The sequence below is a fragment of the uncultured Algoriphagus sp. genome (assembly GCF_963974365.1).
Taxonomy (GTDB): domain Bacteria; phylum Bacteroidota; class Bacteroidia; order Cytophagales; family Cyclobacteriaceae; genus Algoriphagus.
The window spans coordinates 57,672-115,342 of sequence record NZ_CAXBBX010000006.1 but is presented as its reverse complement, the minus strand read 5'-3'; the positions used below and the strand labels follow the sequence as shown (position 1 = coordinate 115,342).

The window sequence follows — 57,671 nt, the reverse complement described above, 5'->3', positions numbered from 1 at the left end:
AGCTTTTTGATATGCTAAATGGGAAAATCCATAATGGGCAGAACGTACGTTGTTTCCCGATTTCCAATTGGACGGAACTGGACGTTTGGGAATATATCAAAACTGAAAATATTGAGATTCCATCGATCTACTTTGCGCATGAGCGTGAGGTATTCCTTCGTGATGGATTGATTTGGACTGCCAATGAGCATGTATTCAGAGAGGACCACGAAGAAGTGATGGTGAAAATGGTGCGATTCAGAACTGTAGGTGACATGACCTGTACTGCCGCAGTACTTTCAGAAGCTGTGTCGCTGGATGATGTTGTCGGTGAAATCAGAGACTCTTCCATCTCCGAGCGGGGTGCCAGAATCGATGATAAGCGATCCGAAGCAGCTATGGAGACGAGGAAGAAAGTCGGATACTTTTAGAAAAAGTATAAAGTCTCAAGTACAAAGTACCAAGTAGACTCGGCTATCGACTGTGGTCTGTGGACCATGGACTGATTTACTAATTACTAACAACTGAAAAACATGTCTGAAAATAGAAAACTTATAAAAATCGCTACTGCTGGTTCTGTCGATGATGGCAAGAGTACGCTGATCGGACGATTACTATACGATACTAAATCATTGACTACAGATAAAATCGAAGCAATCGAGCGCAGCTCCAAGCAGCGAGGATACGATTACCTGGATTTCTCTTTGGCTACCGACGGATTGGTCGCTGAGCGGGAGCAGGGTATTACGATTGATGTAGCTCATATTTATTTCAATACAGCTAAGACCAACTTCATCGTAGCAGATACTCCTGGTCACGTGGAATACACCAGAAACATGGTGACGGGAGCTTCTACCTCTCAGGTAGCGATTATCCTGATCGATGCAAGAAAAGGTGTGATTGAGCAGACTTACCGTCACTTCTTTATTGCCAATTTGCTTCGCATCAGTCATGTGGTGGTAGCTGTAAATAAGATGGATTTGGTGGATTATGACGAGGAAGTGTACCTAAAGATCAAAGCGGACTTTGATGCCTTGGTTGCCAAGTCTGATTTTACAGAAGATCAAATTACGTTTATCCCAGTTTCTGCTTTGAAAGGTGAAAATATCGCCAGAAAGTCAGAAGAGATGCCGTGGTATGTGGGAAACACACTTTTAGATCATCTGGAAGTATTGGAGCCAGCAGATTTGGAGCCAAGTTCCGTTGCTAGATTTCCGGTGCAATATGTCATTCGACCAAAGACTGAGGCTTGGCATGACTTCAGAGGTTTTTCGGGAATGCTTTATGGAGGAAATCTGAAAGTGGGTGATGAAGTAACGCTTTTACCTTCCCTCAATACTTCCAAAATCAAAAGCATTCACTATTTCGATCAAGAGATTCAGGAAGCAGCTCCAGGTAGCTCTATTGCAGTAACATTGGAAGATGAAGTTGATTTGAGCCGAGGAGATATGTTGGTGAAAAGCTCAGCAGTTCCACGTAGCGAAAAGCAAATTACAGCTACGATTTGCCAAGTAAATAATAAGGCCCTAACAGTAGGCAAAAAATACATTTTGCAACACGGAGTGAACCGTGTGATGGCGAAAGTAGACCAGATAGAATCCAGGATTCACACCGATTTCTCTGGGGGAGAAGATGCACATTCACTAAAGTTGAATGACATCGGGCGGGTTCATTTCCGCCTAAATAAGCCGATTCATTTTGACACCTATAAGTCAAATAAATCAAATGGAAGCTTCATCCTTATCGATGAAGCAGAATACGATACCGTTTCGGTAGGATTCATTGAATGATTGAAAATTGGAAGATTGAAATATTGAAAAATTAGGCTCCAATAGGAATCCTACTTCATTCAATCCCAAACCATTAAACCTAGTAAGCCATGCAAAGTTTTAGAACAGAACTTGAAAATCATATAGTAGAACAAGATATCATCGACCTTGAAAAGAAAATTGCCCTTTTCAAAGAAGGTAATATTGACGAGGAAAAATTCCGTAGCCTTCGCCTAGCTCGAGGTGTCTATGGACAGCGTCAGCCTGGTGTGCAAATGATCCGGATTAAACTCCCGTACGGTCGTGTTTCTTCGAATCAATTGCGAAGAATCTGCAAAGTATCCGATGAATATTCTACTGGACGTTTACACATCACCACTCGACAAGACATTCAAATTCACTACGTGAGTTTGGATCGTACGCCTGAACTTTGGGCTGAATTGGAGCGGGATGATGTGACTATTCGTGAGGCATGTGGAAACACGGTCAGAAATGTCACTGCTTCGGAAACAGCCGGAATCGATCCAAATGAGCCTTTTGATGTAACGCCTTATGCAGATGCTGTTTTTAAATACTTTTTAAGAAATCCGATTTCTCAGGAAATGGGTAGAAAATTCAAAATTTCCTTTTCCTCTTCTGATGAAGATACTGGATTGAGTTACCTGCACGATTTGGGCTTCATCCCAAAAGTGAAAGTGATCGATGGGCAGGAAGTACGCGGATTTAAAGTGATGCTTGGTGGCGGTCTCGGATCTCAGCCACGTCATGCTGATGTGTTTTCTGAGTTTGTAGAAGCAGATCAGATTATTCCTTTTGCTGAGGCGGTGATCAGAATCTTTGATCGCCACGGAGAGCGGGCAAAAAGAATGAAAGCCAGAATGAAGTTTTTGATCAAAGACATGGGTGTTGAAGCATTCTTGGAATTGGTGGAAAATGAAAAAAAGGCACTTCCATTCAAGTTTTATCCTATAGCTTTTGAAGCATATGACAATGCGCAAACGCTACCTGAAGCTCCTGCTGCGACTGTAGAGGAAGAGCTAGGCTTGGCTTTCGAGCATTTCAAACTCACCAATATTTTGCCTCAAAAGCAAAAAGGCTTTGTATCTGTCGGCGTTAGAGTTCCTCTTGGGGATTTCTACACAGATCAGGCAAGAAAACTGGCTGATTTGGTAGAGAAATACGCAAGTGCTGAGGTACGATTTACTCTTCGTCAAAACTTCCTGATCCGTGATGTTCGTGAGGATTTGATTCCATATTTCTACAAAGAGCTGAAGGAAATCGGTTTGGCTTCTGCTGGCTATAATTCTTTGGGTGATATTACTGCTTGCCCAGGTACAGATACTTGTAATCTTGGCATTGCTAGCTCAACTGGTATTGCTGCAGAATTGGAAAAAATAATACTTGCTGAATATCCTCAATACCTGAAAAATCAAGATTTGGTGATTAAGATCTCAGGCTGTATGAATGCCTGTGGCCAGCATAATATGGCTCATATAGGTTTTCAGGGCATGTCCATGAAATCTGGAAAAGTTGTAATTCCTGCGCTTCAAGTACTGCTTGGAGGTGGAAATATGGGTGATGGAAATGGACGTTTTGCAGATAAAGTGACAAAAATTCCTAGTAAAAGAGGTCCTCAGGCATTGAGAATCTTACTGGATGATTTTGAAACAAACGCAAATGGGCAGGATTTCTTGAGCTATTATGACGAGAAAGGTCAGATCTATTTCTATGAATTATTGAAAGAACTAGGTGATGCATCTACGGTGACTCCAGCTGATTATGTGGACTGGGGAAATACTGAAGAATATAAAATTGCAGTGGGTGTGGGTGAATGTGCCGGTGTGGTGCTTGACTTGGTTGCTACTTTACTTTTGGAAGCGAAAGAGAAAATAGATATCGCTCAAAAATGCCTGGAAGAAGGTCGCTGGTCTGATAGTATTTACCATCATTACGCAGGCTTGATCAATGCTGCGAAAGCGATCTTGCTGAGTGAAAGTGTGAGTACCAATTCTTATGCGAATATCATCAAGCAATTTGATGAGGTATTTGTGGAATCTGGTAAAATCAACTTGGGAGGTACTTTCGCAGAGAAAATCTACCAGATCAATCAGAATGAGCCAACTGAAGAATTTGCAAATGCTTATGCTGCTCAGGCATTGGAAATTTACGGATTGCTGAAAAGCTACCGTGAGGAAGAGGTGACTGCATGAAAAATATAATTCAACCGAAAGTAACGCTGGTCGGCGCTGGCCCTGGTGATCCTGAGTTGATCACCCTAAAGGCTGTTTTGGCACTAAATAAAGCCGATGTGGTGTTATATGATGCGTTGATAGATCCAGTATTGCTTGATCATGCGCCTAAGACAGCTCTTAAAATATTTGTTGGGAAACGAGTTGGTAAGCATTCACATCCTCAGGAGGACACGAATCAATTTTGCGTCAGCTTAGCTAAAAAGCATGGGCATGTGGTTCGTCTGAAAGGTGGAGATCCATTTGTTTTCGGACGCGGATCAGAAGAAATTGAATATATAGAGGCATTTGGTATCCCTACGGAGTTAATTCCTGGGATTACCTCGGCGATTGCTGTTCCAGCTTCAGCGGGAATTCCGGTGACGAAAAGAGGTGTTTCAGAAAGCTTTTGGGTCGTTACCGGGACCACTTCAGCAGGAGAGCTTTCCAAAGATTTGGCACTCGCGGCTCAATCTACAGCAACTGTTGTAGTGCTGATGGGTACTAGAAAATTAGCTGAGATTTCTCAGGTTTATAGGAAGTTTGGTAAGGCTGATTTACCAATTGCCATTATACAAAGTGGTACCACAAGAGATGAGAAGATCACTGCTGGATACATTGGTGACATTGAGCAAAAAGCTGCCGAAAATAATGTTGAAGCTCCTGCCATAATTATAATCGGTGATGTTGTTCGTGAAAGCATGAAATTGGCGGAAGTGTACCGCGAAGCAGTGAAGTACAACCTTTGAGGTGGTTAGGTCATTTTGATGTGAAGCAAGAAATCTCTTCAGATTTTTGACATCTGGACATTCTGGCATAATCACTTAATTTCGAACATCGAATGATAAATTCTGAATATTGAAGTTCAGCAAATCTCAAATTTGAAATTTCTAATCTCAAACCCCATGAACCACCTTTACCCCATATTTCTTAAAGTTCACGAGCTCAACGTTCTCTTGATAGGTGGAGGAAATGTGGGTACGGAAAAGTTGGAATTTCTCTTAAAATCAAGTCCCAATGCTCAGGTGACTGCAGTTTCTAGAGAATTTTCGCAGTCCTTCCTTGATCTAGCTTCGACTACTGATTCTGTGACTTTGATAGAGGATGTTTACCATGAGAAATATCTTGGCGGGAAGCATATCGTAATTGCCGCCACTGATGATAAACCAGTCAATCGGCAGATACGTGACGAAGCGAAAGAACGCTTTTTGTTGGTGAATGTGGCTGATACTCCGGAATTATGTGATTTCTATTTGGGAGGAATCGTTACTAAAGGAAACTTGAAAATAGCAATAAGTACCAACGGCAAATCCCCGACAGCAGCTAAGCGACTTCGACAACTGTTGGAAGAGGTACTTCCGGAGGAATTGGATGATTTGCTTAATAATTTAAATGCTTACCGTGAAACTCTCAAAGGGGATTTCGAATACAAAGTGAAAGCAATGAATGAAATTACTGAGGGGTTGGTAAAGAAAAATTAAAAAATGGGCTCTGAGATTAATCAGAGCCCATTTTTTAATTAATTTTTAAGCCAAACAGAGGCCTAAGAAACTTCAACCTCCTGATCAGTTCATACGTGCCAAAGCAGCCGAATAGAGTAAAACTAAATACAAGGACAAACTGGGCTATCGTGGGAAGCGGTAAAGGGAATATCAAAACTGAACCCAAGTACAAGAAAACCATGTGCAGAATGTATACTGGGTAAGCAGCTTGGCTGAGGTAAGCCAAGGCTTTTCCAGGATGGTTCAGATACATGCTTCCAAACGCAAATACTGTCAGAATCCAACAAAGTGATTCTGTTGCCAGTAAATATACCGGAGTTAGGGGACCGAATTCAAGCATTCGGAAGAGATACAATCCCAACGCAAGTGCCACAAAGATCCAACGCCATCTTCTGATCATCTTCCAGAAAGGCTCTCCACTGAGCACAAAGCAAAATCCAAAGAAGAAAGCCAGAATGCCAATAAAGAACCCATGCCAAGTCATGGCATATAATTCAAATGGAACCGGCTTAATTAGCAAGACTTCTCCAATGAATGCTGCCAATACGAGCAGCAACCCTAAAGGATTACTGAGCATTTTTTTGATCCATCTGGCTAGCTTTCCTGATTCATTTTGCTTTAGGTAAAACAGAAGTGGTGATAATACTATGACATAACAAAAGATATTACCTAAAAACCACAGGTGGCCAGGTGCCCAGACGTAGTTCAGAGACATATCATAATAGTAGCTGAATATCAAAATATGCAACGGAACTATCGCAAACATTCCAAATACATAAGGAAGCAAAATCCTATAGGTTCGCTCTCCGATCAATTGCTTCCAGCTACGCTTTCGCATGGCGAAATAAACCCCCATGCCTGAGACAAAGAATAGTAAAGGAATTCTCCACACATTCAGAAGAGACATGGCAATCCATAGTTTGTCTAAGGCTTCTGGGGATGTGATGAATCCTATCATTCTGCCCCAAGACTGAAAGCCAATGGAAATATGATATATCAAAAGCAAGCCGATTGCTATCACTCGAATCCAATCAATATCATATCTCCTAGCTGAAGTAGGCTGAAATTCTTCCTGCATTACTGGAGCATTTTGGCAATTTCCGGACGAATTTTCTCTAGATATGCATAGTCCAGTTTTAGACCCATAGGTTCTAGAGAATTGCCCATCACATCATACACATCCTTTACAGCAGCAAATGGAGCAGACACATTATCCAGCGCAGTGGTGTTGTATTTGTTTTTGATGGTTTTGTCCGCACCTTTTTCCAAAAGCATTTGGACGATTTCTGGCCTGCCAAAAAACGCCGCTGAAATTAGTGCTGTAGACCCATCGTTGTTTTGGAAGTTGATGTCTGCTCCTCCTTCAATTAGAAGTTTGGCCGCTTCAGGCTTCCCAAATACAGCTGCTGTGATCAAAGGACTCGACCCACCAAATGGATCTTTTTCATTCAAATCACTGCCGGCAGCTATATGCCCCTTGATCGCTTCAAGGTTATTGGTTATTACTGCAGTCTGCAGATCTACTTGAGGCGCGTCTGCTTTTTTCTCTGTAGAAGAAGCGCAGGAAGCCATTATAAATAGTGTAACAAGGAGTGCAGGTGCAACTAGTCGATAAATTGAAATAGGTGTTTTCATAGATGTTTTTATTTGATTTTTATTTGTGACAAAGTAAAATCAAAGGCCTGCGCAGTACTAAATAGCCTTGCTCACAAATCCATAAGAGATCAGTAAACCGATATAAATTATGGTGCATCGATATAAATTATGATGCAAAACAGCATTCTAGTCGGTATTTGAACCTTGAAAAAATGAATGTCCAATGTTACGAGTCAATGTTTATTCTTAGGATTTTCCTCTAGTTTTACTGTATGGTCACGAGCTCTCCACAGGACAAAGAATTCTTGAATCAGCTAATTGCGATAGTAGAATCACATATCGCAGAGGAGGATTTTGGAGTAGCTGAGTTAGCCGAGGCTATGAACATGAGCCGATCTAATCTGCTCAGGAGGGTCAAAAAGGCAGTTAACATTTCCGTAAGTCAGTTAATCAACCAAATCAGGTTGGAACGAGCTATGGAGATGCTTCGAAATTCAACCCTTAACGTTTCGGAAGTTTCCCACCAAGTTGGATTCAATAGTCCTTCGTATTTTATTAAATGCTTTCGTGAGTACTATGGTTTTCCTCCGGGAGAGGCAAATAAGCATGTCGTTATTGACCCTGTAGTCCCTAAAGAAGAGGACTCGAAATCAAAATTATCTAAGGGCTTTTATTGGATTTTGGCTGCCATTGGGTTGGTACTTTTGGCTGCGATTTGGTGGACATTTAATTCTGAGATTTTTGGCGAGCAAGTCGCAAAGGAAAAATCAATTGCTGTATTGCCTTTCAAAAATGATAGTGCAGACTCGAGCAATGTCTATCTCATCAATGGCCTGATGGATGCCACGCTGAACAATCTCCAAAAAATCAAAGATCTGCGTGTACTTAGCCGTACTTCATCTGAGAAATACAGGGAAAGTACTAAGTCCATTCCTGAGATTTCCGAAGAACTTCAAGTCAGCTTCCTAATCGAAGGAAGTGGACAAAAGATTGGTGAGAGCATCGTGCTGAATATTCAGCTGATCGATGGAGCTAGTGACAAGCATCTTTGGAGCAAGCAATATAGGCGAGAAGTGAGCGACATTTTTGCCCTCCAGCAGGAAATATCAAAGGATATTGCCGAGAAAATCCAAGTGATCATCACGCCTGAAGAGCGAAATCGGATTGAGAAAGTTCCCACAGAAAACCTGCAAGCCTACGATTTTTTCCTGAAAGGTTTGAATCTCTTAAATGAAGGCGGAGATGACAATCTTCTTTCTTCATTAGATTATTTCAAGGAAGCCATCAATGAGGATAAAACTTTCGCTTTGGCATATGCATACACTGCTGTGGCGATGTATTATCATGATGTCTTTCGGGAAGAAAAAGTTTATCTGGAAGAGATGGCGGTCAATGCAGATCAGGCAATACTTTATGATCCTACCTTGGATGAGAGTTTAAGAGCCAAAGCACTTTATTACATGCTGAAAAAGGATTTTAGCAAAGCTCTTCCATATCTGGAAAAAGGATTGGAGTACAATCCGAATTCTGCCCAACTACTTATTTTACTGGCAAGTTATTATGGCGTTTACATGCCAAATACCGGGAAATACCTGGAATACGCGATAAAAGGTTTGCGTTTGGACATTGCTTCAATGGATTCTGCATCCGCAAGCTACCGTTATTTGGAACTGGGGAATGGTCTGATTCAAGCAGGTTTCGTAGACGAATCGCTGGAATATCTTGATCGTTCTCAGGCATATTTTCCCGATAATGCATTTGCAGGCTATGTAAGAGCATTTGTAAGCTATGCCAAAACCAAAGATCTACACGACACCCGAAATCAGTTGAAAGCGGAGTTTGCTAAAGACACATCGAGAATTGATATCCTGCAGGATTTGGGAAAAGTCAGCTATTACCTACGGGAATATGATTCTGCCTACTTTTATTACGAGCGATTAGATCGAATTCGGGAACAACAAAAGCTTGATGTCTATGTACATGAAAACATGATTATCGGCATTACTTATGAAAAAGTAGGACTTCCCGAAAAAGGCGGTGAGTTCATACAGAGTTATAAAGAATATATTGAAGGAGATCAAACTATTTATAGGACTTTGGGACTGTCGATGTACTATGCTTATATGGAGGAATTTGATAAAGCACTTGAGTATCTGAAGCTTTTTGAAAAAGAAGATAATATCCTGTTCTGGGTAGTTTTATTTCTTCCCGAAGATCCAATCATAGATAAGTTTAAACACAACCCGGAATTCAAAAGAATCTGGGCTGAAATCGATAAAAAGTTCTGGGATAACAATAGTAAAATCCGATTGCAGCTGGAGGAAGAGGAACTGTTATAGCATTGGGAATAAATTTTATGATTATCCGAAGTCAGTAAACTTAATTGCTTTTGTGGTTGGAAGTTCGAGGAAGGATGATTGGAGTCTTGAATGAAATAGGTCTGCCAATAGTCACATACGGGCAGATTCTCAAATTCCCGGTATTGTTAGACTTCCAGTTTTTTATTTCCTCCAGTTCCCGTATTTTTGGGCTTCCTTTAAATAACGCATTACCAACTTATATTTATGGCATATCTATTTACCTCAGAGTCTGTTTCTGAGGGGCATCCAGATAAAATCGCAGATCAAATCTCTGACGCGTTAATTGACAATTTTTTAGCCTTCGACCCAAATTCCAAAGTAGCCTGTGAAACTCTTGTGACGACAGGTCAGGTGTTCCTAGCTGGAGAGGTGAATTCTGACATTTACCTTGACGTGCAGAAAATCGCCCGTGATGTGATTAACAGAATCGGTTACACAAAGAGTGAGTACATGTTTGAAGGGAATTCCTGTGGAGTACTTTCAGCTATTCATGAGCAATCTTCAGAGATAAATCAAGGTGTAGTTCGCCAGAGTCCGGAAGAACAAGGAGCAGGTGATCAGGGAATGATGTTTGGTTATGCCACCAATGAAACTGAAAACTACATGCCTTTGGCTTTGGATCTATCGCATATGATCCTTCGTGAATTGGCAGATTTGAGAAGAGAAAATAAGGAGATCACGTATATCCGTCCTGACTCCAAGGCTCAGGTTACTATAGAATATTCTGACGATAATGTGCCCCAGCGTATAGAAGCAATAGTAGTTTCTACTCAACATGATGATTTTGATGAGGAAGGCAAAATGCTCGCAAAGATCAAATCCGATATCATCAATATTTTGATCCCAAGGGTAATTGCTAAGCTGAAACCGGAAATCCAAAAGCTTTTCACTTCAGAAATAAAATATCACATCAATCCTACCGGTAAGTTTGTAATAGGTGGACCGCATGGTGACACAGGTTTGACTGGAAGAAAGATCATCGTAGATACTTACGGTGGCAAAGGTGCACACGGTGGAGGAGCTTTCTCTGGAAAAGATCCTTCAAAAGTTGACCGTTCTGCAGCTTATGCTACTAGGCATATTGCAAAAAACATGGTTGCTGCTGGTATTGCAGATGAAGTGTTGGTGCAGGTTTCATATGCGATTGGAGTTGCCAAGCCAATGGGTATTTATATTAATACCTACGGAACGGCCAAAGTCGATATGCATGATGGAGCTATTGCGAAGAAAATTGAAGAAATCTTTGATATGCGTCCGTATGCTATCGAGCAACGATTGAAACTGAGAAATCCTATCTATGAAGAAACGGCTGCTTATGGCCACATGGGTAGAAAAAATGAAGTGGTAACCAAGGTGTTTGTATCTCCATATAGAGATGAGATAAAGCTCGATGTGGAGTTATTCACTTGGGAAAAGCTTGATTACGTGGATAAGATTAAATTTGCATTTGGACTATAAAAATAAAGGCTTCCGGTTTTAAATCGGAAGCCTTTATTTTTAGTAGCAAGTTTTTTAGAATTCTCAATACAAGATTCTGAGATGCGAGGAAGTGTCAATCTAGGTACTTATGTCTAGCTACTTATGTCTAAATACTTATGTCTTAAATAAACATCTCCTCAATCAACTCAGTATAGAATTCCTTCACTTCCATTCCTATAGCTTTCACTTGCTGTGAAATCAAACTGGTTTCAGTTTGTCCTGGAACAGTGTTTACTTCGATAAAGTAAAATTTGCCTGTTTCATTTTGAAGGAAGTAATCTACTCGGATCGCACCTTTGCAGTTTAACTTTTCATAGATCTTAGCAATTATCCGATTTACACGGGCAACTTCTTCATCAGACATTCTTCCTGGGGTGATTTCTTCTGTCACTCCTGCCACGTATTTGGCTTCATAATCGAAGAATTCTTTGCTGCTTACAATCTCCGTTGCAGGAAGAACAGTGATTTCTCCTTTACCTTTATAGCAGCCAATAGAAAACTCCCGCCCTGAGACAAACTCTTCTACCAGCACCTGCTTATCTTCGGCAAAAGCTTTTCCCAAAGCTTCAGGCAATTCTTCCCAGGTTTTTACTTTACTCATACCGATAGAACTTCCTCCATTATTTGGTTTGATAAAAAGAGGCAAAGTCAGTTCATCTTGTACCCGCTTTAGGTTTTTAGCAGAGTTTTCAAAAAGCTGAAGTGATTTAGCAATGTGCAGTTCTTCGATATCATCTACGATGGCTTTTGTATACCCCTTATTCATCGTAATGGCCGAACTTAGCTGATCACAAGTGGTGTAAGGAAGCCCAATCATATCGAAATAGCCCGCTAGCTTGCCATCTTCTCCCGGTGAGCCATGAAGAATGTTGAACACTCCGTCAAAGGTGATTTTGTCATCACCGATTCTTATACTGAAGTCGTTCAAGTCCACTGGGATTTTTTCTCCTGAGGCAGAAAAAAAATGCCAATCTCCGGGATAAATCAGGATTTTGTAAACGTCGTAAAGATTGCGGTCAATGGTTTTTTCCACCACGGCAGCACTTTTTAGAGAAATGACAGATTCTCCGGTATATCCACCTGTCACCAGGGCAATTCTTCTCTTCATAGGGTCTTTAACTTAACAATGCGAATTACTTCAATTTTTGGGGAAGGGAGAAACAAATAAATAAAAGTTGTGCTCTTTATTTTAAGGGTTAAAATAAATTACTGTACAAATCTTTGCGGTATAATAAAATTTTGACGAGTGCTATAGCAGCGTTTTATTATTTGGCAACGTATATAGTTTAGTTGTAAATTCATCTGACTTTAAACCCAACATCTATGAAAATCTCAAAGCTTTATTATTTCATCTGTTTTTTTAGTGGACTCATATTCTTTGGTTGTGAATCTTCTGATGATCCTGAACCTCAATTGTTACTTGCAACTGTCGGATTTGAGGGCAATTTGCCAGACGGTCAAACGGTCAGTTTTCCATCAGAATACGAGGCAGACAGTGAACCAATTTTTTTTAGTTTTAGGACAGATGCTGATCCAAACGGAGTAGTCTATCAAGGCAATGTTGCCACACATTATATGTTCTTATATGACATAACTCGTGGGTTTAAAATTTCATTGAGACTCCCAGAAATCAAATGGTCTGAAGTGGCTGATGAAAGGTTTAATTCAAAGGCAGTTTATGAAGAAATTTACTCTTACCAGAAAGTCAAAGAGATTCTCAGTGTAGGAGAGAAGAAAGTCAACGTGGTGGATTTCGATTATGCCAGAGATGATTATGGAGCGGTGCCTGATTTTATCAAAGTTTATTATGCTTCACCTGGCAATCCTTTTTCATATGAATCAAGTTTATATAACCCCTTCTTCCATGAAGGGAAGTTTGAAGCCCCTAAGGATAACTATTTTAGAGTGACACGGCAGCAAGAAGGTTTCTATAAAGACGAATCTGGAGAAGATAAAAAATTATTGGTAGTGGAAGTTGAACTTAAATTGGATATGTATGAAAGCATAAGCATAGAGGGTATTGTACGAAGGGAGCCTATCGAAGGTAAATTGATATTGGCTTTCAAAGAGTATATTCCTGAGTGGGCAGAATGATAGAGTTTGATCTATTTAATTAATAAAAGCTCAACTCTTATTCAATCCTGATCTGATCCAGATAGAACTTCATGCGAGTGTGGTCGCGTGGCAAAAAGTCAATCTTATCGATTTTATCCTGTTTGTGATTATAGAAAACTTCCACGTATTCATTCTCCAGCAGATACAAATTCACCTTGTGCTTATAATAGCGTATGCCCACCACAAATGTACCCTCAGTATAAAGGGTATTTATTTTTTTGTGAAAAGGAAGGTTGGTGAATTCTTCTTTACTCATATTCTTCGGATACTGTCGTTAAGTTAACGAATAGAATCCCCTTTTAGCTAAAAAAAGGTTGATTCCTGATTGGCTTCGTCTTATACTTGAGAGAACAAAAACCACTATGCTGCGCAAACAATTCCGTTTTTCTGCTTTTTTTCTTGTCTTGGGATTGATGCTCGCTACATCCTGTGCTTCCAAAAGGAAAGCTGCCTCTGAACCATTCAATACTGTAATTCAGACAGCTAGAAGTTATACAGGAACACCTTATCGTTATGGTGGAACCACTCGTGCTGGAATGGATTGCTCAGCTTTGGTTTATCATTCGTTTTATTCTGTGGGAATTACGATGCCCAGAATCTCAACGGATCAAAGTAAAATGGGCAAAAGCATTCGAACAAATGAAATCAAGCCTGGGGATGTGCTGTTTTTTGCTACGGGAAAAAGAAGAAAACAAGTCACACACTCTGGAATAGTGACTGAAACATCACGTGGAGATGTACGCTTTATTCATTCCTCATCTTCCCTAGGTGTTTCGGAAGATTATCTGAGTAATAATTACTGGTCAAAGGCATTTTTATTCGCACGACGGATACTGGATTGAGTGGTTTTAACCGCTAAGGGCCCAGAGTTTTCCGCAGAGGACGCAAACTGTAATTGAACTTTATATTGCAGATCAAACCCTTTTGATTTTGGCATTTAGAATTTTCACTCGGCTGCGCAACAGCGCAGCATTCGACTTCGCTATTTCTTGGTGCTCTTTGTGGCTAAAAAATCAACGTTGAATCCAGTTTACACACGCTTTTAGATCCAGCTTCTCCAGACGTAGGACAGTATATAAAATTGTGCACTCCGCGCAAACCTCCGCGACCTCTTTGCGGTAAAATATATGGCATAAAAAAACCAAGAACAGCTTTTGCTATCCCTGGCCTTTCCGAAATAATTGAACCTAATAGTTTATAGATCTTCTGATACAAGTTCAAACTCTAAGCTCGGCTTGCCTCTTTCCCCGTCTTTGGTCAAAGAAAGGAATCTAACTTTGTAAATGTTTCCTTCTGAGTCTTTTACCACATAGTAGATAGTGTCAAAAGCATGTGGCGGGTCAGATGGAGGAGGTCCACCAGTATATCTCCAGCTTGAACCAATAGTCAATCTATTTGTCGTATTGAAAGTCAAAGACTCTGCATCTTGCTCAGTAAAGTTTTCGTAGGCGATATCTTCTTCAAGCACTTCTGCAGCTGCTGAACCTCCGTAGATATTATGATAAACCAGATCCTGATAGAAATATGGGATAGCGCCTCCACCAAAATTTGTGGATGATATACTTGCTGTCCAAGCTATATCCCATGCTGTTTTGCCAGGTTCTACATCTACAATACCATCTTCAAAGCTGAAATAAACAAAGTTCAAATCGCTATCCTTTGCAATATCTACAGATGTAAAAGTAGTAGCATCTGCATCTGCATGTTGTAAAGTATAACCTTCACCGTTTCTGATTATTCTGATTTTTTTCCATGTTCTTTCAGTTGCTGAACTAGATCCTCTATTAAGGATATAAACTTCATTGTTTGCTTCAGTGGAGCTGATAGCTTCAATGACTGGTGCTGTGAGAGGGTTAGAAACATCATCCACATGTTCAATCGCAACAGCATTAGGAACAGAATATGTTATTGCAGCCGAATCTGCTGCACTCATATCTGCAGCGGAAACAGCATTGATATCAGTCTCGCCAGTAGCCATGGCCATGGCTCCAGTAGTTCCGTTGATCAGAACTTTGAATTCAGAACCTGTGGCAAATGCCAAGTCCCAAGATTCCCTTGCTACCGCAGTCTGTGTACCAGTTCGGAACTGGATATAAGCTGTATTTGGATATTCTGCTCCACCACCATCTACTTCGATGATTCCTGATTCTGTAGGCGGTACTACTACTGGCTCTGGATCGTCATCACTGCAGGATGAGAAAAGTGTCACGCCAGCCATTAAGGCTGTAAGAGTTAGAAAACGATACTGTTGCATTGTGTTTAAATTTGGGGGAATAGTTATTTATTTAATTGATAGGTGAGGCCAAGGAAATAAGATCTTCCATAGCCTACGGGTCTTTGGGTTCCACCTCCATGGGCATCTCCACCTTCGGAAGTGCTACTGATTTGTTTTACGTCTAGGATGTTTCTGGCTCCGGCATTTACAGAGAGATGCTTTCCAAAATCCTTTTTGAAGGAAATATCCATCCAGTGGTACCCGTCCAGCATGATTTCTCTGGCAGTGGGACTTCCTTCTGAATCAGTCACAGTTTCATAGCCAGGAAGTGCTCCTGTGTATTTGTAGAAAAGTGTTGCTGTGGTTCTCCAGTGCAAAATCTGATAAGTCAGGTTTGTATTGACCTCTGGAGTCCAGCTCATTTCTGGAACTATCGTTTGTCCCTCAGAAAGCAGATTGTACCTGCCGATATAGGAGAAACCTACATTTGCCGAAAGATTCTTGAAGCTTTCCGTATGGTTCAGGGTAAAACCAGCGGTTTTGTAGCGCTCTACATTGAAAAGGGTGGTGACCTGGATATTGCTGGGATCCTGACCATATGCGATGCGGTCTTTCACATCATTGTAGAAAGCTCCTAAGACAGTAGAAATTCTCCATTCTGGCTTCAGTTGCGCTTTCCAGTCCAGTGAGCCGTTAAAACTATTTGAGGTTTCTGCTTTCAGGTCCGGATTACCCGTGATGCTGTGACTTGCGTCAAAGAAGTTGAAATACAATTCACGGATCGATGGTGCTCTGAAACCATTGGAGTAGGCCAATCTCAGATCAAGATTTTCATTCAGCGCAAACTTAGTGTTTACGGAAGGAATCAATTCTGGAGCTTCATAAGCTGAATTCCAGCTTTTGCGTAAACCGGGTTTGATTTTTAGAGAAGATAAAGGCGACCATTCTCCTGACAGGAATACCGCATAATCCTGGATGCCTTCATTTTTTTCAATTCTTTCACCTGAGCCAGTTTCGGTATTCAAGTCGATGCCAGGCTGCAATTTGAATTTTTGCGAAAGCTTCCAATCGCCAATCATTCTCCAGCTAAAGCCCTTATAATCTATCTTTGTATTAGCTCCAGGTGCTTGTGATTGGTAATGCTCTCCTGTTCTTACATTGCTCACCCAAGTTTCACTGTCTCTAGTGTAATCTGTAAATGCTCCCTGCCAAGTCAGTCCAAAGGTGGAATTGGAATCCCATCTTCCGCTGAGTCTATGCATCCAGCGGCTGGTGATAAATTCCTGATCCAGTACCTCCAAGCGGGCATCAGGCCCGTAAGCAAAAACTGTTTCATCCAAAAAGTCCAGTTGATATTCTAGGTTTAAAGATTGATTACCCCAACCTGCTTTGAGGTTTAGGAAATTCTGATCTTTGGGAAGCCATTCGTATTCTCTGCCTGTTTCTTCGCCCTTCCAACCTCCGAAGTTGTTCTGAGAAAATGAAGCTCCAAAGTCCCAGTTTTTCAAGCGGTAACTTCCAGTCACACTTCTTATATGAGTGCCTTTTCCATCAAAAGGGCTGTATTCATTTCCGACGGTTTCCTCCTGTACTCTGGCTTTGAGATCAAATTTTTCAGCATTATCCGATTTGGTAATGATATTAATCACCCCTGCCAAGGCATCAGCGCCATAGACTACTGACATTGGTCCTTCGACGATCTCCACTCGCTCAATGCGGTTGATGTCGATTTGGTTGATGTTGATCTCATTAGAGGTACCTTGACGACCAACCATCGGAATACCATCGATCAGGATTTTTACGTTTTGTCCAGACATTCCGAGAAGCTCCATATTGCTTGAACCAAGCGCGTTGTCTTGAGAAAAACGGATTCCCAACTCAGTATTCAAAACCTCCTGAATATTACTTGGAGCACGGTTTTTAATCACTTCAGAACCTATTGTTCGCACCTGATAGACAGACTGCCTAGCAGATTGAGGCTCGAAATTCCCTGTGACCACAACCGTTTCCAAATCTGAAGTCGAGGAAGTCATTACGAATGTTTCTGTAGTTTTTCCCGCCGGCCAAGTTGCCCAGATCGTCTCAAATCCCACCGCTGAAATTTTGAGTTTCCCTTCTGATGGCAATTGGCCAAGTGAGAATTCACCCTGTTCGTCGGCTACTTCTCCCTTAAGATCTGCCAACCAGATCGTAGCGTGAGACACCGCATTGCCATGGGAATCCACCACTTTTCCTTGCAACACAGCTTGAGCTTGTGCTATAATTGGCATAGCCAGGAATAGCAAAGAGAAAACGATGAAGTGTTTATTTAGATCAAATCTATGCATATACATAAAAATTTTTGAGAAGGCGAGAGCTTTATCTCGCGCCGAAATTTTTATTAAAGGCTATCTACCAAAGCTTTCCACTCTGGTTTCTGAGGAAGTCCCGGCTTTCTCAATCCGAAGAACTGAGCGACCATTTCGCCTTCTTTATCGAAAAGCTCAACAGCAGATACCAACCCATCTTCCGTGTTTTTATGGACGACATAAGCTTTATCCACTACATTTTCATTCAAGTGCATGTTGAAATCCGGGTCAAGTACATTGAGCCAATCACCCATCTGGCGAATGGTCTGCACCTTACCTTGGTGGATTTGGATGTTGCCTTTATTCCCAGCGAAAATCATGATAGGGAGTTTGGTCTCAGCGGCAGTTTCTACGATTTTACGTGCAGAAAGTCTGTCCACTTCATACGCCCATTTGTCGTCAATCCACTTCACAGCATCTTGTCTGTTCAGCTTGTATTTGCGAAGCATCCCAAAGAAATCATGCGTATCCTTCATCGTTTCCCAGTCCTTGGAGAATCCTTCGAAGTCCAATTCTTCTCTAGACACATATTCTGGAGCAGGAAAAGCTTCAAGCTCTAGCTCTGCAGATTGGTCAGCAGCGGTATTGTTTTTTACCAATTCCTCGTAAGCTTCTGGATTTGATTTCTCCTGCAAATAGACTTTCATTACAGCTTCACCAGCTTTGTCGAAGTATTGCAAACTTTTCATAGTGCCACGAGGAGTCTCGGTAGTCACTGCAAAACCAAATTTCCAACCTGCAAAAAACACTCTTTGCTCGATTGGGCCGATCACGGTAGCGATCTTGTGCGGTCCGGCAGCATGCATTTCAATTTTCTGAAAGGGTCCCTTGTGCTCCAATACACAGCCTTCGCTTCTTGTCAATGACATCACGCGGCCTAGTTTTGGGAATTCTTCCAATTGCTCGGTAAAATTGTCAGTCAGACGAATCACGTTTGCGCCAATTCCGGTGGCTAAAAGTTGTGCTTCAGTCACACCAAGTTTGGCAGCAGCATCACGGATTCTAAGTTGAGGCTCAGATTCTTTCAGGTTCTCCCATGCTTGCTTGAGGGATTGTGCGGATTCTTGAATAGTTTCCATTATTACGCTTGTTTAAATGTGGGTATGGATGTATGTGCCTGTGCAGTTGCGGATATGAGCAGTCCGCCAGTGACAGGGTTTTGAATTAATTGAATCGGGTGATCAAAGACGTATTCTAGGATTTCTTCCTCAAGTACTTCTTTTACCGTTCCTGCTTTTGCGATCATGCCGTTTTTCAACAAGGCAATTTTATCTGCGTATTGAGCCGCAAGGTTCAGCTCATGAAGTATTACCAAGATTCCTATATTTCTTGATTTCAACGTTTGAAGGATTTTCAATACTGCATGTTGCTGCGCAATATCCAAGCTGGAAGTTGGTTCGTCAAGGAGCAAATACCTTGGAAAAGGCTTTGTCTCCCAGATTTGTACGAGTACTCTTGCTAGTTGCACACGCTGCTTTTCTCCGCCGGAAAGGTGATTGAAAACCTGATCCTTCAGGTGGGAAGTATTGGTAGCTTCCAAAACCTCCTGAATGAGTTTTGCTGGTTGGTTTACTTTGGTGCTGATCAGCCCAAGCTCCACTACTTCCTGCACGGTAAATGGAAAATTAACTTGCGTATGCTGAGGCATTACAGCTCTCACCGCAGCCAAATCACGGGCTTTGAGTTTATGAATATCGTGACCATTGTAGCCCACAGCACCATGCTTGCATTTGATCTCTCCGGAGAGGATTTTGAAAAAAGTGGATTTCCCAGCTCCATTTGGACCTAGTACTGCTAGAATTTCCCCTGGATTCAATTCCAAACTAACCTCATCCACGATGGGTCTTTGGCGAATACAAAAATGTACTTGTGAGGCTTGAAGCATCAGTTTTTAGTTTTATTCAGGTTGAAAATAAGCCAGATAAAGAAGGGTGCGCCGATCAGGGCAGTGATTACACCGATAGGCATTTCGGCAGGAATTACGATCACTCTTGCAATGAGATCGGCAAAATTCATAAGTATTGCTCCTAGTAGGAAAGATCCCGGAAGTACCAATCTGTGGTCAGCACCAAATAGAATTCTAATCAAATGCGGTACTACCAAACCTACAAAACCGATCATTCCCACCATGGAAACTCCAACTCCAACGACCAAAGCACTACAAATAAGCAGTCGGATTTTGACTTGCTGCACGTTTACACCCATGTGGAAAGCTTCTTGCTCTCCTAACGCTAGCGCATTCAATTGTCTGGAATTAAATAATAGTAGAACTGATGGAACACCTATAAGCATCAGGCTTACTGGGACTTTTGCCCAAGTAGCACCACCCAGATCTCCTAAACTCCAGAAAGTGAAGCTTCGCAAAGCGGAATCATCTGCAAAGAACAGCACCAAACCAATTAGTGCTGCTGCCAATGCATTGATCGCTACACCCGCCAAAATCAAAGTTGCAGCATCTGTTCTTCCTTGGGATTTTGACAGTTGATAGACAGCCGTCACACAGATCAAACCTCCAATAAATGCAAAAAGAGGCAAGCCGAGAGTTTTGATCCAAGCCAAAGAGGAAACTGTAGGAACCAATACCATGAAAATCACAGCAAATAAGGCGGATCCTGTACTTACACCGATCAACCCTGGTTCTACCAAGGGATTTCTAAACATGCCTTGCAATGCTGCGCCGGCAATGCCTAACCCTCCTCCTACTAGCATGGCCACTAGCACACGAGGCATGCGGATTTGGAGAAGCACATTGGCTTGTTGCACTTCAAAAGTTCCTAGTTGAATACCGATTTGGTCAAATAAGATCGCAAGCGTCTGAGGAAATGGTATGCTAAAGGCGCCCAAAGAAAGGGAAGCTAGCACTACCAAAACCAACACAAACCCAAACCCGAGGAGGGTGAGGTTTTGACTCTGGATCTTAGTATGATTCAATGCGGTGATCATTATTTATATGGCTGGAAGACCGAAGACGGGAGACCGCAGCGGCTTCAATGCTTGATTTTAACTTTACTTTCTAAGCTTTATCTTATACTTATTTAATTATTGCCTTACGGCTTTGGCTAGTTCTAATGCTGCTTTTCCCACTCTTGGTCCAAAACCGGAAAGGTATTGGCCATCTAAAGCAACGATTTGATTTTCTTTAAAAGCTGTGGTTTGGTCGATTCCTTGTATCGCTACCAAGCCATCTTTTCCACCTACACTTTGGATTCCTGATTCGAAAAACACCAAATACTCAGGATTCATAGACACCAAGGATTCTGGAGTCATAGGAGCAAATTCGTCAAAGCCAGTTGCCGTCCCTTCGATTTTTGCCAGTTTGAACATCTCTGAAGCAAATGTTTTGTCACCGGCGATAAATACTGTCTCCGGGCCGCGGGCCATTAAGAAGATTGCTTTTGGCTTAGATTCCTCAGATTCCAAATAGCTGTTCAGTGCAGCTATATCAGCATCAATTGCGGCATTTACTTCCTTTCCTTTATCCTCTTCCTCAAAGAAAGTTGCCAATTCCGTGACCAATTTCTTGGTGCCTTCTACTGTAGTTGGTTTCGTGAAAACCTCAATATTAACTTGAGCTGCTTTCAATTGAGTCACTACATCAGGATTGAGGTAACCTTCTTCTATAAGCACCAAATCAGGACCTAGCGCAAGAATCCCTTCTGCTTTGATCTGGTTTCTATACCCAATGGAAGGAAGATCCTGCATGGATGCCGGGAAAGTCGAGGTTATGTCGGTTGCGATGATAAGATCGCCATATCCTAGTGCATCCACGACTTCTGTAATGGTACCGCCAGCAGAAATGATCTTACGCTCGGCGGTTGTTTCTTCCTCTTTAGAAGGAGCGGAACATGCAGCCAAAACTACAAGGATAAAAGGTAGATAGCGTGTTAACATTATTTAGATTAAGTTTAGATAAAGAACAAATGTAATCTTAATTAGATTAATTCCAAATAAAGAAGGTGGACAAAAATGTTAAAAAATTTCTTGTTTTACACTAATGGTGCTTTTAAAGCAATTTGTTCAGAGAGAGGAGATATAATTATTGGGATCAATATATTTCAGGGGGAAAAATTAATGAAGCTAAGAATTTGATCGCTTAGGAAGGTGATTTCCTATTTCAAAAATTGTTGAGTTTTAGGTTAAGGTAAAATTCCTCAAACAGGCCAATAAAAAAATTTCTTTTACCACCGTGCAATAAGCCCGAAGATTGGGGACAGAAGTCGCCTTAATTATAGCTTTAACCTTTCCCATTATTCCTTCTTCCTATTTACTCGCAGAAAAGCAGATATACATAATATAAGAACGTTCAAATTATTCACTCAGCCGTTGATCCCGCTGACAGACTGAGTACTTAGAATGATCAAAATATGCCGCTTAGAATATTAATTTCCCAAATATCCTTTGGGTTTAGGCATTATTGGTTAATTTTGCGGTCGAATTCAAAAAGCACATCCTTTTTACATTTCAATTATCAAATGGCAAATATTGGAAAGATAACTCAAGTGATCGGGCCCGTAGTGGACGTTTCCTTTGAAGGCGGTAAGCTGCCAAACATCCTTGACGCGGTAGAAGTTACCAAAGAAAATGGCCAAGTGGTCGTAATGGAAGTTCAACAGCACTTGGGTGAAGATCGAGTGAGAACTATTGCAATGGACTCATCTGAAGGGATGGTTCGTGGCATGGAAGTAAGAGATCTGGGTGAACCTATTTCTGTTCCAACAGGTGAGGGCATCAAAGGCCGTCTTTTCAATGTGGTTGGAGAACCTATCGATGGTTTGCCTGCAATACCAGTTGGTAAGAGACTTCCTATTCACAGATCTGCTCCTCGTTTTGAGGATCTTTCTACAGCTACAGAAGTACTTTTCACAGGTATCAAAGTAATTGACTTGATCGAGCCGTATGCAAAAGGTGGTAAGATTGGTTTGTTCGGTGGTGCTGGTGTTGGTAAAACTGTATTGATTCAGGAATTGATCAACAACATTGCGAAAGCATATGCTGGTCTATCTGTATTTGCAGGTGTAGGTGAAAGAACAAGAGAAGGAAATGACTTATTGAGAGAAATGATCGAGTCAGGCATCGTTACTTACGGTGATGACTTCATCCACAGCCTTGAAGAAGAAGGTGGATGGGATCTTTCTAAAGTTGATTTGAAAAAACTAGAAGACTCTAAAGCAACCTTCGTTTTCGGTCAGATGAATGAGCCTCCAGGGGCACGTGCACGAGTTGCCTTGACAGGATTGACTTTGGCAGAATATTATAGAGATGGTGACGGCGAAGGAGCTGGTAAGGATATCCTATTCTTTATCGATAACATCTTCCGATTTACTCAGGCAGGTTCTGAAGTGTCTGCACTTCTTGGACGTATGCCATCTGCAGTAGGTTACCAGCCAACTTTGGCAACAGAAATGGGAGCTATGCAGGAGCGTATTACTTCTACTAAGCGTGGTTCTATTACTTCTGTTCAGGCTGTATATGTACCTGCTGATGATTTAACTGATCCGGCTCCAGCGACGACTTTCGCTCACTTGGATGCTACGACTTCACTTTCGCGTAAGATCGCAGAATTAGGAATTTATCCTGCTGTGGATCCTTTGGAATCCTCTTCAAGAATCATGTCTGCGGACATTATTGGAGACGAACATTACAATTGCGCACAGCGTGTGAAAGAGATTCTTCAGCGTTACAAAGAATTGCAGGATATCATTGCGATTTTGGGTATGGAAGAACTTTCTGAAGAAGATAAGCAAGTGGTGCACAGAGCGAGACGTGTACAGCGTTTCTTATCACAGCCATTCTTTGTAGCAGAGCAATTTACAGGGTTGAAAGGTGTATTGGTAGATATCAAAGACACCATCAAAGGCTTCAACATGATCATGGACGGTGAGTTGGATCACCTTCCTGAGGGAGCTTTCAACTTGGTAGGTAGCATCGAAGATGCAATCGCTAAGGGAGAGAAAATGATGGCAGAAGTTAGATAAATCTCAGTTGTCGGTTTTCGGTTGTCAGTTTTGATAACCGAAAACCAATAGCATTTTAGTATTTACCGGAGGCTTTTGCTGATATTTTTGAAAAGAGAAGTCTCCAAACGATATAAAATTCCATGCATTTAGAAATCGTCACACCGGACAAAAAAGTATTTCAGGGTGAAGTATCCGAAGCCAGTTTTCCTGGTGCTAACGGAGCATTTCAGGTGCTGAATAATCACGCTCCGATCGTTTCGGCTTTGGCAAAGGGAACTGTTTCCTTTACCACTCCTGAAGGAAAGCAATCCATGATCGTGGATGGCGGAGTAGTAGAAGTAAAAGACAATGTGATTGTATTGCTGGCTGAGAAAGTAGTGGCTTAAGCAATTCATCCGAATAGTTAGAAAAGGTCTCCTGTGTAAACGGGAGACCTTTTTTTTGTGTCTTTAACGTGTCAAATTTCCTCTTCAATAGGAATTATTGCTCCTCGTTTGATGTATGGTTGTTTGCCTGAAGCTCAGTTTTCAACCTTCCAACTTTCCAACCTTATACTTTTAACTTTTCAATTACTCTCTATCACCTGGCCTTTTTCCCTATAGAGATCTACAGGACCATCCAGCAAGACTGCCAAAACGGTAATGTCTTTGTCGTAGACATGGTCAGGAATATCAATATACTTCATTCCTGGTACTGCGCTCCAGTACATCTTGCCCACTTCTCTGGATTGTAACTTTGTTCCATTACCCACTACCCAGACACGCTGGATTTTGTTTTTCAGTCCTTTGATGGCAAGGGATTCATTGACTTTGTAGTCTAGGTAGATGTAAAGAATTGTCTTATCCTTCGAAAGAGTAGTAGGAGCATAGACGTGTCCATCTGGAATGCCCGCTTGAGTATCATAGATCGCTGACTCATGCTTGGATGTCCAGCGCCCAAATTCATTCAAAATGTTTTCAGCTTCCTCTGGGATAGTACCATCTGGCTTTGGTCCGAAATCCATCAGGAGATTTCCGCCCATGTGAAGGCAATCCACAAAGATTCGAAGCAATTCACTTGGACTTTTGTACTGATCATCATTGCCTTGGTACCCCCAGCTATTGTTCATGGTCATACACAGTTCCCAGAATTCACTAGTTGGACGAGTTACCGGTACTCCTTGCTCAGGCGTATCATAGTCGCCAAAGCCTTTACCTAATCGGGAGTTGATGATCACATTTGGATTGTAAGTCTGCAGTTTCTTTTTGAGCTCTGCACTTCTCCATTCCTCTGGCTTATGTTCCCAATCGCCATCAAACCAATATAAATCTGGATTGTATTGTTCGGATAGTTCACTTAGTTGAGCAAAGTTGAAATCTGTGAACTTTCTGAATCTCTCTGGATCATTCTTGTATCGAAAAGTCTCTCTCGTGTTTCTGTCGTAATCTGGGTGTGACCAATCCAATACAGAAAAGTAGATTCCTTTTTTAATTCCTTCTTTCTCCAAAGCATTCATCAATGGCCCTACCAAATCTTTTCCGGCTGGAGTTTTCTTCACGACAGAAAGATCAGAAGCTTTTGTATCCCAAAGAGCTACCCCATCGTGATGCTTGGCTGTAAGTACAGCATATTTTGCACCGCTGGATTTAATCAGCTTTGCCCACTTAACTGGATCATATTTGGAAGCAGTAAAACCTGAAAGCTGTTTCATGTAGTCATCGTAGCTAATGTAATCATTGAAAAATGACCAGGACTCGTCAATTCCATTCACAGAATAAATGCCCCAATGTATGAAAATGCCCAATTTGGCATCAGCAAACCATTCCATTTTCTCAGGGGTTTCCTGAGAAAATGCTGCAGTAGATTGAGTGAAAAATATAGTTAGAATGCCTAGTGCTAGTAGGTAGCTTTTGAAGGAAGTGCTAATGTTCACGTCGTAATTAGTAAGATTTAGGATAAAATTAGGCAAAACGCCCTATATATCAAGGGGTAGAAAAGAGTTTATTACGAGTGGAGATATTGTATTCTGAATATTATCCATACCTTTGTGCCCACGAAAGGGGGTGTATAGATATGATCATAGTTAACGTAAAAGAGAACGAATCAATCGAGAAAGCGCTAAAGCGTTTCAAAAAGAAGTTTGACAAGACTGGTGCAGTCCGTGAACTTCGTGCGAGACAAGCTTTCACTAAGCCTTCCGTAGTAAGAAGAGCACAAGTCATCAAAGCAGCTTACAAGCAGCATCTTCAAGAAGAAGCAGCGAAGTAATCAGTTTTGACTTCCGATATCAAACGCACTTGCCATCAGGCAGGTGCGTTTTTTTTATGACCATTTACGATTTTGCTCAGCGATAATTCACATTTTTTCGTCTAACTTATCTTCCCAGTTACGTGATACATGATCGATTCTTTCATCAATTATTTAGAGTTTGAGAAAAAAGCCAGTCCGCATACGGTAGAGGCATACCGTCGGGATTTGACCCAGTTTGAGGAGTTTTTGGCGCTTTCTTTCGAAATAAATGAAATTTCTGAAGCCCAGCATCCAGAGCTCCGGGCATGGGTGATTGACTTGGTAGATAGCGGGTTAAGTACTACCTCGGTAAACCGTAAAATCGCCACTCTGAGGTCTTATTACAAGTTTTTACTCAGATCACAGATCATTTCTAGCGATCCAACGTATAAGTTAAAAGGTCTTAAAAACCCGAAGAAACTTCCTGAGTTTGTACAGGAAGAGACGATTCTTGTCGTTTTAGACGAAAGTGTTTACGAGCAGGATTTCGATGGGCAGCGTGACAAGATGGTGATGGAATTTCTTTACCTCACCGGAGTCAGGCTTTCAGAGTTGATAGGATTAAAATGGTCAGATATCAATCTCATCGATGATTCGGTCAAGGTACTTGGAAAAAGAAAAAAGGAAAGAATTATTCCTATTACAAAAGGCTTAAAACAGAATATTTTGCTGTATAAAAAAGTATTTGAGGAAAGGTTTTCTAAAGTTGGTCAAAGTGACTATTTTATTGTCAGCAATCAACAAAAGCAAAGTTACCCTATGATGATTTTTCGCATCGTCAGGCACTACCTAGATCTTTTTGCGCAGACATCCAAGCGCAGTCCTCATGTATTGCGACATACTTTTGCCACCCATTTACTCAACAAAGGTGCTGACCTGAACGCAGTAAAAGATTTGCTAGGTCATGCCAATCTTGCGGCCACTCAGGTGTACACGCACAATTCCATGGAAAAACTTAAGGCTGTGTTCGAACAGGCACATCCGAAAGCATAAAATAAACTATTTGTTCACCACTAAATGCAAATGAATATGAAACTGCAGATGCACTCCATCCATTTTGACGCTGATCGAAAACTGATCGACTTTATTCAGAAAAAAGCTGACAAACTGGATACTTACTATGACCAAATCATAGACGGAGAGGTTTTTTTGAGGCTTGACAAAAACGACAATAACTCGAATAAAATTGTAGAAATCAAGATGAATGTACCAGGAAAGCAATTTTTCAGTAAAAGCCAATCTGACTCATTCGAGGCGGCTTCTGATGATGCCATCGAAGGATTGAGACGTCAAATCAAAAAACACAAAGAAAAAGTAGTGTTGGCTAAACAGTAATAAGCTAGCCTAGCTAAATTTGGGGCATCTCTCAGTAATGGGAGATGCCTTTTTTATTCAAACCAAACTCAATGCAAAGGTCTACAAGCTATACTATCTATTTCTGGGTTATTTCACTCTCGCTTGTAGTTGCTAAAATACAATTTACCCTAAGGCCAGAAATTGACTTGTTCACTGAGGAGGCGCAATACTGGCTCTGGTCACAGAATATGGCTTGGCACTATTATTCCAAGCCCCCGCTAGTAGCTGTTCTAAATTACATTAGCACAGGTTTTCTGGGAAATACTGAGCTGGGAGTGCGTATAAATGCGATTTTATGTGGTGTAGGAATGTCTTGGGTGACCTTTCTATTTGGCCGACATCTATATTCAGCTAAAGTTGGATTTTGGGCTGCGATGATACTTCAGGCCATGCCTATGTGGTGGCTTGCCTCTACTTTTCACATGACTGACAGTTCCCTTACCTTCTTTTGGGCGCTGAGCATTTATCTGGCTTATCGAGGTATGGAAGATGGGAAGAAATCCTGGTGGATTTGGGCTGGGCTGGCTGCTGCATTTGGGTTGATGGCTAAGATGGTCATGATTCTGATCTTTCCATTTCTTCTTTTGTATCTTATTTGTACCAAAAGCTGGAAGGCACAGAGTCAGAATTATATTCTCTTTGTGTTAATCACTTTATTAGGTTTCATCCCTGCTTTGATCTGGAATTGGCAGAATGACTTTGACACGTTTAAGCACTTGGCTGCCCTCAGCGGTGGTGGAGGCGGTGAATCCAAAGCTTTTGATGTAAGAAAGTCTTTCGGGCAATTTTTCGAGTACCTAGGAGGTCAACTGGCGATGATTTCCATATTTCTTCTTCCTCTATTTGTGGGAGCTTTTAGAAAAGTGATTCAAAACCAAGACCGAGCAAAGGTCTATTTGCTTTTACCTGCTTTGATGTCTTGGGCTGCTTTCGCAGGATTGAGTTTCTTGACTTCCATAGAAGTGAATTGGCCGGTATTTGCCTACGGGAGTTTGGCCATTCTGATGGCGGCTTGGGTGTGCGAGCAAAGTCAGAGATGGCAGAGAATCAGGAATTGGGGTGTAGGCTTAAGTATCGGTTTACCGCTGTTTTTTCTGCTTCCTGATTTTACTTTGATGAAAAGTATTACTCCTATCAAAAAGGCTGAGAAATCTGCTTTCAGAAGAATGGCAGGCTACGAGCCTTTAGCCGAAAGACTCGTCACATTACGAGATAGTTTGGGTATTGAAGATGCGTATATCTTTTCAGAAACCTATCACATGGCCTCCGAGCTTTCCTTTTACCTTCCAGATCATCCACAAACGTATATGTTAAACATGGGGGCAAGAAAGAATCAATTTGATCTTTGGCCAGGCTTGGAGCAGTTTGTAGGAAAAAATGAAGTGGGGATTTTCGTGAGTTGGAATTATGATTCTCCAGGAGAATTTGCAGATTTTCAGGAATTGATTTATGAAGAGGAGTTGCCGATTTCATTTCGAGAGGAATCACTTCGTGTAGCGAAAATTCAGGTTTGGAGAAAGCTAGAGCGGTTTAATCCATATTTGCCAGATACGTATTAATTCACCTTTTCTCCAGCCAATAGTATATCTTCCCATTTTCCTTCACCAATGAATCAAAGGCTGGGTTGCTGAGATTTTGAAGGAGAAAAGGAATTTGTTTGGAATTCCAGTTGACCGAACCCACAGAGATTTCGTACTGGTTTTTTGGAATTAGTTCTAAAAACTTATCCTCTACTATCAAATAAGTATAGCGAGAGGCTTCTCGGAGTAACTCTTCATCTGTAAGCTTCTTCTCGCCGGATATATCAGTCATGTAATAATCAGGTCCCAAAAACACCCTAATTTTGCTGCTAGTGTGGATATTTCCAATAAATCCGATTTCTCCTTTTGGATCTATGTCATTAGCTGCTACAAATGCTTCAATTTGCTCGCCTTGCTCTGGCAGAGATATTTTTGCAGTGACAGTGGATAGGAGAAAAAACAGTAATAGGAAAGAATAAGAAAGTGCTTTCGGAAGTTTCTCGCTTCTAATAGTCAGCATGAAGAGGTAGGACAAAATGGCGAATCCCATTGCCAGCTGAAGATAAACCCATGCAGTACTACCTAATTGAAAGTTTATCCATAAGCCAACTATCCCAACAATAAGACACAGGAAAAGGAAAAACCAAGTACTGATTTTTAGACCCAATTTCCTGAATTCAAATTCTCCTTTTACAAGTAGCCACCCAAGCAATACGGCTAATACTGGAGCTACGGGCAATAAATATCGCTCATAAAACTTAGCCGTCATCGCTCCCATTCCCAAAATTGCCAAGCCCCATAAAATTGCAAATCCGAAAAAAACTGAATTCTCTGACCATGCTTTTCTTGTACTTTTCTTGATTTTAGGAAGTACCAGCAGAATCCAGGGAATAAATATGGCAATCAAAATCCCAACTGCAAGCATCCCGTTTTTCAGGATTAACAAATAACGTGAAGTAACTCTACCTCCTACTTGATCTTCAACAAAACTGTCTAAATAAGTAGGGCCATGTATTTGCCACATGGCGACAAACCAGAAGAGTGCAATAAAAATAGCTAATGCAAGGGAAGGAAAATGGAGAAAGGTTTTAAATGAGATTTTTTTCCATGGATTAAACAGGAGATAAAACACTCCAAGTCCTCCTAAAGCAAGAGCAGGAAGGCCTTTGGTTTCAAATGCAAGCGCCAAACTTAGGTAAAGAATCCAAAGATATTTTTTGGGGGCTTGGTCACCAAAGCGGATTAAACCAGCGAAACCAACTGCGCTCGCGGTCATCGTGAGGCCGAGTAGCACATCCGGAATTGAGCGGGTTGCGGATAAAATCAATACAGGATTGGCGGCAATAATCAATGCAGAGATTCCAGCTGTTTTTTTGTCTTCAAAAAGTAGCTTTGCAAGCCAATAGGTGGCACCTACAGTCAATGCTCCAGCGAGTAAAAAGAAGATTCTTGAAGATAGTGCGCTAACTCCAAAAAGCTTGAATCCGGCCAGCACCACCCAATATGTCCCGATTGGTTTTCGAAATCGAAGTTCTCCATTTCCCAAATAAGTGGTCAGGTAATCTCCGTTTTGAAGCATTTTCACAGCTGCATCGGTGTAGTACATTTCATCTGGGAAATGCATGTGGAAGCTCAGTGCAAACGGGCCAACTAAGACGGCAAATGCTGCCATGACCACCCATGGATTTATTTGGGGCTCTTTTAGGGACATGCTGCAAAGATAGTCCGATTGAACTTTGTCACACCAAATTTTCGTTGGCTTCCGAAAGCGAATCCTAGCTTTTTTGTCCTAGGAAGTATTTTACCGTATTTTTGACAAAATTTTATCGCATGTCCAAGCCACAGATTTCCGTAGTAATCACTGTTTATAATGAAGAGGATAATATCCAACCGCTTTTAGAACAGACTTATGCAGCGCTAGAATCCATCGATTATGAAGTGATTTTGATTGAAGATGGATCAACTGATAGGACAGTGGCTGAGGTGAAAAAGTATGCGAATAGCCGAACTAAGCTGATTATTTTCAATAGGAATTTTGGCCAAACCACAGCTTTGGCAGCAGGTATTGACATGGCTACTGGTGAATACATCTGCACCATGGATGGGGATTTGCAAAATGATCCAACCGACATTCCTGTGATGCTTCAAAAGGCAATCGATGAAGAATGGGATGTGGTAGCAGGCCGTAGAGCGAATAGAAAAGATGGATTTGTGCTTCGCAAAATCCCAAGTAAGATCGCCAACTGGGTGATCCGGAATACGACCAAAGTTTACTTGAAAGACTACGGTTGTACACTTCGTGTGTATAAAGCGGAGATTGCGCAGGGAATGGGGTTGTATGGAGAATTGCACCGTTTTATTCCTGTTCTGGCGAAGCAGCAAGGAGCTAAAATGACCGAAATGGATGTGAAGCATCATCCACGGATTCATGGCGAATCGAAATATGGCCTGAGCCGAACCTTCAAAGTGATGTCGGATTTGATTCTGATGTTATTTTTCCAAAAGTATTTTCAGCGACCAATTCACTTATTTGGCGGGATAGGGATTATCGCGTTTTTGATTGGTTTGCTGATCAATTTTTATCTGCTCATCCTGAAAATAATGGGCGAAGACATCTGGGGAAGACCGATTATGATTCTTGGTTTTATTTTGGTGCTGGGAGGTATTCAGTTTATCACCACCGGAATTATTGCGGAGATCATTGTACGAACCTATTTTGAATCACAGGATAAGACGACTTATTCCATCAAGTCTGTCTATCAAGGTGTATTGCAGCCTGTAATTGCAGTGCCTCAAAGAATTGACAGCGCTAAGTAGGTTTTCAAATAGCAATTGAATTTTGGCGAAAACAGAAAGTTCCCTTAAAAAGAAATTATCGACTGTCCTAAAGCTGGTTTTGACCGGTTTGGCGCTCTTTCTGGTTTTTCGAAAAATTGACACAGATCAGCTTTGGCAAATCACCAAAACTATTAACTGGCTGTGGCTAATACCTGCGGTGTTAACTTTTGTGCTGAGTAAACTTTTCACAGCCTTTCGCCTCAATCTCTACTTCAAAAATATCGGTGTGCAAATCTCCGAAAAGCTCAATATCAAGCTTTACCTCATCGGGATGTTCTACAATCTCTTTCTACCTGGCGGGATTGGTGGTGATGGGTATAAAGTTTACTTACTGAATAAACACTATCAAACTCCCGTAAAGCCACTGGTGCAAGCATCGCTTTTGGATCGTCTAGGTGGTTTGGTAGCGATTGTTTTTTTGTTGCTGGTATTGATACTTCCGGTAGATTTGACCTTACCATTTGCTTCACAAGTTCCTTGGGAGATCTTGTTCGGAGTAGCTGCTTTGCTGGTGTTTCCGGTTTTTTGGCTGATGCAAAAGTTACTCTTCAAAGCCTTTCTACCCTCCTTTTGGAAAGCAAATGTCTGGTCGATGGCTGGGCAGTTAGCACAATTGATTTGTGCTTGGTTTATATTGAAAAGCCTTGGCGTAACTGAGAATTTCCTTGCCTACCAACTGGTTTTTCTACTTTCTTCCATCGTGGCTGTGTTGCCTCTAACGATCGGTGGAGTTGGTGCACGCGAACTGGTTTTCGTCTATGCGCATACCTATGCGGGCATAGATGAGGCGATTGCAGTCGCTTTCAGTTTGATCTTTTTCCTGATCACCGCAGCAGTTTCTCTGGCAGGATCCATGATTTCAATTGATTTTGATGATAAATAGTTAAATAGCTGTTTTTCAGTTAAATAATAAAAATGTATCCTTGCAAATTTAAAATTTGATTTTAAATTTGCAAGGATGATTGTACGAGATTTGATTCTGAAACTCCAAGAACTGATGCCTGATTTTCCGGCTATCGCAATTCTTGGCCCACGGCAAGTAGGTAAAACTACCTTGGCGCTGGAGCTCGTGGAAACCATCGATCCTCAGTCTATTTACCTCGATCTTGAAAGTCCCTCAGACCGTAGTAAGCTTGCTGAGCCAGAGCAATATTTTGACCTGCATGAAGGTCGTTTGATTATTTTGGATGAGATCCAGCGCATGCCTGACCTCTTTCCGCTTTTGCGAGGTGTGATAGATCGAAGGAGAAAGAAAGGCTTTAGATCTTGCCAATTTCTGATTTTAGGTTCCGCTTCTTTGGACCTGATCCGGCAATCCTCCGAATCACTGGCAGGAAGAATTGCCTATGAAGAACTTCCAGGTTTCAATGTCTTAGAGGTTGATTCGATAGAAGGTCATGTAGAAAAACTATGGCTGCGCGGAGGATTTCCAGATAGTTTTCTAGCGAGTTCGGATAGATCGAGCATGACTTGGCGTGGTAATTTCATCACTACCTATCTGGAAAGAGATATCCCGCAGATTGCGCAGTTTGTGCCTGCCAACCGTCTGCGTCGACTCTGGACTATGCTCGCCCATCAGCAAGGACAATTGATCAATCTATCCAAACTTGGTGGAAGTCTAGATTTGACTTCTCCGACTGTGAAAAGTTATGTGGAAATGCTTGAAGATCTTCTGCTGATTCGTTCTGTCAGACCTTGGCTAGTGAATGTGGGCAAGCGACTGGTGAAGTCTCCCAAAATCTACATCCGGGATTCTGGAATTACACATGCTTTATTGAACTTAACCAAACTGGATGATCTGCTGGGACATCCTGTTGTCGGAGGAAGTTGGGAAGGATTTATTATCGAGAATATTATTTCAGTTTTGCCAAAAGGTGCTGATTATGGCTTTTATCGCACAACGGGTGGAGCAGAACTTGACTTGGTCTTGAGTTTGAATGGAGAAGTTTGGGCGATAGAAATCAAGCGAACCTTGAGTCCAAAGCTTTCAAAAGGCTTCCTGAATGCTGTGAAGGATATATCAGCAGACCATCGCTATTTCATCTATGCAGGTAAGGATGAATTTCCCTTGGGCGAAAGGACCATCGCTATAGGATTAGCTGGATTTATGAAAAAACTAAAGGAAGGCTTTTGAGGTCTTCCTTTAGTTTTGCTATTACTGCATTATAACATCGAGCGGAAAGTAATTTGGTAGACGGTTTTTTCCCACACCTTCTTTTGTTACTTCCCACCTTATTTCCTTACTGCTGGGGAAGTAGGTTATTCTGATTTCGCTGACAGCGAGAGAATATGCACTTAGAATCGTTCCTGTGAATACATTTTCGGAGATTCTGTTTAGAGAAATAGAATATTCCTCGTAGCTACAGTCCATTCTGCCCCCATTATAATACACTCCGCAATGCTCTCCTATTAAATCATATGACCCCATAACGTCATCATCAAGCTCGGGCTTATATAGATGGATTGTGAATGCTCTATCTTCAAATTCGAACCATCGCCAAGAACCTGATATATCTTGAGAGCTGGAATCATGGGAAAAGAGAAGAAGCAGTACGAATAGAATAGGGAGTCCTCTATTATACTTATTGAAATATAAAATCACTTATGTATTTCTGTAATAATGCCAGACTTAACATCGACTAATAGTATGATTGAGTCTTCATCATCATGTACCAATCCCTTATCAGATGTAGTTATTCTTATAACTCCATATTTCTCTTTTGTCTCATAATCTGTTCTAATCTCCAGTTCATAGGGTGGAAATAACTTTGATACCGATGAATGATGGTCTCCTATTTTTATAAAATCTTTACCATTTCCTATTGAGAATTTGGAATCTTTCAGGTGGAATGCATCCATTTTTTCACCTAGGAAATAGAATTCATTTTGCCCATAGGTGATTAGTCGCGCCATCTTTTCATCCATCTCATAATAGAAGTCTTCATTCTTGTCGGGATTTGGGAATTCTTCTAAAAATGACGATAAGGTGTTTTTAAGAAAACTGAACTCTTTGTCAATTGATTCAATTGATTTGATAATGAGGTAGTTAGTGTCAAATGTCGGGATAAATGTGTTAGGATTATACCCTTGGATTTGACCATATGAATTTGAGTGGAAGGAGAAAACCAGAGCTATAAAAATCAAGAAATACTTACTTGTTGAACCCCAGTAATTTTTGGTTTGTAACTCTCTTTTTTGATGTCTCATAACTCACCCGTTTGATTTTTCAGAATTGGGAATTGATCATATCTTTTGAACGCATTTCATATTATATCTCCTTCCAATTGATCTCGGAAGGAGATATGAAAAGATTTGACTAATCCAGATAGAATACAATTTCCGTTATAGTCGTTCCGTTTGTCTTGATTTTTAAGCTACCATCAATAAGTTTAGATTACATCCTCAATATTGTTCCATCATGACATTCTCGGGGAAATAAGTAGTCCCTCCTCCATGCTTAGTTACTTCCCATTTAATATTTTTATTATTTGTGAAATAGGTCACTTTGATTTCGCTGATAGTTCGGGAGTATGCGCTTAGAATCGTTCCGGTGAATACATTTTCGGAAACTTTATTCAGAGAAATTGAATATTCCTCGTAGCTACAGTCCATTCTATTTCCATTTTCAAATACCCCGCAATGCTCACCTTTGAAGCTGGTGGGTGTAGTCCCAAGAATAGCATTTTTCGGACTTAAGGAGATTACAAAATTTCTTCTTCCATTATCCAAATCCCAACGATAGGTACCAGAGATATTTTGAGCAAATATTTCTGCAGAGCAGAACACTATAAATAATATTACTATTAGATGTTTCATTTTTTAGCAATTAACATTTTCAAAATTTTCAAAAGTCTTTTCAATAAATTCATTCACTCTATTTAACCATCCATTTTTGAATCGTAACTGGGTGAGTGATTTAAGTTCTTGCTCAGTTGCCTGGGGAAATATTTTTAAATGCCGTTGAATGTCATTTGCGACGACATCCTCAAGAAAATTAATACGTGTTTGTTTGTAACCATTATAGAGTTCAATAATGTCCTCATATTCGTTAATGAAATTAATTGTTTTACTACCAATTATCCCATCTACAGTCAAATCAGCCCCCAGCTCATTTAATAGCATCTGAAGTTGACGCATTGCATTTGGTCCAGAATTGACGTGAAAATCAAAAATTAGCCATCTCAAATCACCATCTTCTATTTCGGATAGCCTTATTGAGTCCCAGTACTTTGCTTTATATATTGCTTTGGCTCCTTCAGCGGTAAGGTTCTGTAAGTTTTCTAAGGTAGGTTCTTTTCCCAAAACAGATTCAGCAGCATCTTGCCAAGTGCGCCAGGAAATTCCTTTGTTTGTTGCTCCACCTTTGTCAAGCGGATCATTAACAAACCCTCCTTCAGTATTTAGGACTTTATTTACTAAATCCTCGAAATTGTTGCATGGGTCTGGTTCATTACATGGCACCATCAATCCCTCAAAATTCGGATGTGGTTCATAGCATCCTGGGCTTTCTCCTCCTCCATTATCATCTGGGCCTGATCCAGCGAACATCGGAGTAAATATACAGTCCCATACCTTATATTGTTCTACGATTTGAGGCTCACCAGTACCACTCTGTACGTATGTGGTGTAAGTGGTTATTACACAGTGATATGTGTAGTTATTGACTCTGGCATTTGAATTATCTGGGATTTTATCCACTGGTTTAGAGTAAGAAACTGCTCTAACTCGCTCTCCTTCTTCGATATTCCAAGATCCCACAAATCGCCCATCTAGATAAAAGAAAGAATAACTTCCGCTGAAATCGGATGGGATTTCCAAAAGATTAAGATAGCTCAAGTCCTTATGCTTGGATGCAATTTGATCATCTTGGCTTTCTACTTTCATAAGATAGGGTTGGAATTCATTTTCCCCGATTTTGAAAAGAAGAACACGGTAGTCTCCTGCCTGCTCTTTCCACTCTTCATTTTTTAGTGCAAACAGATTTTCTACGTTTAGATCTACCGGAATTTCAAGTACTGGTTTACCCATGTAGAAGTGTTCTTTTGCGTCATTCCAAATAGGTTCCCCGTCTATAAAGTTGATCACTCTGGCGTTTGGGATAGATGACACTCCGGATTGGTTGGTGAACCAACTTTTTGCCTCACTTAGCAACTGCTCGTTCGCAGAAGATTTGAGTGCAGCTTCATAATCTTGCACTGTACAGCCGTACATCATGAGGAATAAGAATATAAAATATGTCCTTTTGAGTAAGGACATCCGTATTTTTGGTTTCATATTTAAAGAGTTCGTTAGGTATGAAACCTTGGCCAAGGCTATCTTTAGAACTAAAGACCCCTGAACATATTATTATTATTATTATTATTATCCAAACTATTTTTATCGGCAAAGAATACTTTTAAAAAACAATACCCTATGCAGGGTAATTTTCATGACTTTTCTAAGCCATCATGGTTTCCTACCTTTGTCAAAATCCTATAATCCATGACCCGAGCCGAGCTTTTCTCCCAAATCCAGAAAAAATCATCCTTTTTGTGCGTAGGACTTGATGCAGATATCAATAAAATTCCTGAACACCTGAAACATGAGGCCGATCCTATTTTTAGTTTTTGCAGGGAGATTATAGAAGAAACAGCTGACTATGCGGTGGCTTATAAGCCTAACATTGCCTTTTTCGAAGCTTTGGGACCTAAGGGCTGGGAAACACTTCAAAAAATCAATGAAATCATTCCAGAGGAAATTTTCACTATTGCAGACGCAAAACGAGGAGACATTGGAAATACGTCAAAGCTTTATGCCAAAGCTTTTTTTGAGAAAATGGACTTTGACTCGGTGACCGTCGCGCCTTACATGGGAGCGGACAGTGTCACACCTTTTTTGGAGTTTGAAGATAAATGGGTGATCCTTTTGGCTTTAACATCGAATGCGGGTTCCATGGATTTCCAATTGATCAAAGACGAAAATGGCAAACCTTTATTTCAAACGGTTTTGGAAAAAAGTCAAGAATGGGGCACGCCTGAAAACCTCATGTATGTGGTAGGGGCCACTCGGGGCGAGTTGATTGGTGAAGTGAGAAAGGTTGTTCCAGATCATTTTTTCCTAGTGCCAGGAGTTGGAGCCCAAGGTGGAAGCTTGGCAGAAGTAGCTAAATATGGTATGAATTCTAGCTGTGGGCTTTTGGTGAATTCCAGCCGTGGGATAATATATGCTTCCGGAGAAAAAGACTTTGCTAAAACAGCTAGGCTGGAAACTAAGAAGTTACAAGAGGAAATGGCTGGTTTGCTGGATAAATATCTTCGTAACTAAAATAAGAAGCTAATATTTTGAAAGTCAGGGTTTCCTGACTTTTTTGTTTTTTAGTTTTTGGTTAAATTAAGTTGATTTTTAACCTCTATTTTTATGAAATTCAAAGAAGACTTTTTACAGCTTGTCTGGAAATACCAATACTTCGAAAAGGCGAAACTACATACTACAGCTGGCGATGACTTGAAAATAATCCAAGTTGGATTTCACAATCAAAGCGAAGGACCGGACTTCCGAGATTCTGTTGTAGTTATTGAAAACGTGATATTTCACGGACATGTGGAGGTGCATCGTTTGGCAAGCGAATGGAAGCAGCATGCTCACGGTGGGAATCCCGCTTATAATTCCGTGGTACTTCATGTGGTGTGGGAGGATGACCAGAAGGTTCTACGCAATGACGGTACGCCCATGCCCACGTTGGAACTGAAGGGGTTGATATTTTTGGATATCTGGCGGAATTATGAGCGAATGCTTGACTATAAATCTGATTTGCCCTGCGCTCATGGACTAAAGGATGCGCCTGAAATTGTTCGTTTTTCTGCCTTGGAAAAGGCGTTGGTCGAACGGCTTCAGGAAAAGTCAACCTTGATTTTGGATATTCTAAAATCCACCACGGGTGATTGGGAGGAGACGGCTTATCTCTGGTTGTTTATTTGCTTTGGTTTCAAAGCAAATAGTCAGGCAATGGGTGAATTAGCTAGCTTGGTTCCTTATAAAATTCTCCAAAAACATCGGGATCAATTGCCTGTATTAGAAGCGATTTTGATAGGTCAAGCTGGACTATTACCAGAGGAATCTGAAGAACCGTACGCACAGTATTTGATTCGGGAGTATGGATTTTTCAGGAAAAAGTATGGATGGGAATCTCCTATGAAACGACAGCATTGGACCTTTATGGGAGTTAGACCTAGTAATTTCCCGACGATCAGAATTGCACAGCTTGCGGTGGTTTTATCCAAGGCTCCAAACTTACTGCAATCCGTGATGCAGGATTCTCATGATTTTGCAGGGTTTAAGAAACTGCTGAAAGTGAAGCCAAGCGAATACTGGCAGTATCATTACAGTTTTGGCAAGCCTTCAGAAAGACAGACAAGCTCGGGGATTTCATCTACAGCTTTGGAGCTTTTGGTGATCAATTATGTAATTCCTCTATGGTTTGCTTATGGACGATATTTCGAAGAGCCAGACTGGAAAGAGCGCTGTTTCGATCTCTTACAGGAGGTTTCTGCTGAGAATAATCATATCATTCGAAGATTTCAATCGCATGGCTGGCCGGCCCAGAATTCCTTTGATTCCCAGGGAATGATAGGGCAGTACAAGAATTATTGCCAGCCTAAGAAATGCTTACAATGCAAAATTGCCCAAGTGCTGATCAAATCAGAATCCAAATGATTTTTGGGTAAGCCAGTGAATTCCTGTATTTTTGCAGCCTGAATTACAGAAAACTATGGAAAAACCAGTTATAATTTTTGGTGCTAAAGGCATCGCACATCCAGCACTTGAGATTTTCAACAGTAACAATGTAGTTGTGTATGGATTTTTGGATGAGGACGAAAAAATCCACGGAGCAGAGATCAATACGGTTTCAGTTCTTGGCAATCCTGAGGATGACGGTTTCTTAAAGTTAATCGGTCAGAAGACAGAAGCATTTGTAGCCGAAGAAAATCCTAAATACCGTAAATTCTTAGTGGAATTGTTGAATGATCGTCGCAAGGTGCAGCCTGTGAATGCGATCCATCAGCGTTCTTATATTTCTACAGACGCTATCATTGGACATGGTAATTTTATCAATGCCAATGTAAATATCGGAGCGGGGGTTGAAATTGGAAGCCACTGTATTATCAATTCCGCGGCTGTGATTGAGCATAAAGCTAAATTGGGAGACTTTGTCCAAGTTGGTGCTGGGTCTGTGATCAATTCAGATGTGATCATAGAAGAAGGAGCTTTCATTGGCTCAGGAGCTACTATTGTGTCTGGAGTTACGATTGGTAAAAATGCCCGAGTAGGCGCTGGATCAGTAGTGATTGCTACCGTAGGCTCGAACGAAACTGTTTTTGGCAACCCAGCAGCAAAAGTTAAATAAATTAGAAATTTCTAATTTTAAATTTCAAATTATAAATCCCTAAACACCCTGCCGCAACAGGGCTACAGTTATGGAAAACAAAAACTATCAAATTCTCCTTTATTACTGCTACGCAAAGATTGAAAATTCTGAAGAATACCGCGAGCAGCATCACCTATTTTGTATTGAAAACAACATTCGGGGCCGCATCATTATCTCTGATGAAGGGTTGAACGGTACAGTTTCCGGCTTGGAAGAAGACTGTGAGAAATACATGGCTTATATCCATGCTGATCCGCGTTTCGCAAAAACTGAGTTCAAAATAGATTCTCATAATACCCATGCATTTACCAAAATTCATGTGCGCTACAAGCCTGAGATTGTCCATAGTGCACTAAGACATCTGGATCCTAATGTGAGAACAGGCAAGCATCTTGATCCGGAGGAATTCAAGAAACTAAAGGATCAGGAAGATGTGGTAATCTTGGATGTACGTTCTAATTACGAACATGAGCTTGGACGCTTTAAAAATGCCTTGACCCTTGATATTGATAACTTCCGTGATTTCCCTGAGAAAGTGAAAGAACTGGAGCATCTGAAAAACAAGAAAGTATTGACCTATTGCACCGGAGGAATCAAATGCGAAAAAGCTTCTGCTTTTCTTTTAGAGCAGGGTTTTGAAGATGTGTACCAACTTCATGGAGGGATCATCAAATACGGCATGGAAGCTGGAGGCGAAGATTTTGAAGGCAAATGCTACGTGTTTGACAATAGAATAGCTGTAGATGTGAATAAGGTAAATCCTAAAGTTGTGTCTAAATGCCACGTGTGCGGCACACCTTCGGATCGAATGGTAAACTGTGCCAATCAGACTTGCAATGCACACGTCCCGATGTGTGAAGAATGTGGCTGGGAAATGGAAGGCGCTTGTTCTAGAGAATGCAAAGAAAACCCGGAAAAAAGAGCCTATGACGGTACTGGGTATTACCAAAAAAATACCAATGGTTACAATCCATATAAAGGGCTTGTCCGTAAAGGCAAAGAAAAATCAAATGCTTAACTTGTAGTGTGAGCAGACAAATTCCAGAATCCGAATTGATATTAAATGCTGATGGAAGCATTTATCATTTGCATTTGAAGCCAGAGAACCTGGCTTCTCTTGTTTTTACAGTTGGTGATCCCGACCGGGTTTCACTTGTGTCCAAATACTTTGATCAGGTTGATTTCAAAGGGAGTAAGCGTGAATTTGTGACGCATACCGGGAGAGTGAATGGTAAAAGAGTGACTGTGATGAGCACGGGTATGGGGACTGACAATGTCGAGATTCTGATGACTGAATTGGATTCTTTAGTCAATGTAGATCTCAAAACACATACTGTAAAGCCAACGGAGACCAGTCTCGAAATTATCCGCTTAGGTACCTCTGGAAGCATGCAGGCAGGGTTACCGGTTGGAAGTTTGCTGGCATCTGAAATAGCTGTAGGAGTGGATACGTTGATGCAATTTTACCCAAAACTTGAAGGAAATCAGGATTGGGCATTTTTAGTAAAAGAAACGCTTGATCTTAATTTTTTGCCATACCAGGCAGCTGCCTCTAAAGAGCTTCTAGATAAATTACCATCTAATTTTTACCGTGGTGTCACACTTACTGCACCTGGGTTTTATGCTCCACAGGGCAGGGAAATTAGGCTTAAGCCAAAGATGGAAAATATGATAGAACGACTGGCCGATCTGAAAGTAGATGGATTGAAGATGACCAATTTCGAAATGGAGACTGCTGGCTACTATGCTATGGGGCAGCTATTAAATCACCGAATGCTAAGCTTAAATGCTATAGTGGCAAATCGGCCAACCGGCGAGTTTGATAAAGAAGCTGAAAAAACCGTGGATCGTATGATCCGCGCAGCCCTAGAAGTTTATTGTTGAAAAAAATCACCCTTTACGCTTGGAATTGATTGTTGAGAATAGGCTTGTCTATTTTAAAGTCCTCCCATTCATGGTAATCAATATCCTGAATTATTTTGTTCATAAATTCGGCACATTCTTGTTTGCAGAGATAAATGCCAAAAAGTGATTCATTTCTATTTACAAGAAAAGTTCTGCCGCTATCAAAAATTCTAACCAAGTCCTTCCAAGAACCCAGTATTAAAAGTTCGTCTCGATTTTTTATGGTTTGGATAACCTTAAAATCTCCATGGTGGCTAGATATTTTCATTTCGTAAAAAGTTGGTTGTTTTGAAATTATATTCCAAATCTACCTAATCACGCTACGCTTCTCAATACGTATTAACACGTATATTTTGTCCTAAGCACCAGAATAAATGTGTTTAATTTATTATATCCCGATTTTTTTGGGCCCAGATGAGCAAAGAATTGTGCTTTTTTTCAAGCTGCAGCTTTACAATTACATTACTTCTATGCTTGTCAACCGTTCGCTCGGAGATAAAAAGCTTGTTAGCAATTTCTTTGGTAGAAAGACCGTCGGCTATCAATCTGAGAATTTTCACTTCTGAAGGAGTTAATGGATTCTCCTCTGATTGCAGTTTATTTTCTTTAATTCCTTCAAAAATCTTCTCACTAAAAAATCTTCCCCCTTCCAAAACTATAGAAATTGCCCTTGAAAGGTCATCCAGTGCAAACTCTTTCAGAATATACCCAGAGAGATTCAGATCTTTTGCCTGATGGTATAGGTAAAGTTCTTTATGTAGTGTGAGCAAAATAATTTTTGTGTCTGGAGCCAATTTCCTGCAGTCAGCAGCAATCTCAAGCCCTGTTTTATTGGGCATTTCCATGTCCAAAATTGCTAATTGAGGCTTGAATTCTATTATTTGGTCAATTGCGCTTTGCCCTTCATTTGCCATACCGACTATATCTAATCCTAGATCTGTAAGGAAATCCTTCAGACCTTTTAGCAAGATCGGATGATCATCCGCGATTACAATTGTTGGTTTTTGGCTAGACATAAACAATAAAACTTAAACTTGTACCTGACCCTTTTTCACTTGAGACTTTCATACTCCCTTGAATAGATGCCGTACGTTCTTTGAGGGTTTTCAATCCTAAACTTTGAAAGTCATTGAACTTCTCAGAAAAGTCAAATCCTTTTCCATTATCCTCAATTTTTAACTCAACACCTTTACTGATTTTTTTGAGTAAAACCCTGAGTGCGCTCGCTTCTGAATGTTTGAGTACGTTATTAATAGATTCTTGCAATATTCTGTAGAGTTGCAATTCTTCATCTTTTTTCAACATCCCTCTTATTTCCTCGATTTCCGAAGAAACAAATATGTCTGTTTCGCGATCTATTTGGTCAAGTAAATGTTCAGCAGCCTTGCTCAGTCCTAGTTTTTCTAATTGCATTGGATGAAGGGATCGGGCTATTGAGCGTAAGTCGTTGATTGCTGTATCCAAAAGTTCTCCGGTGGTGTTGTCCTTTGATAAAGCGACTTTGTTCTTTATCAAAAGTAAACTTTGGCCGAGACCGTCGTGAAGGTCTTTGGAGATTCGGACACGTTCTGCTTCTTGATTTTTCAGTAGCTCCTGAGAAAATCTCGACTGCATTTCTTTTTTCTTTTTTTCATGCTGAAGGTTTTTCCAAAGGAAAATCAAAACACCCGCAATGATAATTATGCCGACAATAATCGCAATAATTCTGAGTTTGGCATTATTACGCTGTGTAATTGATTCTATTTCCTGAGTCTTCGCCAGGATTTCCTTTTCTTTCCTCTCTGTTTCGTAGAGGGTCTGATAGTATGAAAAAGTAGTAGCTTGATTTGAGGCAAAAATAGAATCGGTGTACTCAGTTAACTCTTGGCGGATTTCAAATGCTTTGCTGGATTGACCTAGTTTGTTGTAAGTATCACCTAGTAGCCTGTAGGCCTTAATCAGGTGATCCATATTTCGAGATTCTTTGGCAGCTGCTAGTGACTCCTGAGCAAGTTGATTAGCTAGCGCAAAATTCCCCTGCGTATATTCCATTAGTGCCTTAGCATTTAAGTACACAGGATTAGTGGTAGTCAACTCAGGCAAATTGACAATGAGTTTTTGGGCCGAGGCGAAATAGTCCTGTTGCTTCGTAAGACTTCCTTGCTCCCCAAAATAATTGCTAAGTGAAAGTTTAATCATACTTTCAAAATAAAAATCCTGAGGATCAAAAGGGGTCAATGAATCAGCCTTAAGTAGATATGCACGTTGATTCTCATACAACCCTTGTTTTCCAAAGTCTTCAGACTGGTTATAAAGCTGGATGCCAACTGAATATGTGTCGCCCACTTCTTCAAACTTGGCGATCAGAGAGTTTCTTATTTTTTCGGCTTCGTTGTATATGGCGAATTTGCTGAATAATATGGCCATTCCTCCATCGACATAATTTACATATTCATTGTCACCAAGATTAGCATAGATATCTCTTGCCGTTTGATAATCTTGCATACCACCAAGTAGATCTCCTTTATAGTCCCTCGCCTGACCTCTGAAAAAGTGAGAATCTGCAATGAATATGGAATCCTCTTCTGTGAACGTATGAATTGCCTCAGTGTATTCTACTATAGCGGAATCAAATTGTTCGAGACTAAAAAATGCTCCGGCCAGTTTTAGATGAAGATTCCCTTTATCTTCTGATTTGACTACGTCGTCTTCATAAGAAATTGCCCTTTTTAGAACTTTCTTTTTCACCTGAGGAAGCTGGACAGAAGGTGAAGGAAGCCGCGTTAGGCGTATAGCTAAATCAGCCATTAACTCATAATTACCTTCTTGTTCACTGAGATTAATCATCTCTAGCAGATAAACTCCTGCAAGTGAATCACTGGGTTCTGTTGCTTCGAAAAGTGCGGTTAGGTCAGCTAAAGTTTTACTCTGGGTTCTAGCTTCTGCGGTCTGAGCATTTGAATTAACAGGTATAAAAAAGTAGGCTAGCGACAAGCCCAGCGTTAAAGTCAATCGAATCATAGCTAAAGATAGGTAAATCAACAAATTGTGGGCAATCAATTTTCTAATTCGAAAATCCCACTAGTCTCTGAATTGGAAAAAGTAACCGTTCAAACTAATAATACTCATATTATACAGACTTTCTTCCTTAGGACAAGTTTTGTTGGGAATCAAAAACCTTTAGCTGATTCAGAGGTTTAATTAGTATAGGTTTATTTCTAAATACCTGATAATTAATTATTTAAAAATAAACCTTTGTAAGCTCGAAACCACTGATCTCTTTAACCTACAGCTATGAATAAAATTTCACCAGTAACTATTTTTTTTCTTTTCCTTGTTTCTTCTCTGGATGCCTTCTCTCAAGAGATTAAATTGAGGGGCAAGGTGATGGATGGAAAGCGTGAAGTAGGGCTTGAGTTTGCAAATGTTGCCTTGCTTTCTCCTACTGATTCAGCTCTTCTCACCGGTGGCATGAGTGATTTGGATGGAAATTTTGAATTTACTACCACGGCTGGAGATTACATTTTGAGAGTGGGATTCATCGGTTATTTAGAGTTTTATGAACGTGTAACATTTGCGCCAAATAGAAACTCAGTGAATTTGGGGACGATTACACTGGAAGAAGATGCCCAAAATCTTGATGAAGTAGTAGTAGAGGGCGTGACATCAATGTTTGAGTCAGACATTGACAAGAGAACTTACAATGTGGAAAACAGCATCGTCGCAGAAGGTCAAACTGCTTCACAATTGCTAAGTACCTTGCCTTCCATTCAAGTGGATGATGAAGGTGGAATTACGATGCGAGGGAGTGGGAATATTCTCATCTATATCAATGGTCGTCCCTCTAATCTCTCTGGAGATGATACAGAAAGTATTTTGTCTCAATTCCCAGCAAATAGTATAATGTCGGTGGAATTGATCACCAATCCTTCCTCACGCTACGACGCCACGGGTGTAGGTGGGATTATTAATATAGTGTTGAAGAAGAATGAAAAGACAGGGTTCAATGGGCAGTTGAATGCTTCCATCGGAACCCGCGAAAAATACCAAGCAGGAGTCAATTTGAATTATGGGACGGAGAAAGCCAATTTTTATGCTTCTTATAATTGGCAAGATCGGCGTCAGCGCGAAAATGGTGAAGGAAGCCGGAATAATTACTTGGAAGGGTTCTCCCCAAGTCTTGAACAAGTTCAGGATGGCTATGAAGTAGAAAAAACTCACTTGATAAGAGCAGGAGTTGATTATAACGTCTTGGAAAGAGGAATGCTAGGTGTATACTTTCAGGGAAATTTCGATGACGAAATAGAATATGCTGATGTCACTCAGCTCAACATAAGTCAGACGGGATCAATTGATTCTAGTTTTATGAGACAAAATAACGAATGGAGTAACTCAGGAAATTACGAGGGAGGTATCAATTATAGTTGGGATATTGACAGCTTAGGGCAAAAACTTTATACATCTCTCTCGTACTCCTATGATAATCGTGAGCAGGAGGATTATTCAAATCAGGAATATTTTGATGGTGAAGGTAATTCAGACCCAACTAAGAGACTTATTCAAATTAATAATCGACCTAGAACCAGTAATCTGTATGTTGCCCAACTCGATTACGAAAAGCCATTTCTCAATGGAGCGTCTATCGAGACAGGGTTGAAAGCTACTGTCGGTAACTGGCAATGGAGTCAAGAATTTGCTCAAGGAGATCAGTTTACGGACTTTGAACCAGTAGTTGTAGATACGCTGTCTGATACCTTTGATTTCGATGAGCATGTCTTTGCCGGCTATTTTACCTTCAAAAACAAGGTAGGAAAATTTGGATATCAGCTCGGATTGAGAGGGGAATACACCCATACGTTAGGGGAAACTGTGCGGAATAATGAAAGTATTCCAAACGATTATTTCAACCTGTTCCCTAGTGCGTTTTTCTCTTACACCATCGCTCCGGAAAATGAATTTACCCTGAATTATACAAGAAGAATATCCAGACCTAGCATCTGGGATTTGGCTCCCATATATAGAGTTAGGGATCAGTACAATTTCAGCATCGGTAATCCCTACCTACAACCCGAGTTCACCGATAGTTATGAAGTGGGCTATATGAAAGGCTGGGAACGATACCTTCTAAATGCCACAGTTTATCATAGATTTAGCACTGATGTTGAGACTAGAATTACGATCCTGACCGATGATAATGTAGCCATACAAAGTCGTGAAAATGCGGACACAAGAGCCAGCACAGGCTTCGAATTGATCAATCAGATTCAGATCTCCAATAATTTAGACGCGACATTAACTGGGAATCTTTTTTACTCGAAGATCAATGCGGAGAATATTGAATCGGATTTTAGCAATGAGAATATCAGCTGGACTTTAAACCTGCTTGCCAACTGGTTGATTCCAAATTGGTTTAATGTACAGTTTCAAGGAAATTACCGTGGTCCGATTGTATTACCTCAAGGTCAAATAGAACCTCAGTATAGTTTGAATGTTGGTTTGCGAAAAGATATTTTTGATGGTAAAGCGACGGTTTCAGTAAATGTCAGTGATATATTCAATACCCGAAATTTTCGTATCACTACCACCAACCCACGATTTGATGAGAAGCGCGTTTTTCAGCGGGAAACTCGAGTTGGCACCTTGGCTTTTACTTATAGATTCGGTGGTTTTAAAGAAAAACCAGGACAAAATGAAAGCCGCAGAGAAGGCGGTGATGGTGGCGATGACTTTTAGAAAAGCATAAGGTTTTCTATTTTTATCAATGAGCGAATTAACGGCGCAAATAATTGCAGCACTTTCTGACAAAGCGAATCCCGTAAAAGCCGCATTCTTTCCTAGGTTTTTCAAATCTATGCCAGGAGGATACGGCGAAGGAGATCAATTTCTTGGAGTGATTGTCCCCGAACAGCGCAAAGTGGCTAAGGCGGTCTTTAAAGAAATCAGTCTTGAGGAAATAGCTGTACTCCTGCAAAATAAATATCACGAGGTTAGACTGACGGCTATCTACATTTTGGTATATCGGTATCAAAAATTAAAAATAGCTTCCGAGCAGAAACAGTTGGTGGATTTTTATTTAGCCAACCTTGATTATGTAAACAATTGGGACTTGGTGGACAGCTCTTGCCATCATATTTTAGGTCATTACTATTTAAGTAAAGACAAGTCTCTTTTCTACGAATTAGCTGATTCAGACCATCTTTGGAAACAAAGAGTAGCAATGATAAGCTGTTATTATTGGATCAAGAGAGGGCATTTTGAAGATGCGTTGGCACTGGCTGAGAAGCTCCTCTATCATGAGCATGACTTGATTCATAAAGCCGTTGGCTGGATGCTTCGGGAAATAGGAAATGTGGATTTTGAAGTCGAAATGGAGTTTTTAAGAAAGTATTATAAGACGATGCCAAGAACAGCTTTGCGTTATGCAATTGAAAAGTTTGATCCTGAATTGAGAAGGCAACTCCTAAAAGGTGAACTCTAGCCTAAGCTTTTATCAAAACAAATTTTCTGTACCCAGAACCAATTTCCTTTCTTTGCACTTAGAAATACGAATACTCATAAATAAGTAAAGAATACATGCAAAAGCCCGATTTCAACATCGAAGAAGTAAATAAAATAATCCGTGGACGTAGATCCATGTTTGCGGCACAGTTCAAAGAAAATGACCCAGTAGATGATACTATCATCGAAGAATTGCTGGAAAATGCGCGTTGGGCTCCTACACACAAATTAACTCAACCATGGAGATTTATTGTGTATACAGGTGATGGCCTAAAGAAATTCGCGGATTACCAAGCCGATATGTATAAGATGCGAGCTGAGAAGAACGGTACGCCATTTTTGGAAGCAACTTTTGAAAAGTTCAAACAGCAGCCGTTGAAAGCTTCACACATGATTGCTATAATTTTGAAGAGGTCAGCAGGAATTCCACTGATGGAAGAGATAGCTGCAGTTTCTATGGCTGTTCAGAATATGTATTTGACTGCTTCGGCTCATGGATTAGCAGCTTATTGGGGTACTGGCGGGCCGACATTTTGGCAAGAAGCGAGAGAAGATTATGGCCTCGAAGGTGAAGACACGCTCATGGGCTATTTCTACGTAGCCAAGCCAGCTACGGATAATTGGCCAGAGGGCAAACGAGATTCCCTCGAAGAAAAAGTAGCTTGGGTAAGAGAGTAACCTATTTATAAAAGCAAAAGCGGCCATGAAACTAATCATGGCCGCTTTTTTATGCATCAACTTAGTTTTAGAAACCCACAAAAGCTGGAGGCTCTGCTCCCTGTACCCTTAAGTAAGCAATCGCAGATCCTCTATGGTGAGTGCTATGATCCATCAGCAAAGCCATTACTTGGCGTCTAGTTACCTTGTTGCCAAATACTTCAATGGACTCAGCCGCATCTGCATCAGAAAGCGCATTCATTGTAGTAGTGCCGTAGTCATAGCATTTGCCTACATATGCTGCTAAATCAGCTTTAGATGCCGTAGCAAGATCAATAGTGAAGCCTGGATCCCCACCTTTTAAAAAACCTTGTGATATCCCAACAATAGCAGTTCCGATGTGATGAATTTGCTCTTTGAAAGACATGGCGGCTGGGTCAGTTTTATAATCCATACCAGAGTCAGGCATTTTATCCAGCACATCTAGTGTAAACTGCTTGCTGTTTTGCCATTTGCTCATGAACTCATCTTTGGTAGTCTGAGCTGAAACGGCCGCTGAGGCCATCATGAAAATAGCTACCATCAAGGTGCTAGTAAGGTATTGTAGTGATTTTTTCATTTGTATAGAGATTGGTTATTTGGTTAAATTTCCATTATTCCCGAACCAAATCAAACACATTGCCTAATTTTAAACCATGAGAAAACACCTTTGGATCTGTATTTTAGCTGTAGGGATAGTTAGTTGTGATCAGACTTATTTGCCGAAGCCTCCTGGCTATAATCGCATAGATTTACCCACTCATTCATTTGAAACGCTATCTGAAGGATATCCCTATCATTTTGACTATTCTACTTATTCGAAAGTGGAAGCAGACACATTCAACCCAGATGAGGAAGCTTGGGCTAATTTGAATTATGAGGATTTTGGAGGAAAAGTACATTTAACCTACAAGAGAATCGATGGGGATAAGGTCGGTTTCAAGCAACTATCCAATGATGCATTTAAGCTTACGGCTCAGCACCAAGTGAAAGCTTATGGAATAGAGGAAGCCGTTCTTTTAACTCCCGAAGGATATACTGCAGTGGTTGCTGAACTGACTGGAGAAGTACCTACACAGTTTCAGTTTTTTGTAACTGATTCTACCAAAAATTTTCTGAGAGGCGCATTGTATTTCAATACCGCAATGAAAAATGATTCGCTTTCCCCGGTAATAGAATTCATCAAACAGGACATGGTCCATTTGATGAATTCTGTAAAGTTTGTCGATTAGTTCAGGTTTTTCCAGGATCGGATTACTATAATTCCGCCGAGAATCGCAATTGCCGCAGCGATGCTTCCAGCCAGCATATTTCCATAAATAAAGAATCCCGTAGAGAAAAGGGCTGAATAGATCATCACTGATCCTATCATCATCAAGCCTATTTCCTTTGGAAGTTGACCGATTACTTGCTTTTCCGAAGGGTATCTATCCAATACTTTTTTCCAGCCAAAAGCAGCTGGAGTTACTTTTCTATAGAAGGAAAGTAGTACTTCATCCTTTTCTGGTGCTGTAATAAACGTTACGATCAACCAGCCAATCGTAGTAATACTTACACTATAAATCAGCTTTAGGTAAGCTTGATTTTCTGGGATCATGATCCAGTTTACTTTTGGATTGATCACCTCAAAGAAAATTGCAACTACGAATGAAATCGCCATTGCGGAGATTTCGGTATAGGCATTAATTCTCCACCAAAACCATCTTAGTATAAAGATCAAACCAGTACCAGCTCCGATTTGCAATAGAATATTGAAGGCATCTAAGGCACTAGAAAGTGCAAGTGCAAGAACAGCTGAAAGTGCCATCAAAACGATAGTAGAAATTCTACCAACTGCAACCAATTCTTTATCTGAAGCCTCTGGCTTCATAAATCGTAGGTAGAAATCATTCACGATGTAGGAAGATCCCCAATTCAAGTGTGTAGAAAGCGTAGACATCACTGCTGCGATCAAAGAAGCAAGCACGATTCCTATCAAACCAGTTGGCAGGTAAGTCAACATAGCTGAGTAGGCCAAATCATCGCCCAGCTTATCAGCAGGAATATTTGGGAAGGCCGTCTGTATATCTGAAATGTTGGGAAAAATAACCAAGGATGCCAAGGCTATTAAGATCCATGGCCAAGGGCGCATCGCATAGTGAGCGATATTGAAAAACAACGTAGCGCCGATTGCATTTTTTTCATCTTTAGCGGATAGCATACGCTGAGCAATGTATCCTCCTCCTCCTGGCTCAGCGCCTGGATACCAAGTCGCCCACCACTGGATAGCAATAGGCATGATGAACAATGGAATGTAAGCATTTGGGTCAGAGAAATCGGGAAGGAAATTAAGTTTTCCGACCACGTTTTCATGCGTCAAAAGATTGTTTAAACTTCCGATTTCAGGAAGGTCGATGATAAAATATGCCGCTCCAAATGAGCCGATCATCGCAATAAAGAATTGAAAGAAGTCAGTTAGAAGTACACCTTTTAATCCACCCAAAGAACTGTAGACTACTGTTACCACAGATGCTATAAGTAGGGTTTGCACTGGACTCAGTCCTAGCATGATCCCGCCAATCTTGATAGCAGCGAGAGATACGGTTGCCATGATGACCACATTGAAGAATACACCCAGATAAAGCGCTCGGAATGCTCTTAAAAATGCTGCTCCTTTGCCCGAATAGCGTAATTCGTAAAACTCTAAGTCAGTAGTCACTTCAGATCGTCTCCACAGTTTGGCATAGACAAATACTGTCAGCATGCCAGTAAGTAAGAAAGCCCACCAAGCCCAGTTTCCAGCCACACCATTTTTTCGAACTATGTCTGTTACCAAGTTTGGGGTATCAGCAGAGAAGGTCGTTGCGACCATAGAAACCCCTAGTAACCACCAAGGCATATTTCTACCTGAAAGGAAAAATTCCTTGGCAGAGGAACCGGCTTTTTTTGAAGTGTAAAGTCCTATTAGTAGGGAGATGACAAAGAACGCGGCAATGATCGACCAGTCTATGGCGGTAACATTCATAGTATATTGGATTAAGGAGTTCTTTAAATTTTTTCGAAAATAACTTTCTACTTAAATGATAAATTTTGCTAATGTATTTATTTTCTATCAAACAGGAAAAGACTTTACCGAAGATTACACAGAATTTTGGCAAGTCGGCTCTTCTGCAATATAAAATGTGCTTTTACTTTTAGTAAGAAAATCCATTTGTGTCAACAATGAGATATAGATGGGTATAATCTCACTTTTGGAGAGATTTTTCTCTTTCTGATAATTCTGAATTGGATACGATACTATAGCTTTGGGCCATGATTAAGGAAGACATCGCTAGCATTCTGGCCAATTATACTTTTAATTCTTTTGAGAATTTTGAATTTCAGGCATTTGGTGCTGGTTTGATACACGGCACATATTTGATTGAGTCTGGCGATGCGAAATTCATTTTGCAGGAATTCAACAATGGAGTGTTTCAATTTCCGGAGCGTATTTCCCATAATCAGCGCTTAATCAAATCTCAGGGAAATGATACTTTTCTTCCATTTCAGCTTCCTTTGCCCATATTAAATTCAAATAATAAGTTAATCACGACGGTGCACGGCCGTCTTTTCCGCTTGTTTGAATTCGTGTCAGGGCAGACTATCCAAGAAATCTCTGGGCTAGACCAAGCCTACTTGGCAGCAAAAGCTTATGGAGTATTTGCGGAATGGGGAAAAGGCATAGATACCAGCCAGTTGCAGGAATGCATCCCAAACTTCCATCGTTTGGATCTGCGCTTCGCAAAGCTGGAAGAAGTTGCTGCAGGAATAAAATCCCTTTCAAAAGAAGATCAGCTGGTATTGGATTTTTACTTGAGTCAAAAGAAATTGATTGAATCATATCAAGAATTCAAAGCGATCCTTCCTCAGCGACTTACCCACAACGATACAAAAATCAACAATCTGATTTTTTCCCATGATCTTCAAAAAGTGGAAGCTGTAGTCGATCTGGATACCTTGATGAGCGGGTACTTGATGTATGATTTTGGGGATTTGGTACGAACAGTGGCATGTTCTGTATCGGAAACCAGTCGGAATTGGAATGAGATTAAACTTGAAATCCCTGTTTTCGAGCAATTACTTAAAGGCTACTGGGAAGGTGTCAAATCCTTGGCTACAGAAGATGAAGCTAAATCCTTGCTTCTGGCAGGGGAAGTAATGATATGCATTATGGGCCTTCGCTTTTTCACTGACCACCTCCAAGGTAATGTATATTATAAAGTGGAATATCCTGAACAGAATTTTCACCGGGCAAAAAACCAAATGCTTTTACTGCAAAGTCTTCAGGAAAATAAGGTTGAAATAGAGAAAATCTGGAAGGCTGTCACACAATCCTAAAATTGTATTCTGACAATTCCGGTCATTTTTTATTGGCAATTGGACTGAGTGGGTTTAATTTGTCCTAACCCAAAAATCAATTTTCCTTGTCCGGATTTTTTGACACCAAGATAGAGTTTCTCAAAGGAGTTGGCCCGCAGCGTGCCGCTCTGATCAACAAGGAGTTGAATATTTTCACCTTCAGTGAATTGCTACAGCATTATCCTTTTCGATACGAGGACAGAACGAAGTTTTTCAAGATTCGGGAGTTGCATTCTGAGATGGAATCAGTGCAGGTTATTGCAAAAGTCCGAAAGTTGGAGCTCGTAGGGATGGGCAATAAAAAGCGACTGGTGGCTCATGTGGCGGATGAAACTGGGGAAATGGAAATGACTTGGTTCAAAGGAATTGCATGGGTTCAAAAGAATATTGTACCAGGCGCAGTTTATGTTTTTCTGGGAAAACCTGCCCAGTTCGGAAGAAAGTGGAGTATCGCACATCCCGAGATGGAGCCGCTTACCTCAGCTAACGAAAAGAGAAATAATTTCCAGCCCGTTTATTCTACTACGGAAAAGCTGAGAGCCAGATTTTTGGATTCCAAAGGTATTTCCAAAATCATGGAGCAGTTGGTTCAGGTTTGCTTTCCACATATTCAGGAGACGATTTCTGGGGAGATTTTGCAGCAATATCAACTTATTGGGAAGAAGGAGGCTATTCGGCAGATTCACTTTCCTACTGAGCCAAACCTACTTCAGCGAGCTAGAAAGCGTTTAAAATTCGAGGAGTTTTTCTATTTGCAACTTCGACTTTTAATGCTGAAGGTAGCCCGGACTGAGAAGTTTCGTGGACAGATACTGAACAATACAGAATTACTCACCGAGTTTTATACCAACCACATTCCTTTCGAGCTCACCAATGCCCAGAAACGGGTTGTTCGCGAATCATACGGGGATATGAAGTCAGGCAAGCAGATGAATCGCCTGATCCAAGGAGACGTGGGAAGTGGTAAAACGATGGTTGCGTTTATTTGCGCGTTGATTGCGATCAGTTCTGGGGCTCAGGCTTGCTTGATGGCTCCTACGGAGATTCTGGCGACACAGCATTATGCTGGTTTGAAGGAATTCGCTGATATGATGGGGCTAAAAATTGCTTTGCTCACAGGCTCGACCAAGAAATCTGCCCGAAAAATCATTCACGAGGAACTGCTTTCCGGTGAACTCAAGATACTGATTGGAACGCATGCACTTTTAGAAGATGTGGTTCAATTCCAAAACCTGGCTTTGGCAATCGTCGACGAGCAGCATCGTTTTGGTGTAGCGCAAAGAGCTAAGCTTTGGGCTAAAAATGAAGAGTTTATTCCTCACGTATTGGTCATGACGGCGACCCCAATTCCAAGGACGCTGGCGATGACACTTTACGGGGATTTGGATGTGTCCGTGATCGATGAGATGCCGGCGGGAAGAAAGCCGATTCAGACTGTGCATCGCTATGATAAGGATCGCTTGAAGGTCTTTGGTTTTATTAATCAAGAAATCAAAAAAGGAAGGCAAGTTTATATCGTTTACCCGCTGATCGAAGAGTCCGAAAAGATGGATTTGAAAAATGTCATGGATGGCTTTGAAAGTATCTCCCGTGCATTCCCCAATTATCCAATTAGCATCGTGAACGGAAGTATGAAGGCTGATGCGAAGGAATACGAGATGCAGCGCTTCGTGAAAGGTGAAACGAAGATCATGGTGGCAACAACGGTAATTGAGGTGGGAGTGAATGTGCCCAATGCTTCGGTGATGATCATTGAGAATGCAGAGCGTTTTGGGCTATCTCAGTTGCATCAGTTGCGCGGAAGAGTGGGAAGAGGTGCTGAGCAGAGTTATTGCATTCTGATGAGCAAGTATGAGCTTTCTAAAGATTCCCGGGTGCGATTGGAAACAATGGTTCGTACCAATGACGGGTTTGAGATCGCTGATGTGGATTTGCGATTACGCGGACCGGGAGATCTGATGGGGACTCAGCAAAGTGGAATCACCGATTTGTTGATTGCTGATCTAAGTAAAGATGCTCCGATTTTGACTTTGGCAAGGGATGCGGCCCAGCAGCTATTGGTTAATGACCCAGAATTGACTCAGCCAGAAAATGCTCCGATTCTTAGACAAATTAAGCAACAGAAGAAAACGGCTGTAAACTGGAGTAGGATTTCTTGATTTGCAAACTACGCGACATCCTTTTCTTCGAAGTGCTTTATTTTATTGAGGTCTTTCTCTTTTTGCAAACCTTCTTCTTCGATATCATAGTCGTTTTGTAGTCCAAGCCAGAATTTAGCTGAATTTCCAAAATATTTACTCAGTCTGAGAGCTGTATCTGCAGTGATCCGGCGATTGCCTTTTATAATCTCTGAAATTCTGGTTTGAGGAATGTTTAGGTCTTTAGATAATCGATAAGCAGTGATATTTAACGGCTCCAAAAACTCCAAATTCAATACTTCTCCCGGGTGTATGTTTGCTAATTTTTCCATGGTGTTAATGATAATCTACTATTTCTACTTGTGTTGAGTTTCCGTTTTCCCATTTAAAAATTATTCGCCAATGTATGTTTATTCGAATGCTATAATATCCGGCTAAATTCCCCGCTAGTTTTTCTAACCGATTGGAAGGAGGTATAAGCAAATCTCCAATTTCTTGAGAGTTGTTCAGCATTCTTAATTTTCTACGACAAATTTGCTGAATGTCTGGAGGGAGTTTTTTCACTCTGATACCATCCCAAATCTTTTCAGTTTCTTTTGATCCAAATGATAGAATCATATGTGTTCGTTTTACTAACGTGATAAGTTAGTAAAAGTTATTTTGGCTTTTACTTCTTTTTAGAAAACAATCCACCTATTCTTCTGAAAATCTGCTTCTCTTTTTCCCAGAAGAATTTAAACTGGCCGAAAATAAAGCCATAAATCAGAAGAAATATTTGATAAAGGGGAAGTACCAGTAAGAGATATAAAAGGGTATTGACTAAACCGCCTTTTTCTACACCGAAGAAGTCAAGGATTGGATTCTTGATAAAAAGTATGGTGAATCCGGTGCAGGCAAAAACAACCAAAACTAAAACGACCTGAAGGAGGCTGTCCAATTTCCATTTGGATTGAAGGCGCTGAAGAAAGCCTGGTTTATCGTTTTCCGCTGACATCACCCAAAAGTAAAAAGAATCAGTCTAAATAAAATAGCCGGCGCTAGGCCGGCTATCATTTTTACCAAGTAAATAAGTCTTGATTGAGACTTTGAAGTGCTTCTTTTTTGAATTTTGAGTCTACCAAAACTGAAACGTTATGGCGGCTACCACCAAAGGATACCATTCTAACAGGATATTCTATCAGCGAATCAATTACGGATTGGATAGCACCTTTGCTTTCCGAAACCATATTGCCCACGATACAGATGATAGTCTGGTCTCTATCAACCTCCACGCTACAGAATGTACCCAGTTCTTCTAAAATATGGTCCAGGTGACTTAAATCGTCAATAGTTACCGATACTGCCACCTCAGATGTAGTGATCATATCGATTGGAGTTTTATATTTTTCAAAAATCTCAAATACCTTTCTCAGGAAACCATAAGCCAAAAGCATTCGGCTGGATTTAATTTTGATAGCTGTGATACCGTCTTTGGCTGCGATAGCTTTTACACCAACCGAATCCACTTCAGCTTTGATCAATGTTCCGTGAGCTTCCGGTTGCATGGTGTTGAGCAATTTCACCGGTACGTTAAATTGTTGAGCAGGCCAGATAGATGCCGGATGAAGAATTTTGGCTCCAAAATAAGCAAGCTCGGCAGCTTCGTCGAAGGACATTTCAGCGATTGGGCGCGTTTTATCAACAATCCTAGGATCGTTATTATGCATTCCGTCGATATCCGTCCAGATCTCGCAGGCTGTAGCTTGAATTGCGGCAGCAACCAAAGAAGCAGTGTAATCCGATCCGCCACGCTTCAGGTTATCCACTTCATTCAGGTGGTTTTTGCAGATAAAACCTTGGGTGATGAAGATCGTGTCGTCTGGATGCTGGGCAAGTATCGCCTTCAATCGGTCTGAGATTTTTTGAAGTTCTGGCTCTGCATTTTCATCAATACTCATGAAGTCAAGTGCAGAAAGGAAAACGGCAGGAATTTCCAGTTCTTCCAAAAGGGTATGAAATAGCTTCGTAGAAAGCAATTCGCCTTGTGCTAGAATGTCGCGATTGATTGCCTCATTAAAAGAGATTCTCAAAAGGATATTCAAAAACTCAAAATGCTCCTTGATGATTTCCTGAGCCTTTTCTCGTGCAGCTTCGGTCTTTACCAG

At 40.9% G+C, this 57,671-nt stretch carries 54 protein-coding genes (2 of these 54 cut by a window edge); 29 read left to right on the top strand and 25 right to left on the bottom strand.

Annotated features, from left to right (window positions below; genetic code table 11):
• From cysD to AACZ87_RS09780, 5 genes are all read left to right on the top strand, one after another.
• Positions 1-410: the 3' portion of a sulfate adenylyltransferase subunit CysD gene (gene cysD / locus AACZ87_RS09800; protein WP_283412203.1), read on the top strand. The gene continues 490 nt to the left of window position 1, outside the view; the window shows 410 of its 900 coding nt (coding positions 491-900); its start codon lies beyond the left edge, outside the window; it ends in the stop codon at positions 408-410.
• Between the two features lie 102 nt (positions 411-512).
• Positions 513-1,769 (top strand): GTP-binding protein, encoded by a 1,257-nt coding sequence (locus AACZ87_RS09795; RefSeq protein ID WP_339866775.1) that lies wholly within the window; start codon positions 513-515, stop codon positions 1,767-1,769.
• Between the two features lie 89 nt (positions 1,770-1,858).
• Entirely contained in the window at positions 1,859-3,958 is a 2,100-nt protein-coding gene (locus tag AACZ87_RS09790) for a nitrite reductase (protein WP_339866773.1), read from the top strand.
• Positions 3,955-4,725 (top strand): uroporphyrinogen-III C-methyltransferase, encoded by a 771-nt coding sequence (cobA, locus tag AACZ87_RS09785; protein WP_339866772.1) that lies wholly within the window; start codon positions 3,955-3,957, stop codon positions 4,723-4,725. Before AACZ87_RS09790 ends, cobA begins: the two co-directional genes overlap by 4 nt.
• A 156-nt stretch (positions 4,726-4,881) precedes the next feature.
• Positions 4,882-5,457 carry a bifunctional precorrin-2 dehydrogenase/sirohydrochlorin ferrochelatase gene (locus tag AACZ87_RS09780; protein ID WP_339866771.1) on the top strand — a complete coding sequence of 192 codons (576 nt, stop codon included), beginning with the start codon at positions 4,882-4,884 and terminating at the stop codon, positions 5,455-5,457.
• 34 nt (positions 5,458-5,491) lie between these two features.
• Here AACZ87_RS09780 and AACZ87_RS09775 read toward each other — a convergent pair whose 3' ends face one another.
• Entirely contained in the window at positions 5,492-6,556 is a 1,065-nt protein-coding gene (locus AACZ87_RS09775; RefSeq protein WP_339866770.1) for an acyltransferase family protein, read from the bottom strand.
• The gene (locus tag AACZ87_RS09770; RefSeq protein ID WP_339866768.1) at positions 6,556-7,113 is read right to left on the bottom strand and encodes an ankyrin repeat domain-containing protein; all 558 of its coding nucleotides are present in this window, start codon (positions 7,111-7,113) and stop codon (positions 6,556-6,558) included. The genes AACZ87_RS09775 and AACZ87_RS09770 overlap by 1 nt, the downstream gene beginning before the upstream one ends.
• 233 nt (positions 7,114-7,346) lie before the next feature.
• Here AACZ87_RS09770 and AACZ87_RS09765 point away from each other — a divergent pair, with 233 nt between their 5' ends.
• On the top strand, positions 7,347-9,413 hold the full coding sequence (locus AACZ87_RS09765; protein ID WP_339866767.1) for a helix-turn-helix domain-containing protein: 2,067 nt from the start codon (positions 7,347-7,349) through the stop codon (positions 9,411-9,413).
• A gap of 225 nt (positions 9,414-9,638) precedes the next feature.
• On the top strand, positions 9,639-10,892 hold the full coding sequence (metK, locus tag AACZ87_RS09760) for a methionine adenosyltransferase (protein ID WP_339866766.1): 1,254 nt from the start codon (positions 9,639-9,641) through the stop codon (positions 10,890-10,892).
• Between the two features lie 142 nt (positions 10,893-11,034).
• Here metK and AACZ87_RS09755 read toward each other — a convergent pair whose 3' ends face one another.
• A complete protein-coding gene (locus AACZ87_RS09755) occupies positions 11,035-12,021 on the bottom strand; it encodes a D-alanine--D-alanine ligase (protein ID WP_339866764.1) in 987 nt (328 codons plus the stop codon).
• Positions 12,022-12,236: 215 nt separating this feature from the next.
• On the opposite strand from AACZ87_RS09755, the gene AACZ87_RS09750 reads away from it, so the two are divergent.
• On the top strand, positions 12,237-13,007 hold the full coding sequence (locus AACZ87_RS09750; RefSeq protein WP_339866762.1) for a hypothetical protein: 771 nt from the start codon (positions 12,237-12,239) through the stop codon (positions 13,005-13,007).
• Between the two features lie 37 nt (positions 13,008-13,044).
• Here AACZ87_RS09750 and AACZ87_RS09745 read toward each other — a convergent pair whose 3' ends face one another.
• Positions 13,045-13,284 (bottom strand): hypothetical protein, encoded by a 240-nt coding sequence (locus tag AACZ87_RS09745; protein ID WP_339866760.1) that lies wholly within the window; start codon positions 13,282-13,284, stop codon positions 13,045-13,047.
• A 106-nt stretch (positions 13,285-13,390) separates the two neighbouring features.
• On the opposite strand from AACZ87_RS09745, the gene AACZ87_RS09740 reads away from it, so the two are divergent.
• Complete coding sequence (locus AACZ87_RS09740) at positions 13,391-13,870, top strand: C40 family peptidase (RefSeq protein WP_339866759.1); 480 nt, start codon at positions 13,391-13,393, stop codon at positions 13,868-13,870.
• 353 nt (positions 13,871-14,223) lie between these two features.
• On the opposite strand, the gene AACZ87_RS09735 is transcribed toward AACZ87_RS09740, so the two are convergent.
• The 6 genes from AACZ87_RS09735 to AACZ87_RS09710 form a co-directional block, all read right to left on the bottom strand.
• A complete protein-coding gene (locus AACZ87_RS09735; RefSeq protein WP_339866758.1) occupies positions 14,224-15,282 on the bottom strand; it encodes an HmuY family protein in 1,059 nt (352 codons plus the stop codon).
• A gap of 23 nt (positions 15,283-15,305) precedes the next feature.
• Positions 15,306-17,570 carry a TonB-dependent receptor gene (locus AACZ87_RS09730; protein ID WP_339866756.1) on the bottom strand — a complete coding sequence of 755 codons (2,265 nt, stop codon included), beginning with the start codon at positions 17,568-17,570 and terminating at the stop codon, positions 15,306-15,308.
• A gap of 53 nt (positions 17,571-17,623) precedes the next feature.
• Positions 17,624-18,670 (bottom strand): ChuX/HutX family heme-like substrate-binding protein, encoded by a 1,047-nt coding sequence (locus AACZ87_RS09725; protein WP_339866754.1) that lies wholly within the window; start codon positions 18,668-18,670, stop codon positions 17,624-17,626.
• A gap of 2 nt (positions 18,671-18,672) precedes the next feature.
• The gene (locus AACZ87_RS09720) at positions 18,673-19,476 is read right to left on the bottom strand and encodes a heme ABC transporter ATP-binding protein (protein WP_339866752.1); all 804 of its coding nucleotides are present in this window, start codon (positions 19,474-19,476) and stop codon (positions 18,673-18,675) included.
• Entirely contained in the window at positions 19,476-20,534 is a 1,059-nt protein-coding gene (locus tag AACZ87_RS09715) for an iron ABC transporter permease (protein ID WP_339866750.1), read from the bottom strand. Before AACZ87_RS09715 ends, AACZ87_RS09720 begins: the two co-directional genes overlap by 1 nt.
• Positions 20,535-20,630: 96 nt before the next feature.
• Entirely contained in the window at positions 20,631-21,482 is an 852-nt protein-coding gene (locus AACZ87_RS09710; RefSeq protein WP_339866748.1) for an ABC transporter substrate-binding protein, read from the bottom strand.
• 581 nt (positions 21,483-22,063) lie between these two features.
• On the opposite strand from AACZ87_RS09710, the gene atpD reads away from it, so the two are divergent.
• Both atpD and atpC read left to right on the top strand, forming a co-directional pair.
• Positions 22,064-23,566 carry a F0F1 ATP synthase subunit beta gene (gene atpD / locus AACZ87_RS09705; RefSeq protein WP_283412218.1) on the top strand — a complete coding sequence of 501 codons (1,503 nt, stop codon included), beginning with the start codon at positions 22,064-22,066 and terminating at the stop codon, positions 23,564-23,566.
• Positions 23,567-23,688: 122 nt separating this feature from the next.
• Complete coding sequence (gene atpC / locus AACZ87_RS09700) at positions 23,689-23,934, top strand: ATP synthase F1 subunit epsilon (RefSeq protein ID WP_339866746.1); 246 nt, start codon at positions 23,689-23,691, stop codon at positions 23,932-23,934.
• A gap of 179 nt (positions 23,935-24,113) precedes the next feature.
• Here atpC and AACZ87_RS09695 read toward each other — a convergent pair whose 3' ends face one another.
• Positions 24,114-25,460: an alpha-L-fucosidase gene (locus tag AACZ87_RS09695; RefSeq protein ID WP_339866745.1), complete on the bottom strand. Its 1,347-nt coding sequence runs from the start codon at positions 25,458-25,460 to the stop codon at positions 24,114-24,116.
• A gap of 140 nt (positions 25,461-25,600) precedes the next feature.
• Here AACZ87_RS09695 and rpsU point away from each other — a divergent pair, with 140 nt between their 5' ends.
• From rpsU to AACZ87_RS09675, 4 genes are all read left to right on the top strand, one after another.
• Positions 25,601-25,795 carry a 30S ribosomal protein S21 gene (gene rpsU / locus AACZ87_RS09690; protein WP_091692504.1) on the top strand — a complete coding sequence of 65 codons (195 nt, stop codon included), beginning with the start codon at positions 25,601-25,603 and terminating at the stop codon, positions 25,793-25,795.
• Between the two features lie 129 nt (positions 25,796-25,924).
• Positions 25,925-26,809, top strand: a complete 885-nt coding sequence (locus tag AACZ87_RS09685) for a tyrosine-type recombinase/integrase (RefSeq protein WP_339866741.1) — start codon at positions 25,925-25,927, stop codon at positions 26,807-26,809.
• Positions 26,810-26,845: 36 nt separating this feature from the next.
• Entirely contained in the window at positions 26,846-27,151 is a 306-nt protein-coding gene (gene raiA / locus AACZ87_RS09680) for a ribosome-associated translation inhibitor RaiA (protein WP_283412221.1), read from the top strand.
• A 71-nt stretch (positions 27,152-27,222) separates the two neighbouring features.
• The gene (locus tag AACZ87_RS09675; RefSeq protein ID WP_339866739.1) at positions 27,223-28,731 is read left to right on the top strand and encodes a glycosyltransferase family 39 protein; all 1,509 of its coding nucleotides are present in this window, start codon (positions 27,223-27,225) and stop codon (positions 28,729-28,731) included.
• Position 28,732: 1 nt separating this feature from the next.
• On the opposite strand, the gene AACZ87_RS09670 is transcribed toward AACZ87_RS09675, so the two are convergent.
• Positions 28,733-30,364, bottom strand: coding sequence for a glycosyltransferase family 39 protein (locus AACZ87_RS09670; RefSeq protein ID WP_339866737.1), 1,632 nt, complete (start codon positions 30,362-30,364; stop codon positions 28,733-28,735).
• A gap of 158 nt (positions 30,365-30,522) precedes the next feature.
• Between AACZ87_RS09670 and AACZ87_RS09665 the strand changes: the two genes are divergently transcribed.
• The 3 genes from AACZ87_RS09665 (at position 30,523) to AACZ87_RS09655 (ending at position 33,664) form a co-directional block, all read left to right on the top strand.
• A complete protein-coding gene (locus AACZ87_RS09665; protein ID WP_339866735.1) occupies positions 30,523-31,509 on the top strand; it encodes a glycosyltransferase family 2 protein in 987 nt (328 codons plus the stop codon).
• A 22-nt stretch (positions 31,510-31,531) separates the two neighbouring features.
• On the top strand, positions 31,532-32,413 hold the full coding sequence (locus tag AACZ87_RS09660) for a lysylphosphatidylglycerol synthase transmembrane domain-containing protein (RefSeq protein ID WP_339866734.1): 882 nt from the start codon (positions 31,532-31,534) through the stop codon (positions 32,411-32,413).
• Between the two features lie 75 nt (positions 32,414-32,488).
• The gene (locus tag AACZ87_RS09655; RefSeq protein ID WP_339866733.1) at positions 32,489-33,664 is read left to right on the top strand and encodes an ATP-binding protein; all 1,176 of its coding nucleotides are present in this window, start codon (positions 32,489-32,491) and stop codon (positions 33,662-33,664) included.
• A 21-nt stretch (positions 33,665-33,685) separates the two neighbouring features.
• On the opposite strand, the gene AACZ87_RS09650 is transcribed toward AACZ87_RS09655, so the two are convergent.
• The 4 genes from AACZ87_RS09650 to AACZ87_RS09635 all read right to left on the bottom strand — a co-directional run bounded on the left by AACZ87_RS09650 (position 33,686) and on the right by AACZ87_RS09635 (position 36,804).
• Positions 33,686-33,958, bottom strand: a complete 273-nt coding sequence (locus tag AACZ87_RS09650) for a hypothetical protein (RefSeq protein ID WP_339866732.1) — start codon at positions 33,956-33,958, stop codon at positions 33,686-33,688.
• Positions 33,959-34,128: 170 nt separating this feature from the next.
• The gene (locus AACZ87_RS09645; protein ID WP_339866730.1) at positions 34,129-34,737 is read right to left on the bottom strand and encodes a hypothetical protein; all 609 of its coding nucleotides are present in this window, start codon (positions 34,735-34,737) and stop codon (positions 34,129-34,131) included.
• A 195-nt stretch (positions 34,738-34,932) separates the two neighbouring features.
• Positions 34,933-35,346, bottom strand: a complete 414-nt coding sequence (locus tag AACZ87_RS09640; RefSeq protein ID WP_339866729.1) for a hypothetical protein — start codon at positions 35,344-35,346, stop codon at positions 34,933-34,935.
• A gap of 3 nt (positions 35,347-35,349) precedes the next feature.
• Entirely contained in the window at positions 35,350-36,804 is a 1,455-nt protein-coding gene (locus AACZ87_RS09635) for a glycosyl hydrolase 108 family protein (RefSeq protein WP_339866728.1), read from the bottom strand.
• A 207-nt stretch (positions 36,805-37,011) separates the two neighbouring features.
• Between AACZ87_RS09635 and pyrF the strand changes: the two genes are divergently transcribed.
• The 5 genes from pyrF to AACZ87_RS09610 all read left to right on the top strand — a co-directional run bounded on the left by pyrF (position 37,012) and on the right by AACZ87_RS09610 (position 41,818).
• A complete protein-coding gene (gene pyrF / locus AACZ87_RS09630) occupies positions 37,012-37,833 on the top strand; it encodes an orotidine-5'-phosphate decarboxylase (RefSeq protein ID WP_339866727.1) in 822 nt (273 codons plus the stop codon).
• 93 nt (positions 37,834-37,926) lie between these two features.
• Positions 37,927-39,222 carry a DUF2851 family protein gene (locus AACZ87_RS09625; RefSeq protein WP_339866725.1) on the top strand — a complete coding sequence of 432 codons (1,296 nt, stop codon included), beginning with the start codon at positions 37,927-37,929 and terminating at the stop codon, positions 39,220-39,222.
• 55 nt (positions 39,223-39,277) lie between these two features.
• Entirely contained in the window at positions 39,278-39,913 is a 636-nt protein-coding gene (locus AACZ87_RS09620; RefSeq protein WP_339866723.1) for an acetyltransferase, read from the top strand.
• A gap of 70 nt (positions 39,914-39,983) precedes the next feature.
• A complete protein-coding gene (locus tag AACZ87_RS09615) occupies positions 39,984-40,952 on the top strand; it encodes a rhodanese-related sulfurtransferase (protein WP_339866721.1) in 969 nt (322 codons plus the stop codon).
• Positions 40,953-40,960: 8 nt separating this feature from the next.
• Complete coding sequence (locus AACZ87_RS09610; RefSeq protein WP_339866719.1) at positions 40,961-41,818, top strand: nucleoside phosphorylase; 858 nt, start codon at positions 40,961-40,963, stop codon at positions 41,816-41,818.
• A 13-nt stretch (positions 41,819-41,831) separates the two neighbouring features.
• Here the strand turns inward: AACZ87_RS09610 and AACZ87_RS09605 are convergent, their stop codons facing one another.
• The 3 genes from AACZ87_RS09605 to AACZ87_RS09595 form a co-directional block, all read right to left on the bottom strand.
• The gene (locus AACZ87_RS09605; protein WP_339866717.1) at positions 41,832-42,107 is read right to left on the bottom strand and encodes a hypothetical protein; all 276 of its coding nucleotides are present in this window, start codon (positions 42,105-42,107) and stop codon (positions 41,832-41,834) included.
• Between the two features lie 112 nt (positions 42,108-42,219).
• Positions 42,220-42,855 (bottom strand): response regulator transcription factor, encoded by a 636-nt coding sequence (locus AACZ87_RS09600; RefSeq protein WP_339866715.1) that lies wholly within the window; start codon positions 42,853-42,855, stop codon positions 42,220-42,222.
• Complete coding sequence (locus AACZ87_RS09595) at positions 42,848-44,839, bottom strand: sensor histidine kinase (protein ID WP_339866714.1); 1,992 nt, start codon at positions 44,837-44,839, stop codon at positions 42,848-42,850. Before AACZ87_RS09595 ends, AACZ87_RS09600 begins: the two co-directional genes overlap by 8 nt.
• Before the next feature lie 273 nt (positions 44,840-45,112).
• Between AACZ87_RS09595 and AACZ87_RS09590 the strand changes: the two genes are divergently transcribed.
• The 3 genes from AACZ87_RS09590 to AACZ87_RS09580 all read left to right on the top strand — a co-directional run bounded on the left by AACZ87_RS09590 (position 45,113) and on the right by AACZ87_RS09580 (position 48,994).
• Positions 45,113-47,551, top strand: coding sequence for a TonB-dependent receptor (locus AACZ87_RS09590; protein ID WP_339866713.1), 2,439 nt, complete (start codon positions 45,113-45,115; stop codon positions 47,549-47,551).
• Between the two features lie 28 nt (positions 47,552-47,579).
• The gene (locus AACZ87_RS09585) at positions 47,580-48,296 is read left to right on the top strand and encodes a DNA alkylation repair protein (protein WP_339866712.1); all 717 of its coding nucleotides are present in this window, start codon (positions 47,580-47,582) and stop codon (positions 48,294-48,296) included.
• Between the two features lie 95 nt (positions 48,297-48,391).
• Positions 48,392-48,994, top strand: coding sequence for a nitroreductase (locus AACZ87_RS09580; protein WP_339866710.1), 603 nt, complete (start codon positions 48,392-48,394; stop codon positions 48,992-48,994).
• Positions 48,995-49,061: 67 nt separating this feature from the next.
• Here the strand turns inward: AACZ87_RS09580 and AACZ87_RS09575 are convergent, their stop codons facing one another.
• On the bottom strand, positions 49,062-49,592 hold the full coding sequence (locus AACZ87_RS09575; RefSeq protein WP_339866709.1) for a DinB family protein: 531 nt from the start codon (positions 49,590-49,592) through the stop codon (positions 49,062-49,064).
• A 76-nt stretch (positions 49,593-49,668) separates the two neighbouring features.
• Between AACZ87_RS09575 and gldD the strand changes: the two genes are divergently transcribed.
• Entirely contained in the window at positions 49,669-50,244 is a 576-nt protein-coding gene (gldD, locus tag AACZ87_RS09570; RefSeq protein ID WP_339866707.1) for a gliding motility lipoprotein GldD, read from the top strand.
• On the opposite strand, the gene AACZ87_RS09565 is transcribed toward gldD, so the two are convergent.
• Positions 50,241-52,016: a sodium:solute symporter family protein gene (locus AACZ87_RS09565; RefSeq protein WP_339866706.1), complete on the bottom strand. Its 1,776-nt coding sequence runs from the start codon at positions 52,014-52,016 to the stop codon at positions 50,241-50,243. The two genes, gldD and AACZ87_RS09565, sit on opposite strands and share 4 nt — an antisense overlap.
• Positions 52,017-52,303: 287 nt before the next feature.
• On the opposite strand from AACZ87_RS09565, the gene AACZ87_RS09560 reads away from it, so the two are divergent.
• Both AACZ87_RS09560 and recG read left to right on the top strand, forming a co-directional pair.
• Complete coding sequence (locus tag AACZ87_RS09560; RefSeq protein ID WP_339866705.1) at positions 52,304-53,368, top strand: phosphotransferase; 1,065 nt, start codon at positions 52,304-52,306, stop codon at positions 53,366-53,368.
• Positions 53,369-53,454: 86 nt separating this feature from the next.
• The gene (recG, locus tag AACZ87_RS09555; RefSeq protein WP_339866704.1) at positions 53,455-55,548 is read left to right on the top strand and encodes an ATP-dependent DNA helicase RecG; all 2,094 of its coding nucleotides are present in this window, start codon (positions 53,455-53,457) and stop codon (positions 55,546-55,548) included.
• 8 nt (positions 55,549-55,556) lie between these two features.
• Here recG and AACZ87_RS09550 read toward each other — a convergent pair whose 3' ends face one another.
• The 4 genes from AACZ87_RS09550 to AACZ87_RS09535 all read right to left on the bottom strand — a co-directional run.
• Positions 55,557-55,859 (bottom strand): HigA family addiction module antitoxin, encoded by a 303-nt coding sequence (locus tag AACZ87_RS09550; RefSeq protein ID WP_339866703.1) that lies wholly within the window; start codon positions 55,857-55,859, stop codon positions 55,557-55,559.
• A gap of 4 nt (positions 55,860-55,863) precedes the next feature.
• Positions 55,864-56,145, bottom strand: a complete 282-nt coding sequence (locus AACZ87_RS09545; protein WP_339866701.1) for a type II toxin-antitoxin system RelE/ParE family toxin — start codon at positions 56,143-56,145, stop codon at positions 55,864-55,866.
• 49 nt (positions 56,146-56,194) lie between these two features.
• Positions 56,195-56,521 (bottom strand): DUF6787 family protein, encoded by a 327-nt coding sequence (locus AACZ87_RS09540; protein WP_339866700.1) that lies wholly within the window; start codon positions 56,519-56,521, stop codon positions 56,195-56,197.
• Positions 56,522-56,582: 61 nt separating this feature from the next.
• A protein-coding gene (locus AACZ87_RS09535) for an aspartate kinase (protein ID WP_339866699.1) crosses the window boundary here: on the bottom strand, positions 56,583-57,671 show its 3' portion. Its footprint extends 231 nt past the window's final position; only the last 1,089 of its 1,320 coding nucleotides appear in the window; its start codon lies beyond the right edge, outside the window; it ends in the stop codon at positions 56,583-56,585.

Coding starts and splice junctions, on each gene's coding strand:
- AACZ87_RS09615 (WP_339866721.1), top strand. CDS start 39,984: ATGGAAAACAAAAACTATCAAATTCTCCTTTATTACTGCTACGCAAAG.
- AACZ87_RS09755 (WP_339866764.1), bottom strand. CDS start 12,021: ATGAAGAGAAGAATTGCCCTGGTGACAGGTGGATATACCGGAGAATCT.
- AACZ87_RS09620 (WP_339866723.1), top strand. CDS start 39,278: ATGGAAAAACCAGTTATAATTTTTGGTGCTAAAGGCATCGCACATCCA.
- metK (WP_339866766.1), top strand. CDS start 9,639: ATGGCATATCTATTTACCTCAGAGTCTGTTTCTGAGGGGCATCCAGAT.
- AACZ87_RS09665 (WP_339866735.1), top strand. CDS start 30,523: ATGTCCAAGCCACAGATTTCCGTAGTAATCACTGTTTATAATGAAGAG.
- AACZ87_RS09605 (WP_339866717.1), bottom strand. CDS start 42,107: ATGAAAATATCTAGCCACCATGGAGATTTTAAGGTTATCCAAACCATA.
- AACZ87_RS09685 (WP_339866741.1), top strand. CDS start 25,925: ATGATCGATTCTTTCATCAATTATTTAGAGTTTGAGAAAAAAGCCAGT.
- AACZ87_RS09725 (WP_339866754.1), bottom strand. CDS start 18,670: ATGGAAACTATTCAAGAATCCGCACAATCCCTCAAGCAAGCATGGGAG.
- AACZ87_RS09580 (WP_339866710.1), top strand. CDS start 48,392: ATGCAAAAGCCCGATTTCAACATCGAAGAAGTAAATAAAATAATCCGT.
- AACZ87_RS09560 (WP_339866705.1), top strand. CDS start 52,304: ATGATTAAGGAAGACATCGCTAGCATTCTGGCCAATTATACTTTTAAT.
- rpsU (WP_091692504.1), top strand. CDS start 25,601: ATGATCATAGTTAACGTAAAAGAGAACGAATCAATCGAGAAAGCGCTA.
- AACZ87_RS09710 (WP_339866748.1), bottom strand. CDS start 21,482: ATGTTAACACGCTATCTACCTTTTATCCTTGTAGTTTTGGCTGCATGT.
- AACZ87_RS09545 (WP_339866701.1), bottom strand. CDS start 56,145: ATGATTCTATCATTTGGATCAAAAGAAACTGAAAAGATTTGGGATGGT.
- AACZ87_RS09585 (WP_339866712.1), top strand. CDS start 47,580: ATGAGCGAATTAACGGCGCAAATAATTGCAGCACTTTCTGACAAAGCG.
- AACZ87_RS09565 (WP_339866706.1), bottom strand. CDS start 52,016: ATGAATGTTACCGCCATAGACTGGTCGATCATTGCCGCGTTCTTTGTC.
- AACZ87_RS09640 (WP_339866729.1), bottom strand. CDS start 35,346: ATGAAACATCTAATAGTAATATTATTTATAGTGTTCTGCTCTGCAGAA.
- AACZ87_RS09720 (WP_339866752.1), bottom strand. CDS start 19,476: ATGCTTCAAGCCTCACAAGTACATTTTTGTATTCGCCAAAGACCCATC.
- AACZ87_RS09735 (WP_339866758.1), bottom strand. CDS start 15,282: ATGCAACAGTATCGTTTTCTAACTCTTACAGCCTTAATGGCTGGCGTG.
- AACZ87_RS09540 (WP_339866700.1), bottom strand. CDS start 56,521: ATGTCAGCGGAAAACGATAAACCAGGCTTTCTTCAGCGCCTTCAATCC.
- AACZ87_RS09575 (WP_339866709.1), bottom strand. CDS start 49,592: ATGAAAAAATCACTACAATACCTTACTAGCACCTTGATGGTAGCTATT.
- AACZ87_RS09670 (WP_339866737.1), bottom strand. CDS start 30,364: ATGGCAGCATTTGCCGTCTTAGTTGGCCCGTTTGCACTGAGCTTCCAC.
- AACZ87_RS09730 (WP_339866756.1), bottom strand. CDS start 17,570: ATGCATAGATTTGATCTAAATAAACACTTCATCGTTTTCTCTTTGCTA.
- AACZ87_RS09775 (WP_339866770.1), bottom strand. CDS start 6,556: ATGCAGGAAGAATTTCAGCCTACTTCAGCTAGGAGATATGATATTGAT.
- AACZ87_RS09590 (WP_339866713.1), top strand. CDS start 45,113: ATGAATAAAATTTCACCAGTAACTATTTTTTTTCTTTTCCTTGTTTCT.
- AACZ87_RS09595 (WP_339866714.1), bottom strand. CDS start 44,839: ATGATTCGATTGACTTTAACGCTGGGCTTGTCGCTAGCCTACTTTTTT.
- AACZ87_RS09790 (WP_339866773.1), top strand. CDS start 1,859: ATGCAAAGTTTTAGAACAGAACTTGAAAATCATATAGTAGAACAAGAT.
- AACZ87_RS09625 (WP_339866725.1), top strand. CDS start 37,927: ATGAAATTCAAAGAAGACTTTTTACAGCTTGTCTGGAAATACCAATAC.
- AACZ87_RS09635 (WP_339866728.1), bottom strand. CDS start 36,804: ATGAAACCAAAAATACGGATGTCCTTACTCAAAAGGACATATTTTATA.
- AACZ87_RS09750 (WP_339866762.1), top strand. CDS start 12,237: ATGAAAATCTCAAAGCTTTATTATTTCATCTGTTTTTTTAGTGGACTC.
- AACZ87_RS09765 (WP_339866767.1), top strand. CDS start 7,347: ATGGTCACGAGCTCTCCACAGGACAAAGAATTCTTGAATCAGCTAATT.
- raiA (WP_283412221.1), top strand. CDS start 26,846: ATGAAACTGCAGATGCACTCCATCCATTTTGACGCTGATCGAAAACTG.
- AACZ87_RS09745 (WP_339866760.1), bottom strand. CDS start 13,284: ATGAGTAAAGAAGAATTCACCAACCTTCCTTTTCACAAAAAAATAAAT.
- AACZ87_RS09780 (WP_339866771.1), top strand. CDS start 4,882: ATGAACCACCTTTACCCCATATTTCTTAAAGTTCACGAGCTCAACGTT.
- AACZ87_RS09655 (WP_339866733.1), top strand. CDS start 32,489: ATGATTGTACGAGATTTGATTCTGAAACTCCAAGAACTGATGCCTGAT.
- AACZ87_RS09550 (WP_339866703.1), bottom strand. CDS start 55,859: ATGGAAAAATTAGCAAACATACACCCGGGAGAAGTATTGAATTTGGAG.
- AACZ87_RS09645 (WP_339866730.1), bottom strand. CDS start 34,737: ATGAGACATCAAAAAAGAGAGTTACAAACCAAAAATTACTGGGGTTCA.
- AACZ87_RS09740 (WP_339866759.1), top strand. CDS start 13,391: ATGCTGCGCAAACAATTCCGTTTTTCTGCTTTTTTTCTTGTCTTGGGA.
- AACZ87_RS09715 (WP_339866750.1), bottom strand. CDS start 20,534: ATGATCACCGCATTGAATCATACTAAGATCCAGAGTCAAAACCTCACC.
- AACZ87_RS09770 (WP_339866768.1), bottom strand. CDS start 7,113: ATGAAAACACCTATTTCAATTTATCGACTAGTTGCACCTGCACTCCTT.
- AACZ87_RS09600 (WP_339866715.1), bottom strand. CDS start 42,855: ATGTCTAGCCAAAAACCAACAATTGTAATCGCGGATGATCATCCGATC.
- AACZ87_RS09650 (WP_339866732.1), bottom strand. CDS start 33,958: ATGGGGTCATATGATTTAATAGGAGAGCATTGCGGAGTGTATTATAAT.
- pyrF (WP_339866727.1), top strand. CDS start 37,012: ATGACCCGAGCCGAGCTTTTCTCCCAAATCCAGAAAAAATCATCCTTT.
- gldD (WP_339866707.1), top strand. CDS start 49,669: ATGAGAAAACACCTTTGGATCTGTATTTTAGCTGTAGGGATAGTTAGT.
- cobA (WP_339866772.1), top strand. CDS start 3,955: ATGAAAAATATAATTCAACCGAAAGTAACGCTGGTCGGCGCTGGCCCT.
- atpC (WP_339866746.1), top strand. CDS start 23,689: ATGCATTTAGAAATCGTCACACCGGACAAAAAAGTATTTCAGGGTGAA.
- AACZ87_RS09795 (WP_339866775.1), top strand. CDS start 513: ATGTCTGAAAATAGAAAACTTATAAAAATCGCTACTGCTGGTTCTGTC.
- AACZ87_RS09675 (WP_339866739.1), top strand. CDS start 27,223: ATGCAAAGGTCTACAAGCTATACTATCTATTTCTGGGTTATTTCACTC.
- atpD (WP_283412218.1), top strand. CDS start 22,064: ATGGCAAATATTGGAAAGATAACTCAAGTGATCGGGCCCGTAGTGGAC.